A 44,865-nucleotide genomic window follows, 5' to 3' on the forward strand; every position below is an offset into this window, starting at 1 on the left:
TCTTTCTGTTATTCTGTTGTTGCGGCTTCACTAAAGAGTAGACTGCTTGACCTACCTTCATCTAGTTTCATCATCGTTAGCGCGGATTCTATTGTGTCGGTCGGCGGTTCGCAAGGGATTTCTGAGTTTTGCAGATCGGACAAGCACTGCACATGTTGTCAGCCCACTGGTCCCCCGGTCGAACGACCCTCTGAACCTGTTTCGAGGCCATCCGCCGGGCTACGCTCCCCGTCCGCTACGGTTCAAGACGTGGGTATGAACCATGGTCGTGCTGACATGCCGGTGACCCAACAGCTCCTGAACCATCCGGATACCGTAGCCGTGAAGGTTTCCTTGACACTGTTCCGAAGTGTTCCCTCACCCGTACCCTGGTTAGGGTACCGTGACTCTTCCCTTCCAGAGGCTCGGCTCGCGACTGCAGTGCATGACAGCTACAATAAGGATGAACTCCGGTTCGATGACATACAGGATTCCATAAGGAAAGACGTGCGTGAGGCAGCGTCGGACATCCTCGTCAAGGACTCGCCAACGTTCCGGAGATTCAAGAATACGGCGGATGGCGTCCTCAACGGCTTCGACGAATCTCGTGGCAAGCGACGGGTCGCGTTCGGCGTAGTGGAGAGTTGCTTTCCGGTATTCCTCAAGTGCTTCGGGGTGAAACTCCCATCTCATCGGCGAACAGCGTCGCGTACCCTCTTGAGAGCTTCATCGCCAGGGATACCCTCGACGCGCCCGCTTCGTACTTCATCTCGCCTACGCTTTGCCTCCGCGACCCACAGCCGGTCGATCTGCCCGAGTTCCTCAGCATCCAAGCTCTCGACCAGAAGGTCCGCGAGCTGTGCCCGCGATTCGGTCGGTAGGCTCATGGCCTGTTTGGCCAGCTTTTTTATGGTTGTCGCCATACTCAAAACATACCTCAATCGTATCGAGTCATCAAGCGGAAGCGCTGACTCCGATGGTTTTATTGAGTAGGTCCGTCGGCATATCTCCATCGGATTTTATTGTAGTTAGCGTGGATTTTATTGGGTCTATCAGCGGTTCGCAAGGGATTTCTGGGTTCTGTGGGTTGGGCCAACGCGCTATGCGGAGGAGTCCCCGGCACGTATGCTGCCGGAGGGGATTAATTGCGGCGCATGTCACCGGCGGTCCGTATCGGTGAATAGCCGCCGCGAAGCCATGCCAAAACGCCAAACCAGGCTTGTCGTCGCGCCCAGTCCCACAGGCGAACGCCCAGCAGGACGGCGAGGATGGCGGCGTACAGGTACGGATCGTTCACCCCTTTCTTGACCAGCCACAGATAATGCAGGACGCCCAGCAGGCCGATGAGGTAGACCAGCCGGTGCAGCCGTCGCCAGTTCTTCCCCCCCAGACGTTGTATCATCCCTGACGTGGAGGTGGCCGCCAGCGGTATCAGCAGCGTTAGTGCAAGCATGCCGACGGTGATATATGGCCGCTCGACGATATCCGAGATCAGTTCCGCCCATTCGAAGAAGTGATCGACCGCAATCCAGACGGTGAAGTGAAGGCAGGCGTAGAAGAACGCGAACAGTCCCAGCAGGCGCCGCAGGCCCATCTGCCATGAGATCCCAAGCGCAATCCGGAGGGGTGTCAACGCGAGGCTCGCGAGCAGCAGCCGAAGCGTGGTGTCGCCGAGGAGGTTCGTCACGTACGAGATCGGGTTGGCGCCGAGACCGTCAGTGAGGAATCGATGCAGGAGTAGAATCAGGGGCGATAATGCAATCGCCCATACGGCGCTCTTCAGGGTGATGCGGGCTCGCGTGGACATCGTTCAGAAGTTCCGGCGCAGGTCCATCCCCGCGTAGAGCGAGGCGATCTGGTCGGCATAGCCGTTGAACATCAATGTCTTGCGTCGTCGGAACTCGCCGATCCGCCGTTCGGTCCCCTGGCTCCAGCGCGGATGATCGACGTCAGGATTGACGTTCGAGTAAAACCCGTACTCGCTCGGGGCGGCCTTTTCCCACGTCGTCTTGGGTTGCTCGCTTACGAAGCGGATCCGCACGATCGACTTGGCGCTTTTGAAGCCGTACTTCCACGGGACGACGACGCGAACCGGGGCCCCGTCCTGGTTCGGCAACACCTGCCCGTACAGCCCGAAGGTGAGCAACGTGAGGGGATGCAGCGCCTCATCCAGTCGTAACCCCTCTACGTAGGGCCAATCGAGTGAGGAGAGGTTGAACAGACCCTTGCGCTGTCCGGGGAACTGCGCAGGATCGTGAAGGGTGGTAAACTCGACGAACCTGGCCTTGCTCGTCGGCGCGACCCGCTTGATAAGGGACGCGAGCGGGTAGCCGATCCACGGGATCACCATCGACCACCCCTCGACGCAGCGCAGGCGATAGATCCGCTCTTCCAGGGGGAAGAGCCGCATCAACTCCTCGACGTTATACCGTCCGGGGCGCGCGACGTACCCATCGATCTGGACGGTCCATGGGCGCGGTTTGAGCAGATGCGCGAGCCGCGACGGGTCGTCCTTATTCGGACCGAACTCCCAGAAGTTATTGTAGGTCGTGATATTTTCAAGCGATGTCAGGGATTCGTCTACACTGTATCGCTGGCTGCGGCTTGCCGGGAGACGTTCGCCTGTCGACGGGGGCGTCGCAGCCGTCGATCCGGTCGGGGTCAGCAGCAGGGCCGCCATCCCGATCAGGAACGATCGCCGGTTGAGGTACAGCTTGTAGTCCGTAATCTCTGACGGCGCCATGTCCGGGGCATGCCTGATCAACATACTGTCCTCCTGCTATTCAGCTCCTACTTCCTTAGACGCTGGACAGTGTCATGTGGTTGCGTGATTCGAGGCTAGAGCCCTCGCAGGCGGCCCGCGTGCAAGACGGCGATAATGGTCATGGCGTCGACGATCTCGCCCTGCAGGACCATCTGGATGGCGTCGGTAAATGGGAAGGCCCGGACCTCAATGAACTCGGTATCGTCCGGCGGCCGCTCGAGTCTCGTCAGTTCCTCGCCGATAAAAAGGTGAGCCGTTTCGTCCATCACGCTCTTGCTCGTGTGAAAACTGCTGAGCGGCGTGAGCCGCCCCGCCTGATACCCGATCTCCTCACTCAGCTCCCGCTGGACTGCCGCCTCGATCGACTCGCCATCATGGATCCCGCCGGTCGGCATCTCCCAGGTGGCCCGCTTGGCGATATACCGGTACTGCTGCACAAGGAGGACTGTCCGGCTGTCGAGGAAGGGGAGGATACCGACACACTCACCGCAGGTCACCACGCCGTAAATCGTCGTCCGGCCGTCAGGAAGTCCGACCAGGTCTTCGCGAAGGGACAACCATCGGTTCCGATAGATCGACCGGCTGGAGAGGGTCTTCCATGCCGCTTCTGCCAACGTATGCCTTTTCATCATGTCTGCTCCACGAGAAACTGTTTCGTATGCTCGGTCTGTCCGACGGTGAGCTGATGAAAAAGCGCCGTAGCGTGATACTATTCGCCGCACTGCTGGATCAGCTTCGCCACAAGCCCGGTCCAGCCGGTCTGGTGACTGGCGCCGATCCCAGCGCCGTTGTCGCCGTGAAAGTATTCAAAGAAGAGTACCAGGTCGCGCCAGTAGGGATCATGCTGAAATGTCTGTGTCACGCCGTATACCGGCCTCCGGCCATCGCGGTCGCGCAGGAAGATACGGCTCAGCCGGCGCGCGATCTCTGCGGCCACCTCCCACAAGGTCATCATCCGGCCCGATCCGGTGGGACACTCCACCGTGTAGTCGTCGCCCAGATAGTAATGGAACTTCTGGAGCGATTCGATGATCAGATAGTTGACCGGGAACCAGATCGGGCCGCGCCAATTCGAATTGCCGCCGAAGAGGCCCGTGCTCGATTCGGCCGGTTCGTAATCCACCCGGTGCTCCATGCCGTCCACGGTGAGCGTGAACGGGTGATCGTGATGGTAGCGGGAGATCGCCCGGATCCCGTACGGCGACAGGAACTCCCGCTCATCGAGCATCAGCCTGAGCACCCGGCGCAATCGCTCGGGATTGGCGATGGAGAGCAGGCGGCGCTTCTTTTGACCGGGGGTCCGCATGCAGGCGCATCCCAGGGTAAGATCCGGACGGTGATCGATGAACCACTCCAGACGCCGCTTGAAACCGGGCAGCCGGTCCAATAGCTCCGCGTCCAACGTTTCGACGGCAAACAGCGGGATCAGGCCCACCATCGACCGGACCTTCAGGGGTACGTGACGGTCGTCCGGCAGGTGCAACACATCGTAGTAGAAGCCGTCGGCCTCGTCCCACAAACCGAGGGTATTCATGGCGTGGGCGATGTAGATAAAGTGCTCCCAGAACTTGCTGGCCACATCCTCATAGGCCGAGTTTTCGCGCGCCAGCTCCAGGGAGATCGCCAGCAGGTTCAGGGTGTACATCCCCATCCAGCTCGTTCCGTCGGCCTGCTCAATATGGCCGCCCGTGGGCAGCGGCTTACTGCGATCAAAGATGCCGATGTTGTCCAGCCCCAGAAAGCCGCCCTGGAAGACATTCCGTCCCTCGGCGTCCTTCCGGTTGACCCACCAGGTGAAGTTGAGCAGAAGCTTGTGGAAGACGCGCTCCAGGAAGGCCCGATCCCCTTGGCCGCGACGCTTCTTTTCGATCTTATAGACGCGCCAAGCGGCCCAGGCGTGAACGGGCGGGTTCACATCGCCGAAGGCCCATTCGTAGGCGGGGAGTTGCCCGTTGGGATGCATGTACCACTCGCGCAGCATCAGCACCAGTTGTTCCTTGGCAAAGTCGGGATCGATCAGCGCCAGTGGGAGGCAGTGAAAGGCCAGATCCCAGGCGGCATACCAGGGGTACTCCCACTTATCGGGCATGGAGATGACATCGGCATTGTACAGATGCGTCCACTCGCGGTTGCGCCCGCTCAGCCGCTCTGGAGGGGGCTGGGGAAGGCCCGGATCGCCCGCGAGCCACTGCGCAACCACGTAGTGATAAAACTGCTTCGACCAGAGCAGCCCGGCGAACGCCTGGCGCATGACGGTCCGGGCGTCGGGCGAGAGGTCCTGGGGAATGATTGTTGCGTAGAACTCCTCGGCCTCGCGCTGCCGCTCCGAGAACAGTTGTTCGAAGTCAGCGCCGAAGGGATTTTCGCCGGTGGGTGGCACCTGTGTATCCGTAAGTCGCAATCGGATTGTCGCCATCTCGCCCGGGCCGAGGGAGAGCGGATAGTGGGCGGCCGCCTTCGTCCCTGCCGGCTCAGGGTTCACCGCCTTCTTCGCACCGTGGACCACGTAGTCGTTGATGCCGTCCTTCGCATAGATCGAGCCGTTATCGGCCCCGTAGAGCCGCCGGCTGTTGGTCTCATTTTCGGTGAAGAGCAACTCGGGCGAGCCTTCACAGTGCAGCCATCGGAGGCCATAGTAGGGATGGGCCACCTCGATGACGGCGTGACCCTCCCGGTCCTTCGCCCGTCGCAGGCTCGGGCGTAGCTCGTCGTAACCCCAGGACCAAGTGTTGCGGAACCAAAGCGTCGGCAACAGGTGCAATGACGCGCGATCCGGCCCGCGATTGACCACACTGATCCGGACGAGGATATCGTCTGCGCTCGCCTTAGCATATTCAACAACGATGTCGAAGTAGCGATTTTCATCGAAGACGCCCATATCCAGCAGCTCATACTCGGGGGCGCTTCGCCCGCGCCGCCGGTTTTCGTCCACCAGTCGCTCGTACGGGAACTCTGCCTGCGGGTACTTATAGAGATACTTCATATAAGAATGGGTGGGGGTCGAGTCCACGTAGAAGTAATACTCTTTGACGTCCTCACCGTGATTGCCTTGATTTCCCGTCAGGCCGAAGAGTCGCTCCTTGAGGATCGGATCTCGGCCGTTCCAGAGCGCGACCGCGAAACAGATGAGCTGGTGACGATCGCAGATGCCGGCGAGGCCGTCCTCCCCCCACCGATAGGCCCTCGAACGGGCGTGGTCGAAAGGGAAGTAGTCCCAGGCGGTCCCCTGCGGACTGTAATCCTCACGCACGGTCCCCCAGGCGCGTTCGCTCAAGTAAGGTCCCCAGCGCTTCCAGTGGACCCTGCGCTCGCGCGACTCCTCAAGTCTTGCCTCTTCTTTCGTCATGGATCGTTCTCCTGCTAATAGGGTTCTGCGACCTCACAGAACACCTTGATGGCGCCATGGCCGGCGCTTGACCTACACAAAAGACCTCATGCCGGCTTGACCTCTTCCATCAGCGTGAAGAAGCCCTCGGCGAGTGTCGGATGGATATAGACCGCGCCTTTTAGCAGGGTGTAGGGCAGTCCCGCAAGCATGAGCGTACCAAGCATCTGAATCAATTCGCCGCCTTCGGTTGCCAGGATAGCCGCACCAAGAATGCGGTCGTTGGGAGCATCCACGACGAGCTTCATGAACCCACTCGTCTCATCCCGCTCGATGGCGCGAGCAACCCAGCCCATTGGAATCTTCCCGATCTTCAGGCTATGACCTTTCGCTCTCGCCTCCTTCTCGGTCATGCCGACCCGGCCCAATTGCGGATCGGTAAACACGGAGTACGGGATAATGCGGTGATCGATCGTCAGGTTCTGCCCTTCGACAAGGTTCGCGTAGAGGATCTGGTAGTCGTTATAGGAGATGTGCGTGAAAGCAGGTCCGCCTTTTACGTCGCCCAGGGCCCAGATACCGGGCACATTTGTCTCCAGGCGGCCGTTCACCGCGATATAGCCTTTGGCATCGGTCTGCACGCCGGCCTGCTCCAATCCCAGGTCGTCGGTGTTGGGCCTTCGCCCGGCGGCCACCAGGAGATGCGAACCGGATATCACCTGAGAGCCGCCATCCCCATTAAGGATCAGTGTAATCCGGCCGTTCGCACGCTGGATCCGGCTTGTGCGTGCGCGAAGTACGAAGGAGATGCCTTCGCCTTCGAGGATCTTGTGCATCTCGGCCGCGACGTCGGGATCCTCACGCGTGAGGATCTCATCGCCTCGGTGGACGATTGTCACGCGGCTGCCGAACCGCCCAAACATCTGTCCGAACTCCAGCCCGATATAGCCGCCGCCCAGGACCAGCAGGTGCTCGGGCACCTCACGCAGCTCCATGATGCTGGCGTTGGTCAGGTAGGCGGTCTCGTCAAGCCCTTCGATGCGCGGAATATCGGGGCGAGTGCCCGTGTTGACGAAGATCCGCTCGCCCTCCAGGACCTCGGCTCCGACCTGGATCGCGTGGGGACCGACAAATCGGGCATGCCCGCGATTGAGGTCCAGATTCGGGCGTTGGTCCACCTTACGCTGTTGCCCGGACCTGAAGCTCTGAACGATCGCGTCCTTGCGGGCCACGATGCCAGGCAGATCGACGCTGACCTCGCCCGTCCGGACGCTCCAGCGGGCTGCGTGACGGGCGTAATGGGCCACCTGCGCGGAGGCGACCATCGTTTTTGTCGGCGTGCAACCGGTATTGATGCAGGTGCCGCCGAGATATTCCTTCTCGATCAGGGCCACGCGCCAGCCAAGGTCGGCCAGCTTATGTGAGAGGGGGTTGCCGCCCTGGCCTGAACCGATCACGATCGCGTCGTATATCATTGGAGGGACTCCTTCTCAGCACAGCCGCACAAGCAGATGGTCTCCAACCCGCAGGGCATTGGCGATGATGGTCAGTGCCGGGTTCATCGCGCCGCTTGAGGGGAAAAAGCTATTCAGTTCCCTTCGGGAATCGTCGAATGCCTTGAGTAGGCCGAACGGTGGGTCGGTGCGGCCGAGGTCTGTGCTCGATGTGAAGATGAGGTCGTTCTGGCTGTTATGGAATGACATGCAGATGGCGAGGATCGTCGCGATCATGAACAGGGGCAGAACACTTGCTCTCACCGTCTTATCCATCTGTGCCCCGCTGAGTATTGGGAGCCGACGTTGATCGCGTCTCCACGGGGTCATCTGCTCACCACGGAGGATAATCACATCATAGCACACGCTCAGGGTCAGATGTTCGAGAACCGTTACTGCCGCACGGCACAGGCAGAAATCATGAAGCTGGCCAGCCCGGCAGCCTCCATCAGATACTCAGACCAATGACGAGACAGCGCCTCAAACCACTCATCGTCCTTCCGGCTGGTATGGCTCGCCACAACGTCAGACATATCCGCACCACTGGATAGACTAGTACTTCACTGCGAAAGTTAACGCACATAAGCCGTCATACCCGCGAAAGCGGGTATCCAGTAAAATCAATGGATTTCCGCTTAAGGACTGCGGGAATGACGGTACGGGTACTATTGCAATCAAGCAGTAGTGCTCTCACTTTCTTTGGCGCCGTTTCGGAGCAAAAGAATTCGTGGAGTTGGGAATGGGGAAGGTTGAAGACGGGTAAATACGGCTGCGCTTCAGGGGAGCATTGTCAGTGCCCTGTTTCTGGAACTCGTTGCGTACTTACGGACGTCATTCCGCCCCCGATCAAGTCGGGGGCCGCATCGCGGGCGCGAGCCGGAATCCAGGAAATAACGGGAGTGCTGCATTCTCGCTTCCCGCTTCAAGCCTGTGGGGACAAGCTTCACGGGAATGAATGACGATGCGTGGCGCGTCGACTTCTTCACCGAACTTCTGACTCAGGACATCAGGTAGGCTGATCGAATAGCGTTGGTGTTTTCAGGCTCTTTCGAAAATCGTGTGGGTGTGTGGCCCGCACATTACCCTCCATGCCGCACAGCCGTTTCGAGTTGGCCTAAACATCTGAGCGCCCAGCGATGTCCTCGTCCCAGACTTCTGGATGGGTACTGATGAATTTCCGCAAGAGATCGGCACAGTCTGGGTCATTGAGTAGTGTGACCTCTACGCCATGCGTTCGTAGAAAATCGATGCTACCGGGGAAATTGACATTCTCACCTATCACGACTCGAGGAATGCCGAACTGGAGGATCGTACCAGCACACATCATGCACGGACTCAGGGTTGTGTACAGGGTAACGCGGTCATAACGCGGCCGGCGGCCGGCGCGGCGGATGCAATCCATCTCTCCATGGGCAATAGGGTCACCATTCTGAACGCGACGGTTATGGCCGGCCGCAATGACGCGGCCGTTCTCGACCATTACTGCCCCGATAGGGATGCCGCCCTCTCGATAGCTCTTGTCAGCCTCAACTAACGCCAGGTGAAGGAAGTCCACATCGATGAAAGGCAACTTTACCATGTCCTGCCGCTCTCGCTTGTCATCCTCGGTGAACTCCCGGGTATTGTAGTCGTATCTTTTCGCATCATCCCGAACGGTCCGGCTAACTCGGGTTGTCCGTCTAACGATGATTATGCTGGTCGGTATAACACCTACCCCAAGAATCTTCACAATATGCGGGATTGTCCTGCTGTTTCTCAGGCTTGTCAACGGAATTTCAATAGCGCCCATAGGGACAAAGGCCGCCCCGAGCCTGGCTACAAGGTGGGCGCAGCAAGCAGCGCCCCTACGCGATCCGGGTGGCATAGCGACAAACCACACCGGTAGCCACGCGACTTCCTGGAGCGTCTTTTTCGGTACGTTGGTAGGAATGCCAGAGAATGAGGCGGATTAGACAGGGTCGGCGGCTGAGTGAGACGCTTCTGATATCTTCGTTCGGAGGAAGTGCCGGATACGTCTTCGCATCGTCGGCGGGATGGTCTCATACTGTAGCGATCTGGCGGCTTGGATGGTTTTTGTGTACGTGGCCAGAAAGGCGACGCAGTCCGGACACTCTCGTAGATGTGCCTTCAATGCTAAGGTTGCTTGAGGAGGGAGTTCCCCCCTGACGTAGTTCAGGATCAGATCGGTCACCTGTTGGCAGGTGAGGTCAACTCTCCTTGGTCGTCGGCGGAATGCCGCATACTCTTTCGTCATCTGCTAGGTCACATCCAACACGCGGGGGAGTAGCCGAGCGCGTCCGCCAGCTTGCCCCGCAAGAAGAGGCGGGCGCGATGGAGCCGCGCCTTGACCGCCGGAATGCTCAGCCTCAATGTCTCGCCGATTTCACGATCGGGGACGCCTTCCACATCACTCAACACGATGACCGCCTTCTCTGCAGGCGGAAGCTGATCGATGGCTTCCTGGAGAAGCTCCCGCAGTTCGTCCTTTTCAAGACGAAACTCGACCTCATCCGCCCAGTTGAAAACCGGCCTGACCCGATGGTGGCCATCCTCCCGGTAGCACGGCAAAAAGGCGTCCAGACTGATTTCCCTGTTCCGCTTCCGTTTGCGAAGCCTGGTGAGACAGGCGTTCATGGCCAGGCTGTAGAGCCACGTGGAAAACGCGGAATCGCCCCGAAACGATTTACACTTCTGATAGACCGCCAGGAACACCTCCTGCACGATCTCCTCTGCCTCGGCATCATTTCCGACCAGCCTGAAGACCTGTCGATAGACCCTGTTGACGTACCGGCGAAAGATCGCCTCGAAGGCATCATAGTCGCCGGACCTCAAGCGCTCGATAACCGCGCGCTCTTCAGTATAGGACGATTCAGGTTTCGCGACGGAAGGCTCAACCGCTCCGGATCGTCGTGGCGCCATTGTGCAACGTCTCACCCTCAACAAAAGGCTGCGATACGCTGGGCTGGTGGTGGCCCCTTTTATCCACAAATCGGCGGCCCGGCCGGGAGGCAAGGGATGATCGCGGGCGTCATGTGAGTGAACAGGTGTAATCCCATGAACCTTGTCTTTATCGCGGCGACCAATGTGTGTCAAGGACAAAATCCTGTCCAATGAGATGCAGCAATAGGTCGATATTCCGTGGTATAGTGGATGTAGCTGCAGAAGTGAGTCCTCCCCGGGGCAGTGAACTTCACGTTGAGGTCGCAACTTCTCTTTATCAACGTGTGATATTGGTGATCTTGGAATGGTATTCTTGCATGTACTTCAGGTACGCTGCGCGAGCGTCAAATGGCGCGCAATAGTCGTTGCGCTTCTCATGAGCGCGGTGCTCGGCGCGACCGCATGGGGCGCTCCCCCGGCTCGCGAGGAGGATCTGCCCAACCTTCCACAACTGCCGATCTTTCAGCCCGGCGAGCCAAGCCTCCTGTACGATGATGAAGGAAGGGTCTTCGGCTCCGTTGTTCCGGAGTACCGGATCTTTGTTCCCCTTTCCAGGATTCCCGCGAGGTTACGGCAGGCCGTCATTGCGGCCGAGGACGCCCGCTTTTATGAGCATGGAGCGGTTGACCTGCAAGGGATCGCCAGGGCGGCTGTGCGAAATCTGATGGCCGCGTCCGTCAAGGAGGGGGGGAGCACTATTACACAGCAGCTTGCCAAGACGCTGTTCTTGAGCCACGAGCGGACGGTCGGACGGAAGGTCAAGGAACTACAGCTTGCCAGCGAGCTAGAGCAACGCTATTCGAAAGATCAGATCCTGGAGATGTATCTGAATGCGATCTATTTCGGTCATGGGGCATACGGGGTCGAGGCGGCTGCGCGGGCCTATTTCAGTAAGAGCGTGACGGGACTTACCCTGCCGGAGGCCGCACTGCTCGCGGGGCTTCCCCGCGCGCCGGGACGGTATTCGCCGCTGATCGACATCAAACGGGCCAAGGCGCGCCGGCAGTACGTGCTGGATCGGATGGTCGCGACGGGTGCGATCAAACAGGCTCAGGCTCGTCGAGCGGGTTCGGCGCCGGTCTCGGTCAATCCGATGTTTCGGTCAAAGGGGATGGCGCCGTGGTTCATCGACTATGTCCGACAGCAGCTTGAGACGCGTCTGGGGCGGCCCGTAGTACGGCAGGGAGGGCTGAAGATCTACACGACACTGAACGCCGGCATGCAGCGAGCGGCCGTCAAGGCGATTAACCGGGGGATTGCGGCCATTGCACAACGACGGAAGGGGCAGGCGGGCGGTGAGGCGGCGGCGCCCGAGGGGGCGCTGGTCGCCCTCGATGCCAGGACCGGTGAGATCAAGGCGTGGGTAGGCGGCTCCAATTACTCGCGGAGCCAGTTTGACCGCGTGGTCCAGGCACGGCGGCAACCGGGGTCGGCCTTCAAGCCGTTTGTCTACGCGGCGGCATTTGAGCGCGGACTGACGCCGGCGACGGTCATCGACGATGCCCCGATCAGTTTTCAGATCGGCACGGGGAAGGGGAGCGAGACCTGGGCCCCGGACAATCTGGACCGCAAGTACCGCGGTCAGATCACGCTGCGCCAGGCGCTTGAGGAGTCGATCAACGTCCCGACGGTCCGACTGATTGCTGCGATCGGGGTTGATCCGGTCATTGACCTCGCCCACCGGCTCGGGATCACCTCGGAACTTCGGCGGGAATACGCCCTCGCGCTTGGGGTCTCGGAGGTGAATCTGCTGGAAATGACCTCAGCTTACCAGGCGTTCGCGAATCTGGGGAGCCTGTCGCCGCCCTTTGCCGTCCGGCGCGTAGTCGCCTCCGGCGAAATCATACTGGAAGAGCAACTCCCTCAGCCGCAGCAGGTGATGCGCGAGGAGGTCGCGTTTATCCTGACCTCGGTGCTTGAGGGTGTAGTCGAGCGCGGGACCGGGAAGGCCGCTCGACGTATCGGCCGGCCGGTTGCTGCCAAGACCGGAACAACCCAGGCTGCTGAAGACCTCTGGTTCCTCGGGTACACCCCGAGTGTGGTGGCGGGGGTCTGGCTGGGTTACGATCAACGTCGTCCGATCGGCTCGCATGAGACAGCCGGAAAGGTGGCCGCACCGATCTGGGTCGATTTCATGAAGCAGAGCCTTGGCGATAGCCCTGCCGAACCGTTTGTCCCGCCTGGGGGGGTCTTTCAGATACTGGTCAATCGAAAGACGGGACAACCGGCCTCATCGGCCGATCCTGACGCCCTGGAGGAGTATTTCATCCGAGGACAGGAAGAGTTGTGGCCTTCAACAGTCGCGTTGCCGACGACCGACGGCTCTTCGCCGGAGATGGGTGACGGTGCAGTCATGCCGTCTCCCTACAGCCGTTGATGCGCCGTTGAACTTCTTGCGGAGTCGCGTTGATTTTGGTTGCGCTGTGATTCTGTGTTTCGCTATAGTAGACGGGATCATCCGACCAGGTTAACCCCATGGCCCCATCGTCTAGTGGCCTAGGACGCGGCCCTCTCAAGGCTGAAACACGGGTTCGAAGCCCGTTGGGGCCACCAATGTCAGGTGGCGACGAAGCCTATCGGTTTCCAAAGAGTCCCCGGGTGACCATCGAGTGACCACCCCGTTGCAGTGACTGCCGTGATGATTGTAGTCAAGATGGTTCGTGTCCGGAGGTGACGACATCTATGAGCGAAGAGAAAAAGATGAGCGATGAGAAAAAGTGGAGCGTGGAGCGAAACTTCCGAAGACTCGTCATCATCCTGTCCGGTGTAGCCCTTGTACTCGGGATGATTCCCGCCTTTCTGATCGGTCACTGGCTGTTCTTTTTGGGGTGTACCGGCGCCTTTATCGCGTGGCTATGGGTTGCCTATCTTATGGCGAGACGGCTGGAATGGATGCATAACAAATGGCTCTGGAAGCCCTAGGTATACGATGTTTAACGGTCGCGCGGAGGCCGAAAGGAGGCCTCGGCGCGACGACACCGTCGTCGTCCGTTCTTCTACAGCATGCTTGGTGTACTGCTCACACGTTACCATTGGTATGACCACCCGGAAGGGGTGAAATTTGTCGAGACCCACCGCGACGCGCATCGAACCTCCGGTCACTGGTTGATGCTGCCGGGGACGTTTTCAGCCTTCCACCGCGTCCTCAACAATGAAGAGCTCTGGTATATTCATCACGGGAAGATCACGCTTCACATGATCGATACGACCGGGACTCTCAGATCGTGCAGATTGGGCGTGGACATTCCCGCGGGCGAATCCCCGGTCGTCGCCGTCCCGAACGGTTGTTGGCAGGCGGCTGAGATCGACGCGGGCGTGCCCTACGCATTCGGATCGGTCGTGTGCGCACCGGCGTTTTGTTTCGAGCGGTTCGAGCTTGGCCGTCGTATCTCTCTTATTAAGGAATTCCCTCGATATACCGATGTGATCCGTCGATTGACGTTGGGATGAACCAATAGGCGTCAGCGAACAGCCGGTGGGGTGTGCAGGCGTTGCTGTACATCAAGCAGCGCAAAAACATTGCGGTGAATCTTGAGTCCTTTTTTCCCCAATGCGAGAAGATGCTCGCACACGGAGCTCGGATTGAATGTTCCGGGAACGATCTCGCGCTCGAAGAGCTCCCGCACCTCAGCCGTCAACGCTCTGAGCTTAAACCAACCGTGCAGGTGATAGATCGTGAAGCCTACCAGAGGAATCATCAGGGCCCACGCCTGACCTGTTCTGTACGGGGAGAGCAGATAGATGATACACAGTGCCCAGATTGCAATGAACCCGGCGTATACGATCCAAGGTCCGACCCTCGGGAATCTGCTGACCAAAAGACCGCCAGGCTGCAAGCCGGTCCGAGCGACCCGTTGAAGAGGGGCATATTCGGAGTTCAACAGGTGATAGAGAAGCTGTCTGTTGTAGTCGGGGTTGTGGAGCTTAGGGGATTCCAGATAGGACTGTACCAGGTTCTCAATTTTCTCGCTTTCGTGCAGATACCTGAACTCGCAGCCGCGTAAGGCCTCGATCTCTTGAATGAATGTGTCACGATCCATGGCGGCTCCGTCATTGCTGCGACTTGCGTGACCCGATGGGCAACCCGCTCCGGTGGCAATCCAGGTCCCCGGCCTTGGGTGCGGTGCGTCTCTTCTAACACACGCTTTCCGAGGCGTCAAGTACCGGCTGTAAGTCTTGCCCAGCAATGCCGAATCGCTTGCTCACTACTCAAGAACACCATAGAATCTGCGAGGGAGGGATAACGATGGGCACCGATGTGAACGCCGCAGACAGGCACGGCAGAACAGTCTTGATGACAGCGGCTCAGGAAGGCCGTCCGGAGGCCGTGGAAGCGCTGATCGCGCAGGGCGCGAATGTGAACGCCAGAGATGAATATGGCTGGACGGCCTTGATGCGGGCGTCGTTGAGAGGCCGCCTCGATATTGTGAAGATCCTGATCGCGCACGGCGCGTGGATACACGTCAAATCTGACGGGGGCTGGACGGCCCTGATGAGGGCGTCGCTGGCAGGCCATCGCGAGGTGGTAGAACTGCTGATCGCGAATGGCGCCGATGTGAACGCCAGGCAGGACAATGGCGCTACGGCCCTGATATGGGCGTCTCAGGAAGGCCATCGCGCGGTGGTAGAACTGCTGATCGCGAATGGCGCCGATGTGAATGCCAAAACGAACAATGGCGTCACGGCCACGATGATAGCGTTCAATAGGAGCGAAGACGAGATCGTACAGATCCTCAAGAACGCCGGGGCCACGGAGTAACGGTCAGGCAAGACCACCATCAGGAGGTATCTGCGACAGCCCTCTAGGGGACGGGACGCCCCAGAGGGCTGTCCTGTTTCTGTAATGTGTCCCATGCTCACGGCCGTCATTCCGCCCCCGATCAGGTCGGGGGCCGCATCGCGGGCGCAAGCCGGAATCCAGGAAATACCGGGGGTTCCGGATTCCCGCTCTCCGCTTAAAGCCTGCGGGGACAAGCTTCGCGGGAATGCCGACACATGGGGCGCCGACTTCTTCATCGACCTTCTGACTCGGAACGCGAGCTCAGTCTTTCAGATATCGCTTGCTAACTCCCGAACAACACCATAGAATCCGCGAAGGCTGCGAAAATGGTGATGGCGATCGGCTGACCACCGTCCTCAATGAGCGCTTGTCGCATGGTGCGCAACGCGCTATTATGAATGTATGATTCAATCATTCCGACACAAGGGACTCAGGAAGTTCTTTGAGTCGGGAAACATGTCGGGAATTCAACCTCACCACGCGCAGCGGCTTCGGATGCTCATGACAGCATTGGATACTTCCCAGTTCATCGAGGACATGAACGTTCCGGGGTTTCGCTTGCACCCTTTGAAAGGTTCTGAGCGCAGCCGCTGGTCGGTGTGGGTCAATGGCAACTGGCGTATCACATTTGAGTTCAAAGACAGACATGCCTACCATCTGGACTATGAGGACTATCATTGATGGGTATGCACAATCCTCCTCATCCCGGTGAGTTCATCACCGAGGTCTACCTTGAGCCGAATCGCCTGAGCGGTCGCGGGCTCGCCGCAAAGCTCGGGGTATCCGCGTCCACGCTGAATCGCATCCTGAGAGGCACCAGCGGTATCAGTCCGGAGATGGCGCTACGCCTGTCCAAGGCGCTCGGTCGATCCCCGGAGAGCTGGTTAGCCATGCAGTACAACTATGACCTGTGGCAGGCCAGGCAGCGCGTCAAGCTCGGCAAGGTGAGTAAGGTTCGGCTGACAGCGGCGTAACTCGTTGCCGGTGAGAAGCGATACGCGAACCCGACCTGCGAGCGGCAGGAGAGTGTGAGTCCGGCCACCGTGTGTCCCAGTGTCCTATTCCTGAAATGCGTTGCGCAGTTCCCGCCGTCATTCCGGCCAAGCCCGTGCCGCGGGCGCGAGCCGGGATCCAGGAAAAAGGGGGGGGCTGGATTCCTGCTCCCCGCTTAAAGCCTGCGGGGACAAGCTTCGCAGGAATACCGCATGCGCCGCTGGTGCGCCCATGGACATGACAATTTGTTGCGAGACCGTCCCCTCACTGGCTCGTCATTGCGAGCGACCAACGGGAGTGCGGCAATCTCACCGTAGTTGCTCCGAACGACTGTGAGATTGCTTCGGCTTCGCCTCGCAATGACACGGGCGATTTTTGACTGTTGGATTATCTAAGACTGGGCGATTGCCGGTTGTTTCGCATACTCTGCGTGGTGATCGAACGCGAATCATTAGCGCGAGAAAGGCCATAAGATCAGAAAGGAGCATGTATGAAGAAGGCTAAGTCTGACGAGTTGCGTCCGGAGTATAAGCTCGAAGATCTTGGGCGCGGTATTCGAGGTAAGTATTTCAAGTCGTATCAGGAGGGAACGAACGTTGTTCTCTTGAGACCCGATGTGGCCGAGGTCTTCAGAGATGACGCCTCCGTCAATAAGGCCCTCCGCGCCCTGATAAAGATCGCACAGCAATCCGCGACTCCAACAAAGCGCTCAAGCCGCCGATCAAAGACTCGCGCGGCCTAGCGCTGACGTGTCATCGATCTTGGGCTGAACGCAATCGGAGGTAGGCATGGGATGGCAGACGCTCGAATTGCGGATTGAGCAGAGCCTGGCAACCATCACGTTGAACCGGCCGAAGGCGCTGAATGCGATCAATCTGGCGATGGTCGGGGAGTTGGAGCAGGTGGTGCGCCAGGTGCGGGACGATCCGGACGTCCGGGTGGTGGTGATCACGGGCGCAGGGGAGAAGGCGTTCGCTGCCGGGGCCGACATCACCGAGTTCAAGGCGATGAGTCCGATCGACGCTTGGATGTTCGTTCAGCGTCTTCAGCGGCTCTTCCTGGAGATCGAGCGGTTGCCAAAGCCGGTCATTGCGGCGGTCAACGGATATGCGCTAGGGGGCGGGTGCGAGCTGATGATGGCCTGCGATATTGCCTATGCGGCGGATACGGCCATGATCGGCCAGCCTGAGATCAACCTTGGGATCATCCCGGGCGCCGGGGGAACGCAACGGCTGGCGCGGCTGATCGGCAAACAGCGCGCGAAAGCGCTGGTGCTGACCGGCGAGATGATCGGTGCGCAGGAGGCCTGGGGTCTCGGTCTGCTGAATAAGGTTGTGCCGGCCGATCACCTGATGGTGGAGGTGAGGAAGCTCGCCGGCAAGCTGGCCGGCAACGCTCCAGTGGCGGTCAAGGCGGCCAAGGAGGCGATTGAGGACGGCTATGACATGGCGCTGGAGCGGGCGCTTGCCCATGAAGCCCAGTTGTTTGCGCTCTGTTTTGCGACGGAGGACAAGACTGAGGGCGTGAACGCGTTCCTGGAGAAACGGCCGCCGATGTTCAAGGGAAAGTAAAATATATGTAGGGGCGCCGCTTGCTGCGCCCCCAAGGGCAGGGCAAGCCCTGCCCCTACGAGAAGCGGTGCGCGGAGAAAAGGAATGAAGTTCGAATTGACTGAGGAACAGCGGCTGTTTCGGGATATGGTGCGCGACTTCGCGGCCAACGAGGTGGCGCCGCTCGCGAAGCAGGTGGACGAAGAAGGGGTCTTCCCGCAGGCGACGGTCAAGAAGATGGGGGAGCTTGGGCTGATGGGGGTAGCGATCCCTATAGAATACGGCGGCGCCGGGGCGGACAATGTGTGCTACGCTATTGCCATGGAGGAGATCGCGCGGGCCTGCGCCTCAACCAGCGTCATCGTGTCGGTCAATAACTCGCTGGTGGCCGATGCCTTGCATAAGTTCGGGTCGGAGGCCCAAAAGCAGCGCTACCTGATCCCGCTCGCCGGCGGCAGGCTGCTCGGCTGCTTTGCGCTCAGCGAGCCGGGGGCAGGATCAGATGCGTCGGCCCAGCAGACGATGGCCGTCAGGGAGGACGATGTCTTTGTCCTGAACGGGACCAAAAACTTCATCACGAACGCCATGGAGGCCGATCTGGCGCTGGTCTTTGCCACCGTCGATCGCCGTCTTCGAGCCAAAGGGGTCTGTGCCTTTCTGGTGGAGAAGGGGACGCCGGGCTTCACCATCTCGAAGGTGGAGAAGAAGCTGGGGCTCCACGGCACCAGTTGCTGTCAGGTCGTCTTCGAGAATTGCCCGGTACCGGCGGAGAACCTGCTGGGGGAGATCGGGCAGGGGTTCAAGATCGCCATGGTCACCCTTGATGCGGGCCGGATCGGCATTGCAGCGCAGGCGGTGGGGATCGCTCAGGCGGCGCTGGACATTTCGATCAGGTATGCCCAGGAGCGGGTCGCCTTCGAGAAGCCGATTGCGTCGTTTCAGGCGATCCAGTGGATGATCGCCGATATGGCGGTGCAGATCGAGGCGGCGAGGCTGCTCACCTATCGGGCGGCCTGGCTGAAGGACAAGGGGCTGCGGTATACCAGGGAATCGGCGATGGCGAAGCTGTTCGCGTCGGAGACCGCCAGCCGGGCCGCGACGAAGGCGCTGCAGATTCATGGCGGGTACGGGTATCTGTACGATTTCCCGGCCCAGCGGCTGTTCCGCGACGCCCGCATCACCGAGATCTATGAGGGGACGTCCGAGATCCAGCGACTGGTCATTGCGCATCAGTTACTGAATTGAGAGAAGGGATACGAGGCATGTGGTTCATGGGTGAGCGGCGGGCGACTCCGCTTAATCTCGCCGTACATCCGTGTACGGCTCGAATCGGCGCTGGCGGGCTGCGCTGTCCGTGCTTCGCCCGCCATCGACGACGCGTCGTCATCAGCCGCTCACCGCGGTAGTTCGGGGCATAGCTTCCGTAAACTCAAAAACTTAAAGCTGGAACAATATGCATATCGTGGTGTGTATCAAGCAGATCATCGATCCCGAGATTCCGATAAGCCAGTTCATGATCGATCCCCGGACCAAGCGGCAGGTCCAGGGGAACAATCCGCTGGTTATCAGCCCGTACGATGCCAATGCCCTCGAGGTGGCCATCCAGCTTAAGGAGAAGCACGGCGCGACGGTGACGGCCATCAGCATCGGCGGATCAACCGCGACGACCGCGCTGCGAAGCGCATTGTCGTTGGGCGCTCACGAGGCGATCCTGGTCAACGAGCCGCTGCTCGCGGGCTCTGATCCGCGAGGGATTGCCCATGCGCTGGCGAAGGCGATTCAAAAGGTTGGCGGCTACGACCTGGTCCTGACCGGCTGCGAGTCGGGGGACTGGGCCGATCGGGCAGTCCCCGCCTTCGTGGCCGAGGAGCTCGAGATCGGGTACGTCGGCTATGTGACCCGGATCGAGGTGAAGGACGGGCAGGTGGTCGCCCGTCGCGTCGTGGAGGATGGGTATGAGCTGATCGAAGCCAAGACCCCCCTGCTTGCGGCCGTCAGCTCAGACGAGACGAATAACCCGCGCTACGCCAAGCTGCGGGATATTATGACGGCCGCCAAGAAACCGATCCCTGTCTGGAAGGTCGCCGATCTCGGGCTCGATCCGGAGCAAATCGGTGCGGGTTACGCCAAGGTCGCCATCACCGATGTCTATGTTCCGGTTAAGGAGTCCAGGTGTGAGATGATCGAGGGGAATACGGCGGAGGAAAAGGCTGCGAACCTGGCGGCCAGGCTGCGCGAGCTGAAGCTGATTTGACGAGGGGAGATCGATGCCCGGCATACTGGTAGTGGCGACGACGAAAGACGGTGGGCTTTCGAGGGATACGCTGGAGCTGCTCACAGGCGCGAGCAGGCTGAAGGCGAAGCTGGCCCAGCCGGCAGCGGCCGCCATCCTGGGCGCAGAGGTAGGTTCATATGTCCCCTCACTGTTCGCGCATGGTGCCGATCAGGTCTATCGGGCTGAGCACCCCCTGCTCGAAGGGTATCAGGGTGATGCGTATGCCCTCGCCCTGCATCAGATCTGCGAGCGCGCACAGCCGACCGTCGTGTTGCTCTCCGGCGACGTGGTCGGGCGCGAGCTTGGCCCGCGACTGGCCTATCGACTTCAGGCCGCCTTTGTTGGGGAGTTCATCGACTTCGACCTGGACCAGGCATCCGGTCGGTTACAATTTACACGCTCGGCCTACGGCGGGAAGGCGATGGCGGTTATCCAGCCTCGCGAAAATGTGATCGTCGCAACGGCCAAGCTCCGAACGCTGGAGCCGGCTGCCCCGGAGGAGGGCCGGACGGGCGAAGAGATCCGGATCGATGTGGCCTTAGACGCCGCGCAGCTTAAGACCCACCTCATCCAGCGGGTTCAGGAGGAGACGACCGGCATCAATCTGGGGGATGCTAGGGTCGTGGTGAGCGGCGGACGTGGGATACATGGGCCGGAGGGGTTCAAACTCCTGGAGGATCTGGCGAGAATCCTGAGGGGTGCCGTCGGTGCCTCGCGGGCCGCCACCGATGCCGGATGGGTCCCGTCATCATGGCAGGTCGGCCAGACCGGTAGGACCGTCAATCCGGATCTGTATCTCGCCTTCGGAATCTCCGGCGCGACCCAGCACGTCGCAGGGATCTCCGGTTCCAAGTGGATCGTGGCGGTGAACACCGATCCTGCGGCGCCGATCTTCAAGGTCGCGCAGCTCGGCATTGTCGACGATTGGAAGGCCGTCGCGACTCATTTGACCCGACACTGCAAGGAATTAACCGGGCGCTAACACAGTAGGACTGCCATGACCCCCATGCGTGAGGTCTACTGGAACATCCCGGGACACCTGTTCCTGTACCTGCTGTTCCTGCCCTTCCTGGTCGTCTGGCTCTACGGCATCTACCGGCATACCCGCATGATCCTCCGGGGCGCGCCGGCGCAAGTTCTGGGAAGCCTGTGGGGGCGGCTCACAGGCGTTCTCCAGGATGCGCTGTGGCAGCGGCGGATTGCTCAGGATCCTCTCTCGGGGTTACTGCACCGCTGCATCTCCTGGGGATTTCTCGTCCTCTTTATCGCGACCTGTCTCGTGGCCGTTCAAGACTATCTTGGCATCCCGACCCTGAGCGGATCGTTTTACCTCTACTTCATGTCGCTGACTGTCGATCTGTTCGGGCTGGCGGCCATCGGCGGCGTCCTGACGGCGCTCATTCGGCGTTACGGTCTGCAACCCGATCGGCTCGTGCAGCCGCGCATCGCTAAAAGTTACGGCATTCTGCTGGTGTTGCTCCTCATCGTCATGGTCACCGGGTTTCTGATTGAGGGATTGCGGATTGCGGCAACGGCCGATCCATGGGGCCGCTGGGCCCCCGGAGGCTGGCTGGCATCCGCTCTGTTTCGCGGGACCGACCAGGCCGAGTTGGTTGTGCTCCATCGACTTCTGTGGTGGTTCCATGCCGCCATGGCCTTCAGCTTCATTGCCATTCTCCCCTTTGGGATGGGGATGCACTTCACCTCGGCTGCCGCCAACGTCCTGCTGAAGAATCGAGAAGGCTCGGGGGTGATGCGCCCGATCGTTCTGGAGAGCGCGGAGCAATTCGGCGCCGGGACGATCAACCAGCTCACCTGGAAGGATCTGCTCGACCTCGAGGCGTGCACCGAGTGCGGCCGCTGCCAGGCTGCCTGTCCGGCCTGGATCACCGGCAAGCCGCTGACGCCAAAAGGGGTGATCATTGACCTGCGGGATCACATGCGTCTCACGTATGACGGCGAGGAGTCGCGACAGATGGTCGGCGAGGTGATCACCCACGATGTCCTCTGGTCATGTACCACCTGCGGCGCCTGTCATCAGGAGTGCCCGGTCTATATCGAGCCGATTCCGAAGATCGTCGACATGCGCCGTCACCTGGTGATGGAGGAGGCCGACTTCCCAGAGACGATGCAGGCGGCCTTGCGGAGCCTGGAGGAGCGGGGTCATCCGTTCCGCGGGGCGAGCGCCTCCAGGACCGACTGGGCGAGGGGGCTTGACGTGAAGACGGTGGCCGCCAACGGGACACCGGAGATCCTCTATTGGGTCGGCTGCGCCGCGGCCTTTGATGAACGAAACCAGCAGGTGGCGGCGGCCTTCGCCAAGCTCTTGCAGCGCGCCGGGGTTGATTTCGCGATCCTGGGGGAGGAGGAGCGGTGCACCGGCGATCCGGCCCGTCGGATCGGCAATGAGTATCTCTTTCAGATGCTGGCCAAGGATAACATCGCCGTCCTGAACCGCTACGGCATCAAGAAGATCGTCACCGCCTGCCCGCACTGCTTCAATACGATCAAGAACGAATATCCCAGACTGGGCGGTAGCTACGAGGTCGTCCATCACACGCAATTGCTGGCCGACCTGGTGCAGGAGGGGCGCCTGCGGCCGGAAAAGCGGATAGATGGCGTGGCATCGTTTCACGATCCCTGTTATCTCGGGCGGCACAACGGCGTCTATGACCCGCCCAGGCAGGTCCTCGGGGCGATTCCTGGTGTGACGGTCAAGGAGATGGACCGGTGCCGGGAGCGCGGCTTCTGCTGCGGCGCGGGTGGCGGGTTGATGTGGCTGGAGGAGAAGATCGGCAAGCGCGTAAGCTGGGAGCGGACCGAAGAGGCGCTGGCGCTTGAGCCGCAGGTCCTGGCCAGCGCCTGCCCCTTCTGCCTGATCATGTTCGAGGACGCGCTGAAGGTCAAGGACGCGATCGGGCGGACCAGACCGCTTGACGTGGCGGAGCTGATGGCGCAAAGTGTAGAATGAAAGACAGGGTGTAGGGGGTAGGGTGTAGAGGTAGAGAGGATGGAGGAGCGGGAAGAACTGAAGCGGATCGAGGAAGAGAAGGCGCGGTGGGAGGCTCAGACGCTGAAGCCTGCCCTCGCTCAGACCCCTGAGCGGGCCGAGCGCTTCACGACCGCGTCTATGACCCCGATCGAACGCCTCTACACGCCGGTCGACCTGCCTGAATTCGATTATCTGAGGGATCTGGGATTCCCCGGCGACTACCCCTACACCCGCGGGGTGCAGCCGACGATGTACCGCGGCAAGCTCTGGACGATGCGGATGTTCGCCGGGTACGGCACCGCCGTCGAAACCAACCGGCGGTTCAAGTATCTGCTCGAACAGGGCCAGATGGGGCTGTCCACCGCCTTCGATCTGCCGACCCTGATGGGCTACGATTCGGACCACCCCTCTTCGGCCGGCGAGGTGGGCAAGTGCGGCGTCGCCATCGATTCGCTCGCCGACATGGAGACGCTGTTCGAGGGGATTCCGCTCGGCGAGGTTACGACCTCGATGACCATCAGCTCTCCTGCCGCCGTCCTGTGGGCGATGTATCTCGCCGTCTGTGAGAAGCAGGGCGTCCCGTACGACCGGATCGGCGGCACGATCCAGAACGATATCCTGAAAGAGTATATCGCGCAGAAAGAGTACATCTATCCGATCACGCCGTCGGTCCGGCTGGTGACCGATACCATCCTGTTCGGCGCGCGCCATCTGCAGCGTTGGAACACCGTCAGCATCAGCGGCTACCATATCCGGGAAGCCGGTGCTACGGCGTTGCAGGAACTTGCCTTCACGCTGGCCGACGGCATAGTCTATGTGGAGGAGGCGATCAAGGCGGGGCTGGAGGTCGACGCGTTTGCACCACGCCTCTCCTTCTTCTTCGATTGCCACAACGACCTGTTCGAGGAGATCGCCAAGTTCCGGGCGGCGAGACGGCTGTGGGCGCGGATCATGCGGGAGCGTTTTGACGCGAAGGACCCCCGTTCCTGGCTGCTGCGGACGCATGCCCAGACGGCAGGGTGCACCCTGACCGCCCAGCAGCCGCGCAATAACGTCATCAGGGTGGCGATCCAGGCGCTGGCTGGCGTCCTGGGCGGCACACAATCGCTGCACACCAACGCCATGGACGAGGCGCTGGCGCTTCCGACGGAAGAAGCGGCTACCCTCGCGCTGAGGACGCAGCAGATCATCGCGTACGAGAGCGGCGTGACCAACACGGTCGATCCGGTGGGCGGCTCGTACTACGTCGAGACGCTGACGAATAAGCTGGAGGAGGGGGCTTGGGCCTACTTCCGGCGGATCGACCAGTTGGGCGGGATGATCCGGGCGATCGAGCGGGGCTTCCCCCAGCGCGAGATTGCCGATGCCGCCTACGCCTATCAGCAGGCGGTCGAACGGGGCGAAAAGATCATCGTCGGCGTGAATCGATTTACGGTCGACGAAGAGGCGTCGATCCCGATCCTCACCATCAATCACGAGGCCGAGATGCGGCAGATCGAAAGTCTGAACCAACTTCGTCGCTCGCGCGACAAGGACGCGGTCGCTCGGTCGCTTGAGGCGCTTCGCCGGGCGGCCGTTGGAAACGACCCGTGGGGCAAGGACCTGCTGATGCCAAAGATTCTCGACGCAGTTCGGGCCTACGCGACGTTGGGCGAGATTATGGACGTCTTTCGCGATGTCTGGGGCGAATACACGGAGCCCTCGATCATTTAGCGGCCCGAGTCAGAAGTTTGATGAAGAGGTCGATGCTCTATGCATCGTCATTCCCGCGAAAGCGGGAATCCAGAAATCGAGTTATTCCCTGGATTCCGGCTCGCGCCCGCTATGCGGGCTTGGCCGGAATGACGTCCAGAAATATGCAACGGATTTTCAAATAGGGAACACTAGCGCGCGAGGACTGATAATGGCATTGAAGGGCGAAAAGAAGATCCGCGTGTTGATCGCCAAGCCGGGCCTTGACGGGCACGACCGGGGCGCCAAGGTCATCGCCAGGGCCTTCCGCGACGCCGGAATGGAGGTGATCTACACCGGGCTCCGGCAGACGCCGGAGATGATCGTGAACGCGGCCATCCAGGAAGACGTCGACGCCATCGGCATGTCCTGCCTATCCGGCGCGCATATGTACCTGTTCCCACGGGTCATGGAGCTGCTGCAGGAGCGCGGGGTCGATGACATCCTCGTCTTCGGCGGCGGCACCATCCCCACCGACGACATCCCGAAGCTGAAAGCGGCCGGGCTCGCCGCCGTCTTCACCCCAGGCACCACCACGACCGAAGCGATCGCATTTGTGAAGGACCACGTGAGGCGAAAAGTCTGAGTACATCGTCGCCCGCCTGGATCCGGGATCTGCCGTGCCTAGAATGATTGTAAGCACAGTGACAATCGGGGAAGAGGCGGCCATGGGAGAGAACCTGCATCTGCTCGTTGGGACACGGAAGGCGGGATTCATTTATACCGCCGATGAGAGGCGGCAGCGGTGGGAGGTATCTCAACCGATACTGCCGGGTTGGACAATCCTCCACATGGCAGTCGATGATCGCCGCAGGCCTGCGAGGTTATATGCTGCCGCTACTCACTGGGCGTGGGGACCTTCCGTTTCCAGAAGTGATGATGGCGGAGTCACGTGGGAGCAGCGAAGCCCGGGGTTATCGTTCCCAAAAGATATGGGCATCACGATCCAAAAAGTATGGAATGTCCAGCCCGGGATCGAGAGGGAGCCGGGTGTGGTCTTCGCAGGAACGCAGCCGACCGGACTGTTTCGAAGCGATGACTGGGGTGATTCATGGTCTCCGGTAGACACGGTGAACCGCCATCCCTACAGGAATTACTGGTGCGGCACCGGGGGAGGCGACCCATGCTTGCACTCGATCGTTATTGATCCTCGCAACCCGCAACACATGTACATCTCCGTTAGCTCGGGCGGGACATACGAAACCAAAGATGCGTGTGCGACCTGGACGCTGTGCTCGCGCAAGTGGGATATTCTGGCAACACCTGAGACACGACAATTCATGGCGGCACTGGAGGAAAAATACTCCGATGCCATCGCAGCGTTCATGGCCGGCCAACCAAAGCTGCCGGAGAATGTGGATCCGGCAGCAGCGGATGAGCTGCACAAACTCAGGATCGATCCGAAGAATCCGGATCGGCTGTGGGCACAGGCCCACGTTGGCGTATTCCGCACCGACGACGGCTGCACAAGCTGGGAATGCGTGACCGAGGGACTGCCGTCCTTCCACGGCTTCCCGATCGCCGTCACAAAGAGGGTGCCTGACGCGGTCTACGTTGTGCCGATCGAGTTCGAAACAGATAACTTCCGTGTGTGCCGGGGACAGTTCGCGGTGTACCGGACACGTGACGCAGGAAAAAGTTGGGTGCGCCTGACGAGAGGGTTGCCTGGGTCACATGACTATCAAAGCGTCTATCGCGAGGGGCTCGACACTGACGGTCTATCCCCGGAAGGCATTTATGCCGGAACGAGCAACGGAGAGGTGTATGGCAGCACAGATGGAGGAGATACCTGGCAGAGGCTTCCGGGAACGCTTCCGCCTATCCTCTCAGTGACCTGTGCGGTGTACTGATCGTGAGTATCGAGATGTGCAAGCAGGTCATTGCGAGGGAGCAGCGCGATCGACGCGATCTCACCGTCTGCATTGATTTACATGGTAGAACGGACCGATTGCGCGCTCCCGTTGGTCGCTCGCAATGACAGGTCCTCGGATTGGAGCAGGGGAACAGGAGAGGCAACGTACGGATGGCCGCAGGTAAGCGTCGGTGAATTCAGTGCGACAGACCCGGTTGAACTGGGCATCATTAACTCCCGTCAGATCTCGGAACCTTGTCTCAGAACCTTGGCATCTGCCACCTACTCGAGCGCCGTTACGAGGATGAAATTCTTCATGTCCTTGATCTGCGTCATCTCAACAATCACGCGCGGCCGATTAGGGTCGCGGACTTCCGGGTGGGCGACACAGACCTCGCGGGCGAGGTGGAAATCGTCGTTTTCGCAGAAGACGCGCTGGCTGCTACGCATCACCTGAAGGCTATTGTAATCCCGCACCTGGTCAGCCACGAGCACGATGCCCCGGTGGTCATTTTTCTGCCAGTTAGCAAAATGCGTCCGCTCCAGGATGAGAAGGATGTGTCTACTGTCCAGAGGGAAAACGAACTCTATGCCGGGATCGAGGATGCCGACAAGACGCCGCCCTTGCTGCGTCTGGTTGCCACGGCGCACGACCGGGTGATCCGAGGTGTAAAAAAGGTGCTCGGTATTGTTGATGCCAACGACCCAATAGTGCCGGGTCAAGTCGTCGGACATCCGCTTGACAGCCTCTTGATCGAAAATCTTCTGTGAATGCAGGGCGGCTATCTGTTGATCGGAAACTGTAACTTTCGGCTTCTTCTCGCCTGGGAAGTTGATCTCCACCAGCTCATCGGCGAGCGATTGCATGGACTTCTGGGTAACCTCACGGACCGTGTCCCGATAAGTCCTCGTGCGCATCCATTGCATCGCCAGGAAGGGTGCATATTCGGTCATCAGCGCCTCGCTGATCCGCCCCTCGTCAGCGCTCTTAATGAGCTTGGCATGCAGCGGCACCCAGGTTTTTTCGACGACACCGAGGGCCTTTTCCACAGTGTTGATCGGAACGCTGAAATCACGCAACGAGCCGGGTGAAATCTCGTAGAAATACGGCTCCTGCGCTGCGGCTGTGGTGGAAGTAGGATGGGACCTGTCGTTGGCTTTGTCATAGCAAAACATCAGGCCAGATGCGTTCGTGAACCCACGCAGATAGCACTGCGGCACGTAGTGCTGCCTTTCCGTCCGGTGGGGTTTTTTCGGCTGCTTCTTCGACATTGCCTAGGCCTCGCGCACTGCATACCCCTGAGTATAGACTTCAAGACGGAGGTTCTTAACCGAGTAGAATCTCTCGCCACGCTTTCTTCAGAAGATTGCCTTGAAGCTTATATTCCTAACTGGATCCAGACGTTGACGCCGATCGCCGAAGCTTAAGGGCAGTCGTTTGTGAGTGGCCGCTGGAGCGCAGCGTTAGAACTCATCGGCTTCATCCTACGCCTTTTGTCGGTGGAGTTAAGCAACCGGACCACGCGAGGATAGCTCCTAAAACCAGGGCAGCACAGCACGCAAGAGGTATCCAGTATCCTATCCAGTTCCTCATGCTGAAGTCGGGACATTTGTCGTTGAGAATCTGGGCCGGGTGTCCTTTTATCTGGAACAGATGATCGTTCAGGGCGACATTCAGCTTCATTTGAGCACGAACAATGGTCAGAGCGAGCGGAATGCTGATCAGGGTTCCAAGAGTCAGGACGATCTTGAAATATCTTGCATCAGTAGCAGAAACGGCTGCATTAATAACGAGGGAGAAGAACACGAGGAAAAAGTTGAAACGGGAACAGAGTAATTTTTCCATAAACTCTCGCTCTTGGCTCATGGACCAAGTGTCTTGGGCGGGGTCGGGTTTCAGTTTCTCCTCCATACGTCTCCCTCGTTCCGCTCGTCGAGCTGACGTTTATGCTCCGAATGATCATAATATTAAGTACTGGACCCAATGAAATTCTTGCACAGGTTGGACACTACGGCCTCACCGTACTGTTCACTACCGTGCACTGCGTCGATAACTCTCCCATTTTTGAGCATGAAGTAACTCATGCGATTGCCAACATATCCACCGTAGCTGTTTTTGGCATTTATGTGTGCACAAACCACATACCCAAATTTTATCTCGCCGAAGCTCCTCCACCCGGATTTTGGTGTATTCAAGAACTGAAAGCGTGCGCTTTCTGGATCTTTCAGAACGAACTGCATATAACCTTTGATGATTTGCTCGTAGTCACTAGGGTATGAGCCGTAGTCGGCGGCAGCAAGCTGATCCCAGGTTGGCGGAGTCACGCAGCCTGCAGCCAATGCACAAAGTGTTAGTGCGGCAAGAATTTTCTCCATGAAGAGCCTCCCATAAAAGCGTCCACAGAGTAGACTAGTCGGTCTGTCTTGATCGGGTTTTTTGTCGTTAGCGCGGATTTTATTGTGTCGGTCAGCTTTTCGCAAGGAATTTCTGAGTTGCGTAGATCGAACCAACTTTGCACATGTTGTCAGCCTACTGCACCCCGGTCGAACTATGCTCCGGACGCAATCCGAGTCGATCTGGTGGGTTGTGGACTCCACTCCCCTGTCATGCTCTAAGACCATGCGACGGTATGTAACGCAAATCATCCGCCTGTACGGGCATCACTGAGAGCGGCCGCTACGGAGGAGGTCCACGACATTATCGAGGATCTGCTGGAAGGGGTGTGATGGGGCGCAACTTGACCTGCGAGAGATTGGAGAAGGGGAAGCGGACGAGAACTACCGCACCTGCTGCAGGTGCGACCACGCTTCGTCCTCCTCTGGCTTGTTCCAGTCTTCGGCAAATACCGCCTCGCTCAGCAATGCACTTTCCGGCACGCCCGAGACAGGCCGCTCCTCCAAGATCGTCACGAGTGCCAGACGGGCCGCTTGAAGATGGATACGTTCGAGGAGCCGCACGTTCCCGTGTTCATCGATCACGGCTTCAACGGTTCGAATCATCGTTTTTACTTCCCTCACAAGTTTACACGACCTGACCCTCGCACGTCTAACTACAAAAATTAGCCGTTCTGGTGACTCGGTGCTTTCTTCAGTGACGCCAGAATCTCATCAAGCGTCAGATCCTTGAACAGGGCTTCCCGTTCCTCTGTGTAGTCACCGTAACCTGTCGTGAACTGGTTTAGAAACCGCACGGTGTCTACTATTCCCATATCTTTGGAGAGCAAGTCGATCGCATGTCGCGTGATCTCGCTCAGGGGTTTCGCCTTCACATTCATTTCGTTACCTCCGTTATCAGCTCGAGCGGAGAGACCGCTTTGGTTTGTCCCGTGTCCACCGCTCTGGCCTGCTTGAGAAATTTATCATCACACGTGCAGAAATACTCGGCCCCTCCTACCACTGCCGACGCCAGGTGGAGCGCGTCCAAGGGCTTGACTCCTTCCGCTTCGAAAGCCCGCGCACGCTCCTCGACGTGCCTGTCCGTGCGAATGAACGCTGTCGCTTTGGTCAATACCCTGAGGGCATACTCTTTGCGCACAGGGTGCGGGTTACGCTCTAACTCGAATACCATGATATCGGAAGTCATCAACTCCACTTGTCCAGCTTCACAGAGCGTGAGGACCCCCAGAATGGCCTCGGCTTCTACGGCAATCCTCGGCTGAGTCTTGGTGTCGAGCGGACGCTGTACGCCGCACATATCAAGGTAGATTCTCATGGTACAAGTCCACCTGTTGACTTCTTTAGCTGCAACTCACGCCGAAGAACGGCTAACCACAGAGGAAACTGGTCGGTCAAGATCTATCGGCTGATGCCGTAGTTAGCACGGATTGTATTGCGCCCGTCAGCGGCTCGCAAGGAATTTCTGAGTTGCGCAGATCGGACAAGCACACACATATACATGACGCCACAAATCTCAGACAATTCGTCATTCCGGGCTTGACCCGGCATCCAGGGCTTTTATGGATTCCCGCTTTCGCGGGAATGACGGCTATTGTTGCGATTTATGACGACGTGTACAGTATCAGGTGATCGCACCACGGTCGAACTGCGCTCCGGACCTAACCCGCGTCGATTCGCTGGGTTGTGGACTCCCCTACCGTCGCGGGACATCCGGTGTTCCCTTGGCCGCGTGCTATATCCTGGCTATTTCAACCGAAAGCTTCCGGTCGGCATCCCACTGCCACCCGATCACAATCGAATTCCGGCGATCAGGCGACTTCAAGTAAGGCCTTTGGATTCTTGTCGGCGATCATGAGCAGCGTTCGAGCTGCGCCGGATGGCGCACGACGTCCCTGTTCCCATTCCTGAAGCGTTCGGACTGAAACGCCTAACAATCGCGCGAATCGAGACTGCGAAAGGCCCGTTTTTTCACGGATGGCGTCGACCGATGGTCTGGTGATCACGCGACCGTGTTCGCCGCGTTTGATTTCGCGGATCCCTTCCAAAATCTCCAAGCCAATGTTACGTTTAGATTTAGCCATTGTCGATCTCCTTCTTGATCTGTTTCAGAATGTGTGCCGGGATGTTTTCTGAGACACTCTTGGCATACAGAGTCAACATCCAAATGACGCCCTCGCTGACTTTAGCATAGTAAATGATCCGCATCCCACTGCGCTTTCCACGCCCAGCCAAACCCCAACGCAGTTTTCGTATCCCTCCGGAACCTGGAATAATAGCGCCTGCTTCAAGGTTCTTGATCAGAGCCGTTTGTACGTCCGCGTATTCGTCGTCAGAAAGATACTCGGACACGAGGCGCGTGAACAACCTTGTTTCGATGAAACTATACATTGAAGTATTGTACGTCTAAGACGTAGGATGTCAAGCAGATTGCTGAGTGGAAGGAATCGAATATCGCCGCGCTACTCAGCGGGCTGGGGCCGGAGAAAACGGATCACGGCTATGACCCGGGATGCCGCTTAAGGCAGCCGGATTTCGGACGACCAAACTAGGCCGCGAGCCATTTGTCGAGGCGAGCCTTGGCGTCTTCGTGGGAAATGACGCCCTCAGATTCCGCGCGGATTCTATTGGGTCGGTCAGCGGTTCGCAAGGAAGTTCTGAGATTCAGAGCTCAGATACTTACCGCACGGATTGTCGCTGGGAAGCGGCTGGCGGGAATCCAGCGCGACCGTGATTTTTGCTTGCTTTCTGAGATATTTGAGCTTATAGGTCAAGCCATGGGAGACGATCCTCTCACCCTCGCCCTCTCCCCCAAATGGGGGCGAGGGGAATAACAGCTTTTCTGCCACAAGTGGGGGAGAGGAGATGGGAAGAACGGTGAGATTGCCGCGTACCCTTCGGGTGCTCGCAATGACGGAGAGGGAGGAGAGTCCATCATGCGGCCGGTGTATATGGTCTCGGGAGGGGTGAGCAAGTTTGCGAAGGCTCGGCCGGACGTCACCTTCCAACCGATGGTGAAGGAGGCGTACGACTACGCCCTTAAGGACCTCGGGCTCGAGCACTCCCGGTTTGTTGAGATCGTCGATGGCTCGGTCGCCTCATATTTCTCCGACCATTTTCAGCGCCAGTTGATGTCGGGCATCATGGTGCAGGACTACCTGGGGCTCTGCCCCAAGCCGAGCCACCGGGTCGAAGGGGGAGGCGCAACCGGGGGGCTCTGCTTTCAGGAGGCCTGGAAGTCGGTGGCCTCGGGCCTCATGGACGTCTGCGTGGCCTACGGCTTCGAGACGATGTCCCACGTCAACACCTGGAAGGGGAACGAATTCATCGCCCTGGCTTCCGACGTGAGCTTCGACTACCCGGTAGGCGGCTTCTATACCGGCTACTACGCGATGATGGTGGTCCGGCACATGAAGGAGTTCGGCACGACGGTCGAGCAGATGGCCCACGTCTCGGTGAAGAATCACAACAACGCCTTCCACAACCCCTATGCCCAGAAGCGAAAGCGCCTCACGATCGAGGATGTGCGACGGGCGCCGATGGTGGCATGGCCGCTGACGCGCCTCGATATCTGCGTCATGTCGGACGGCGCGGCCGCCGCGATTCTGGCCAGCGAGGAGGGGGTTGGCAAGCTGGAGAGGGCGAGCGGCAAGCGTCTCAAGCTGGCCAAGATTGTGGGTATCGGTCGGGGGACGGACGCGATGCGGATGGCCGACCGGCCGCACCGGAAGGTGCTGCTGCTTCCGCATGAGCGAGCCGGCGACTACCGGGGTCTCAAGTATCCCGGCATCCACTCGTTCCGGGCAGGCCGGATGGCCTCTAAGCTCGCCTACGAGATGGCCGGGATCACCCATCCGATCAAGGAGCTGGACTTCATCGAGCTACACGATGCCTACACCTCCTCCGAGATTCAGACCTACGAGGACATGGGTCTCTGCAAGTACGGCGAGGGCGGCCGATGGGCCGAGGAGGGCAACCCCTTTCTCCCCAATCTCGACTATGGCTTGGTGCTCAAAAAGCCGGGGACGTTGCCGGTCAATCCCTCGGGTGGCCTGATCGCATGCGGCCACCCTGTCGGGGCTACCGGCCTGATGCAGGCGGTCTTCGCCCTGTGGCAACTGCAGGGCAGCATCAAGAAGCACTTTGGCAACGACCGCTTGCAGGTTAAGGGGGCACGACGTGGGGCGATTCACAGTCACGCCGGCACCGGGACCTATGTCACCGTGACCATCATGGAGAAAGGCTGACCTGCCTGCGCGTCGTACGCTCTATGGGGGATGAGGTCAGGAAAACCCGCTCGGCCGTCATGTTGTCAGTACAAGGAGACTCAGCGATGAAACAGTTCAAGGTGGTAGTTGAGAAGCATCCGGAGGGCTATGTCGCCTATCCGCTAGGCCTCAAAGGGGTTGTTGTCGGCGAGGGCGACACCTACGAGGAGGCACTAGCCGACGTCAAGTCTGCCATTCGTTTCCATATTGAGACCTTTGGCGAGGAAGTCCTGGAGGGCGAACCGCCGGTACTTGAAGTCTTTGTGGCCGAAGCCGGAATCGCCATCTAATGCCCAAGTTTCCTGTTGATACTCCCAAAGAGTGAGAAGGAGGCAGCATGACCCGGATAGAAATTCTGGAAGAACTCAAGAAACTTTCGGCAAAAGAGCGGCTTGAAGTCATTGAAGTAGCCCTGCATTTGCTACAAGAAGATCTTCAGGTCACTGAACGTCCGTTAACTTCGTCTGAAAGAAAACGCCAATTGGTGGCGGCTGCTGAGGCTTTGCGCCCAGATTATGCGGAGGATGATGAACTGACCAGCTTTACAGTTCTTGACAGTCAGGATGTTCATGCTTAGGGGCGAGGTCTGGCTGATCAATTTGGACCCAGCCATCGGGGCCGAAATCAAGAAAACTCGCCCGGCCGTCGTTGTCAATGACGATACTGTCGGGATATTGCCACTGAAGGTCATTGTGCCGATAACGGAGTGGAAGGATCGGTATGCGGTTGCGCCATGGATGGTTCGACTGGAGCCCGATTCAGAGAATGGATTGGACAAACCCTCCGCGGCAGACGCTTTTCAGGTTCGTTCGATATCTCAAACCAGATTCGTTCGTCAAGCGGGTAAATTGTCCGGGACGGCGATGCAAGAGATCACCAAGGCACTTGCTGTTGTGCTGGCCATCGAAGGATAGCGGGGTGTTGGAGTAGTTGTAGGTTACGGGAGGTAACCGGAGAAAGGGGGTGGGCACCGTGGCGGATGCCAAGGGTGAGAGAACCAATCGCAAACCTACAAATGAGGAGCCGGTCGCGTTGCCGGAGACCGACGACGGGACGATCCTGTTCAATGTCCCGTTTCCCAAGGACCTGGCCCAGCTCAAGACCATGGCCCCCATCCTCATCAAACAGCCGTATCAGATTGATTATCTCCACAGCTACGGGCAGGACTCCCCGTTCTTTGCCGGCCTGGCCAACGGCAAGCTGCTCGGGACTGTCTGTACGAAGTGTGGCTACAAGTACGCCACGCCCAAACTTCACTGTATGGATTGCGGCAGCGAGTGCGACTGGTTCGAACTGCCGCAGACCGGCGCGGTCCACACCTTCACCGTCTGTTACTTCGGGAGCGAGGAGTTCCTGAAGGAGACCCCCTTTGTCCTGATCCTGGTGGAGTGGCCCGGTGTGAATACCCTGTTTCTCTCACGGCTGATCGGTGTCGATCCCGTCTCACCCTCCCTGGATTGGGTCGGCATGCAGGTGAGGGCCAAATTCCGCCGCCTCTCCAAGTTCAAACCGACCGACGTCTACTTCGTCCCCGCGTAGAGGTTGTGTAAGAAAGAAGTGAGTGGGATGGCGGATTAAGGGGTGCGGGTGGTGGCGCGCGTTATGGCCCGCCCTGGAAGGGTGGACGAACTCCGGGCCGTGTTGCAGGGGCTGGTCGAGCCGACGCACAAGAAGCCTGGGTGTGTGACGTACAAACTGCTCTAGAGCAAAACCGATCCGACCCATATCACTGTCCTTTCCCGCTCGCATCGCCATCCCCTGTTTTCCGATGCACAATATCCCTTGACACGCAAAAAACAGCCCTCCTATACTTTCACCCATCGAGAGCAATGCCGTATCACATTGATGATCAGCTATCAGCAAGCTGAATTATGAGGGATGGTTGGGCGGCGGCTCCGCCGGCGCAACGCCGTCGTCGTGTGCCGCAGACGGCCGGCGATATCCTCTCCGATTTTCGCGGCGAAAGGTGTCGGAAGGGCAGAGCGTAGCCCCCTTCCGCGTCACGTGATGTATACGATGTATTTCGGCCTCACCGAGGCCCCGTTCTCCATGACGCCCGATCCGCGCTATCTCTACATGAGTGAGCGCCACCGTGAAGCCCTGGCACACCTTCTCTACGGGGTCGCAGAAGGCGGCGGATTCGTGCAGCTCACCGGCGAGGTTGGAACCGGAAAGACGACACTCTGTCGGTGTCTGCTGGAGCAACTGCCGCCCCGCGTGGATGTGGCTCTCATCCTCAATCCGCGGCTCACGGATATCGAGCTGCTCGCCGTGGTGTGCGACGAACTCCGCATCTCGTATCCTGCCGGCACGACCAGCGGAAAGCTCATCGTCGACGCGCTCTACCGACACCTGCTCGATGCGCACGCGCAGGGACGTCGCACGGTGCTCGTCGTCGACGAGGCGCAGGACCTCGCCACCGATGTCCTGGAGCAGATCCGGCTGCTGACGAATCTCGAGACCCCAACCCAGAAGCTCCTGCAGATCATCCTCATCGGCCAGCCGGAGTTGATCCGAGTGCTCGACAAGGAAGAGCTCCGGCAATTGGCCCAGCGGGTCACCGCGCGCTATCACCTGCTGGCGTTCTCCGAGGACGACACGCGAGCCTATATCGTTCATCGAATCCAGATCGCCGGCCAGAAGAACACGATCTTCACCGAGGCGGCGATGCGCGCAGTGCACGGGGCGGCGCGCGGCATCCCGCGGCTGATCAACGCCATCTGCGACCGCGCGCTGCTCGGGGCATACACGCAAGACCAACGTCGTGTCATGGCCGCCACGGTGCGCCGCGCGGCGAGCGAGGTGCTCGGCGAGACGCTTCCGCCGCGGCCCGCGCGTCGGTGGCAGTGGGCGGGCGCAGTGGTGCTCGTCGCAGTGCTCGCCACCGGCACGTGGGTACTCTTCACTCAGCGGCAGACGTGGTTGATCCGGCGTGCCGTGATCCCGAGTGCGATGAATCCGACCCCGACGTCCGCGACACTGTCGGCACTCCTCTCGGATCCCTCGCTACACGCCGACAGGAAGTCGGCCTTCGCCAGCCTCTATGCGAGCTGGCGCCTTGACGTCGACGACTCCATGGATAACCTCGGGTGCGAGCGCGGTCGGTCCGAAGGACTTCAGTGTCTCTTCAAGACGGGCACGTGGGGCAAGCTCCGGCGATTCAACCTGCCGGCCATCATCGAGCTGTCGACGCCGGCGGGAGATCGTCGGTACGCCACGGTGGTGGCCCTGGACGAGCAGAACGCGACCCTCGACTTCGGGGGAGGGCGACACGTGTTCCCGCTGAGCGAGATCGACCTCTACTGGGATGGTCCGTTCATTCTCCTCTGGAAGGCGCCCGAGTTGAGCTCGGTTCCCATCAGACCGGGCACGCGCGGCAAGGACGTGGAGTGGGTGCGAGAGCAGCTCGCCGAGTTCGACGGCGTCCACGGAGGAGGACCGAATCGCCAGGTCTTCGACGACAACCTCCGCGCCCGGGTGATCGCCTTCCAGCGTAGTCGGTCGCTCATGGCCGACGGGATCGTCGGAAAGGAGACGCTGACCCATTTGAGCGCTGCCCAGCGCGATCCAAAGGTGCCTCGCCTCCGGCGGGTAGGCTCGTAGGCCGCACATGTCCTATATCCTCGATGCATTGAAGAAGGCCGACCGGGATCGACACCCGGTGGCCGTTCCCACGCTGGCAACCGTCCACCGGGCGCCGGCGCCTCCTTCACGGCGCCGGCGCCTCTGGCCGTGGATCGCCGGTGCGGTGATCGTTGTGAACGTGGGCGTCTGGCTGTGGCTGTTGCGCTCGTCGCCCTCTGTCCCCAACAGAGCTATGGTGAGCGCGACTCGGGCGCCTGTGGCATCCCCGGTACCGGCGCCGCCGGAGCACGCCGCGCGGGCGCGTCCCGTCGGGCCCGTCGCCACACCGGATGCGCCGGACACGGCAGCGATTGCCGTGCCGGCGTCGCACGTCCCACCCTCTGCAACGAGGAGCGCACCCTCCGTGCCCCTGTTGCGACTGGAGCAACATCCTGACGCGGCCCCGCGGGCCGCGGCGAAGCCGTCGCACGTGACATCCTCCGGAGCGGCTGCCCCGAGGTCCGCCTCGCCTCCGAAGCCTGAGACCGCGCCGGAGAAGTCCCCGGCTCCTGCAGTGGACTCGGCTCGCGTGAAGCCCTTGGAGCGAGATCCGGCGACACCGCCGGCGTCTCAAGAACCGCCGGTTCCTCAAGAGGTCTTCGCGAATCTGCACCTCCAGGTTCACGTCTATTCCGAGGTCCCCGCACAGCGCTGGGTCTTCATCAACAACCACAAGTACGTCGAAGGCCAGCGGATTGACGCCAATCTCGTGATCGAGAGCATCACGTCCGACGGGGTCTTCGTGAGCTATCAGGGCAAGCGGGTGTTGCTCCAAACCGATCAGTCCGCCTCTCGCTGACGAGCGCAAAGAGGTTCGTGTCGGCTACGTACAACATCGGTGACATCGGTCGTCCGACAGCATAGGTATAAGGTCGGTCGAGAAAGGAGTGGTTGGAATGTCGGATCAAGGGGTGCGGGTGGTGGCCCGCGTTGTTGCTCGCCCTGGAAAGATAGAGGAGCTTCGGGTGGTGTTGCAGGGGCTGGTCGAGCCCACGCGCAGGGAGCCGGGGTGCGTAACGTACGAACTGCTTCAGAATAGAGCCGATCCGACCGATTTTACGTTTGTGGAAGAGTGGCGAAGCGAAGCAGAACTTGACGCACACTTACAGTCGTCACACGTGCGAAACGCCCGTTTGAAGTTCCCGGAGCTGGCTGCCGCCGATCCGGATATCCGCCGGTACTCGGTCGTCAAGTAATCCCTCCTTACCGCTTGCCTTGATATGCTATGCCGGATGTGTTACGTTCTCGAACGATGATGCGGACTGCCTCTGTATAGACACGTTCGGACAGATCAGCAAAGGACCTAAAGACCCCAACAGGATACGAGATGTCGCGAGAGAAAGAGAAAAAGATCGGATACGATCCTCACGGGATTGAAGAGCGCTGGGCCAAGGCATGGGAGGAGGCCGGCGCAAGCCACGTTGACGAGTCGTTACCGAAGCCGCCGTATGCCATTGTCATCCCGCCGCCCAACATCACCGGCTTCCTGCACATCGGCCACGCCATGAACAACACGCTGCAGGATATCCTGATCCGATGGCGGCGGATGCAGGGGTATAATGCCCTCTGGGTTCCGGGTACCGACCATGCGGGGATCGCGACGCAGAACGTTGTTGAGCGGCAGCTTCGATCCGAAGGCGTTGAGTGTGAGGCGCTCGGGCGAGAAGGGTTCGTCGCGCGTGTCTGGAAGTGGAAGGAGGAGTCAGGCGGCACGATTATCCGCCAGCTTAAGCGGCTGGGCGCGTTCTGCGACTGGGATCGGGAGTGTTTTACCATGGACGAGCCCCGCCAGCGAGCGGTCCGCGAGGTGTTTGTCCGGCTATTCGAGGAGGGGCTGATCTATCGTGGCGAGCGGCTGATCAACTGGTGTCCGCGCTGCCGGACGGCGCTGTCGGATATCGAGGTGGAGCACGAGGATACTCAGGGTCTTTTCTATCATATCGCGTATCCGTTGGCGGATGACCCGACAACCCGGCTGGTCGTGGCGACCACCCGCCCCGAAACGATGCTGGCCGACACCGCCGTGGCGGTCCACCCGGACGACCCGCGCTACAATCGGTTCATTGGCCGTCAGGTGAAACTCCCGCTGACCGGGCGGGTCATCCCCGTAGTGGGCGATTCCATTCTTGTGGATCGGGAGTTCGGTACCGGGGCGGTGAAGATCACCCCGGCTCACGATTTCAATGACTTCGAGGCGGGTGAGCGGCACGGCCTGCCGCGGATTGCGCTGTTCGACGAGAGCGGTCGGATCGCGAGTTCGATAGTTGACGCGCAGATCGAGCCCGCGCTCTATCGCGAGATCGCAGGACTTGAGGCGGAAAAGGCTCGTGAGGTTGTTGTGGGGCGGTTGCGCGACCAGGGCCTGCTTGTGCAGGTCGACGCGCACCAGCATGCGGTCGGCAAGTGCTACCGCTGTCGGACGGTGGTGGAGCCGTTCCTTTCGCCACAATGGTTCGTCAAGGTCGGGCCGCTGGCCGATCCTGCTATCCGGGCGGTGGAGGAGGGGCGAACCAGATTTGTCCCCCAGCATTGGGAGAATACCTACTTTGCCTGGATGCGGAATATCAAGGATTGGTGCATCTCGCGCCAGCTCTGGTGGGGGCACCAGGTTCCGGCCTGGTACTGTCGGAGGTGCGATCAGCATAACCTGATTCTTGAAGCGACCGATGCGGGGGCCCACAGGATCCTTCGCGATGCTGCGCCGATTGTTGCCACATCGCCTCCTGCCGCCTGTCCTCGATGCGGCGGATCGGAGTTGGTTCGGGACCCCGATGTCCTCGACACCTGGTTCTCATCGGCCCTCTGGCCCTTCTCAACGATGGGCTGGCCGGAACAGACCGAGCTGCTCCGCCGGTTCTATCCGACCTCAACGCTCGTCACCAGCTTCGACATTATCTTTTTCTGGGTCGCCAGGATGATGATGATGGGACTCAAGTTCATGAACGATGTCCCGTTCCGGGAGGTCTATATCCATGCCCTCGTGCGCGACGCCGAAGGGCAGAAGATGTCGAAGTCAAAAGGCAACGTCATCGATCCGCTGGTAGTCATTGAGGACTACGGGGCCGATGCCTTCCGCTTTACCCTGGCCGCACTGGCGGCCCAAGGCCGCGACATCCGGCTGTCGGAAGAGCGGATCGAGGGGTATCGCCACTTCTGCAACAAACTATGGAACGCCCATCAGTTCCTCGCCCGATACCTGCCGCTTCTCGAAGGTTCCACACGGACGGTCGTCGACGAGGGCGGTTTGAAAACCGCCCCTGCACTTGATCTGGCGGATCGGTGGCTGCTCAGCCGACTGCACGGCCTGATCGGATCGGTGACGACGGCGCTGGAGGAGTACCGGTTCAATGAGGCGGCGTCGGCCCTCTATCAGTTCGTCTGGCACGAATACTGCGACTGGTATCTGGAGATGGTGAAGTCTCGCCTTACCTCGGAGGGGTCGAGTCGGGAACAACGGCAGGCCGGGGTTGCCATACTGCTGCTGGGGCTGGAGACCACGCTGCGCCTGCTGCACCCGTTCATGCCGTTCATTACGGAAGAGATCTGGCAGCAACTGCCGGGCCGCGAAGGGACCAGCCTGATGCAGGACCACTGGCCCAAGGCCGAACCGGCGTGGGAGGCGGCCGATACCGAGGCCTCGATAGGTCTTCTGATGGAGCTGACGCGGGCGGCCCGGGACCTCCGTTCGGATCTGGAGATTGCGCCGTCGAAATCGATCCGGCTGGTGCTCCGGACCTCATCCGACGATGACGACAGAGCGATAGAGACGGTCAGGCCGTACCTCGCCGCGCTTACGCGCGCGGAGCAGGTGGCCTTCGGGCAACATCTGGATCGACCGTCGCCGGCCGCAGTGGGTCTGGTAAGCGGCATTGAGGTACACCTGCCGGTCGACGACCTCTCGCTCTTTACGACCAGGCAGCAGAAGCTGCGGCGTGAGCTGGACAAGGTGGAGCAGGAGCTGGCGCGGATAGACAAAAAGCTCAGCAACGCGGATTTCGTTGCGAAGGCGCCGGCGGAGGTGGTGGCCAAGCAGCGGGATGAGCAGGCCCGGCTCATGGATACCAAGGTCAAGTTGCTGCAGCACCTTGAACGGATCGACCAGCTTTTGCGACCTGCCTGACGCAGGCAGTTAGTGGCGTGTATTCGAAATTCGTCACATATTTCTGGCCGTCATTCCGGCCAAGCCCGCACCGCGGGCGCGAGCCGGAACCCAGGGAATCACGCGAGTTCTGGATTCCCGCTTTTGCGGGAATGACGACACGCAGACCGCTGATTTCCTCATCGAGCTTCTGACTCGGAACACTGGGCGATTGTGATGAGCCATCAGGAACTCTTGACGCCGTTACGGGAGGCGGAGATCCGGGCCGGCCTGACGACGCGCAGGGTCGGGACCGTCATCCACCTGTTCCAGGATGTCGAGTCGACCAACGACGAGGCGGCGGCGCTGGCCGGCCGCGATGAGGCGGATGGCGCGCTTGTCATTGCGGAGCGGCAGCGACGGGGGCGCGGTCGGCTCGGCCGTCGATGGGAATCGCCGATGGGGCTGGGGCTGTACGTGTCCGTAATTCTAAGGCCGCCGATTCCGCCGAAGAGCGCTCCCATGCTGACCCTGATGGGCTCGGTAGCCGGCGCCGAGGCGATCGAGCGGACGACGGGACTCACGACAGCGCTCAAGTGGCCCAACGACCTGATCCTGCACGGCCGAAAGGTGGGCGGCATTCTTGGCGAAATGGCGGTCGGGGGCGCCAGCCTTCTGTACGTCATCCTTGGGATCGGCATTAATGCGAATCAGACCGAGGCCAACTTTGCAGGTGAGTTGCGCGAAATCGCCACTTCACTGCGCATTGAGGCCGGGCATCCCCTCGATCGAACGGCGATGGCGCGGTTGTTAATTGAGAGCCTCGATGGTTGGTACGATCGGTTGTTGAGCGACGGCCCCCGACCCATTCTCGAGCAGGTCAGGCGCCGTTGTCTGACGGTGGGGCGAATGGTTGTAGCGCGATCCGGTGATGAAGAAGTGTCCGGCTTCGCGGTGGAGCTGGATGACCTGGGGCGACTGGTGGTCCGGGACGCGACAGGCGCATTGCATCACCTGGTGGCCGGTGATGTGACGCTTGCGGGGTAGACGAATATGCTGCTCGCGCTGGACGTCGGCAACACCAATACGACGGTCGGACTGTTCGAGGGGAAGGAGCTTCGGACGCACTGGAGGCTCAGCACCCGGCGGGACGGGACCGGCGACGAGTACGGGATATTGATCAGCAATTTGTTACACCTCGACGGGCTGGAGCCGAACCGGATTTCGGCCATGATTATCGCCTCGGTGGTTCCGCCGCTGCAGTCGTCCCTCAAAGAGATGGCCCATCGCTACTTCCGGATCGAGCCTCTAGTGGTCGGACCAGGGATCACGACCGGCATGCCGATCCTGTACGACAGCCCGCGCGAGGTAGGGGCCGACCGAATCGTGAATGCAGTGGCGGCCTTCGAAACCTACGGTGGCCCGGCGATTGTGGTCGATTTTGGGACCGCTACCACCTTTGACGCAGTGTCGACCCAAGGGGAATATCTGGGTGGTGTCATCGCGCCGGGTATCGGGATCGCCGCCGAGGCCCTGTTTGAGCGGACCGCGAAGCTACCCCGGATCGACATCACGAAGCCGAACAGTGTGGTGGGAAAGACGACAGTGGCCAGCATGCAGTCGGGGCTCTTTTTCGGCTATCTGGGGCTGGTGGAAGGGATCGTGACGCGAATGCGCGAGGAGATGGGGGGCGATCCTATTGTGATCGGCACCGGGGGGCTCGCCCATCTGATTCTTACCGAATCACCAAGCATCAAGCATGTGGACTCGCTGCTGACGCTGACCGGCCTTCGGATCATCTACGAACGCAACTTGTAGGGGCGATTCGCGAATCGCCCCTACGCTTCTCGCTTCGTGCCGCAGTGGGGGCAGGCGGTCCACTCCTTCTGGAGCGGCCGGCGGCACTGGCTACAGGCGATCTCCTCGGTAGGCGTGGGCGGTACTTCCTTGGGGGACGATTCGACGGACTTCTTAAATTCGCGAATTGCTCCGCCGAGAGAGCTACCGATCTGCGGTAATTTGGCCGCGCCGAATACAACAAGGGCAATCAAAAGGATTATTATTAACTCCGGCATTCCGAGTCCAAACATGGCTCCCTCGCTTTCTTAAGTTGCCCCCATCATATCCTACTTTTGTAACCGGATTCAACCATGAACGTCTGCGCCCCGGCTGGGGCGACAGCCTATTGGATGGCGGCAACAAGGGCTTCCGGCGCCAGAAGGCTCACGCGGGTGCCTTTGCCGGGCGCGCTGTCGATGGTGAGCGCTCCGCCGATGGCCTCCAGTCGCACCCGGATGGTAAAGAGCCCGAAGCTCCCTGGCGAGGCGCCAGGGGCGGCGGCCGTCGCAGGCTCGAAGCCCTTGCCGTGATCCTCCACCGTGACCCGGACGGCCTCGTCGGTCCGCTCGAGGATCACCCGGGCTTCGGCCGCCTCTGCGTGCTTGACGACGTTGAACAGCAGTTCGCGGACGGCGTGAAACAGCAGCGCCGCAGTCTCTTTGCTGCTCGGGTCGGCGCCCGGCGCCGCCCGCACCGCAACCGCCAGCCCGTGCTGTTCCCGCATCTGCCGTCCAAGCCAGGCGAGTGCCGCCCCCAGCCCCAGCTCGTGCAGGACCAGCGGACTGAGCTGGCCGGTCAGCGCGCGTAACTCCTCCATCGAGGCGTCGAGCAGCGCGACGGCCTCATGAATCCGCCGGCGGAGCGCCGGATCGCTGAGCCTACTCTGCACCATATTCAACCGAAACTTTGTCGCAGCCAGCCTCTGCTGGATGGAGTCGTGCAGCAACCGCGCGACCCGCTGACGCTCGCCCTCCTCGGCGGTGATCAGCTCCAGGGCCAACGCCCGCAGTTGGGCGGCGTGGGCTTTCTGCTCCGTCAAATCGGTCGCGGTCAGGCAGACGACCGCCTGCGTCTCGTCCACCCGTGCCGTGTTGACGTCGAGATAGCAGGGCAGCAGCGTGTCGTCTCCGTCGCGCAGCGCGATCTCCACGCCGCGACGCGTCTCGTCGCCTCGCAGCAAGCCGTGAAACAGGCCGCGGTCGGCGGGCGCGATCCAATCGTGCATCGAGGAGCCGATCACCTGCTCCAGCGACGCGTTGACCATCTCGGCCAAGCGGCGATTGCCGTACAGGACGAGACCGTCCTGGGTGAGTGTGGCCGCGCCCTGGTTCATCTGCTCGATCAGCAGGCGGTACGAATGGTCCGCGCCTTTCAGCGTAAAGACCTGTTCGCCCTGTGCGGTGGAGACGACGAGCGCGTCCGCCTCGCCGGTGCGGATGGCGCGCAGGGTCTCTTCGGCTTCGTCCAATCGCGCGCGCAGTGCCTGATTCTCGGCGATGAGTTGCTGCTGCGTCGGGTTCGGTTGTTTCATCTCAGTGCCCATGGGCGTCCGGCACGGCGTCTACGGCTTCTTCCGCAGATCCAATCCGACCAGCACCCGGTCTGCCGCCGACATGTCGCCGATGATCCGGCGCAGCGGCAGCGGCAGCTTCTTGATCAGCGTCGGCGTCGCAATGATCTGCTCACCCTTGGCCAGCGTGAACTGCTGGTACAGGTCGATCACCTCCAGGTCGTAGCGTCCCTTGAGGTGCTCTTCGCAGATCTGCTTGACGTTGGCGATGGCGCGTCTCGATGTGGGCGTCATCCCGGCCACGAACAGCCGCAGGAGGTATCGCTCGTTCCGCGGCTTGGCGAGCGTCCGTGCAGATGCCTTGTCGGCATGGGGCGATGGACCAGTCATCTTTGGCACAGTGGACCTCCTAACGGCGCGGCTGCAGATCCAGCCCGACCAGCACGCGCTCGGTGTGATCTTCCCCCGGCAGCGCGGA

General features: G+C 60.2%; 51 protein-coding genes, 1 tRNA gene and 1 pseudogene. 29 read left to right on the forward strand and 24 right to left on the reverse strand.

Annotated elements, in window-relative coordinates; all coding sequences use genetic code 11:
- Positions 1 to 219: 219 nt before the first annotated feature.
- The 12 genes and pseudogenes from C3F12_11275 to C3F12_11330 form a co-directional block, all read right to left on the reverse strand.
- Positions 220 to 321 (reverse strand): annotated as a pseudogene (locus tag C3F12_11275) (integron integrase).
- Between the two features lie 51 nt (positions 322 to 372).
- Positions 373 to 672, reverse strand: coding sequence for a plasmid stabilization protein (locus C3F12_11280; GenBank protein PWB44276.1), 300 nt, complete (start codon positions 670 to 672; stop codon positions 373 to 375).
- Complete coding sequence (locus C3F12_11285) at positions 669 to 902, reverse strand: addiction module component CHP02574 family protein (protein PWB44277.1); 234 nt, start codon at positions 900 to 902, stop codon at positions 669 to 671. Before C3F12_11285 ends, C3F12_11280 begins: the two co-directional genes overlap by 4 nt.
- A 218-nt stretch (positions 903 to 1,120) precedes the next feature.
- The gene (locus C3F12_11290; protein ID PWB44278.1) at positions 1,121 to 1,786 is read right to left on the reverse strand and encodes a sulfoxide reductase heme-binding subunit YedZ; all 666 of its coding nucleotides are present in this window, start codon (positions 1,784 to 1,786) and stop codon (positions 1,121 to 1,123) included.
- A gap of 3 nt (positions 1,787 to 1,789) precedes the next feature.
- Positions 1,790 to 2,746, reverse strand: a complete 957-nt coding sequence (locus tag C3F12_11295) for a protein-methionine-sulfoxide reductase catalytic subunit MsrP (GenBank protein PWB44279.1) — start codon at positions 2,744 to 2,746, stop codon at positions 1,790 to 1,792.
- Positions 2,747 to 2,817: 71 nt separating this feature from the next.
- On the reverse strand, positions 2,818 to 3,375 hold the full coding sequence (locus C3F12_11300; protein ID PWB44280.1) for an NUDIX hydrolase: 558 nt from the start codon (positions 3,373 to 3,375) through the stop codon (positions 2,818 to 2,820).
- Positions 3,376 to 3,452: 77 nt separating this feature from the next.
- A complete protein-coding gene (locus C3F12_11305; GenBank protein ID PWB44281.1) occupies positions 3,453 to 6,089 on the reverse strand; it encodes a glucosidase in 2,637 nt (878 codons plus the stop codon).
- An 86-nt stretch (positions 6,090 to 6,175) separates the two neighbouring features.
- Positions 6,176 to 7,543 (reverse strand): FAD-containing oxidoreductase, encoded by a 1,368-nt coding sequence (locus tag C3F12_11310; GenBank protein PWB44282.1) that lies wholly within the window; start codon positions 7,541 to 7,543, stop codon positions 6,176 to 6,178.
- A gap of 15 nt (positions 7,544 to 7,558) precedes the next feature.
- A complete protein-coding gene (locus tag C3F12_11315; protein PWB44283.1) occupies positions 7,559 to 7,837 on the reverse strand; it encodes a hypothetical protein in 279 nt (92 codons plus the stop codon).
- 838 nt (positions 7,838 to 8,675) lie between these two features.
- Positions 8,676 to 9,140, reverse strand: coding sequence for a tRNA-specific adenosine deaminase (locus C3F12_11320; protein ID PWB44332.1), 465 nt, complete (start codon positions 9,138 to 9,140; stop codon positions 8,676 to 8,678).
- Between the two features lie 369 nt (positions 9,141 to 9,509).
- Positions 9,510 to 9,815 (reverse strand): hypothetical protein, encoded by a 306-nt coding sequence (locus tag C3F12_11325; GenBank protein PWB44284.1) that lies wholly within the window; start codon positions 9,813 to 9,815, stop codon positions 9,510 to 9,512.
- Positions 9,816 to 9,823: 8 nt separating this feature from the next.
- Positions 9,824 to 10,480 carry an RNA polymerase subunit sigma-24 gene (locus C3F12_11330; protein PWB44285.1) on the reverse strand — a complete coding sequence of 219 codons (657 nt, stop codon included), beginning with the start codon at positions 10,478 to 10,480 and terminating at the stop codon, positions 9,824 to 9,826.
- 325 nt (positions 10,481 to 10,805) lie between these two features.
- On the opposite strand from C3F12_11330, the gene C3F12_11335 reads away from it, so the two are divergent.
- The 4 genes from C3F12_11335 to C3F12_11350 all read left to right on the forward strand — a co-directional run bounded on the left by C3F12_11335 (position 10,806) and on the right by C3F12_11350 (position 13,951).
- On the forward strand, positions 10,806 to 12,878 hold the full coding sequence (locus tag C3F12_11335; GenBank protein ID PWB44286.1) for a penicillin-binding protein 1A: 2,073 nt from the start codon (positions 10,806 to 10,808) through the stop codon (positions 12,876 to 12,878).
- 100 nt (positions 12,879 to 12,978) lie between these two features.
- Positions 12,979 to 13,054: transfer RNA gene (locus tag C3F12_11340), tRNA-Glu, on the forward strand.
- A 129-nt stretch (positions 13,055 to 13,183) separates the two neighbouring features.
- Positions 13,184 to 13,423, forward strand: a complete 240-nt coding sequence (locus tag C3F12_11345) for a hypothetical protein (protein ID PWB44287.1) — start codon at positions 13,184 to 13,186, stop codon at positions 13,421 to 13,423.
- 81 nt (positions 13,424 to 13,504) lie between these two features.
- The gene (locus C3F12_11350; GenBank protein PWB44288.1) at positions 13,505 to 13,951 is read left to right on the forward strand and encodes a hypothetical protein; all 447 of its coding nucleotides are present in this window, start codon (positions 13,505 to 13,507) and stop codon (positions 13,949 to 13,951) included.
- 11 nt (positions 13,952 to 13,962) lie between these two features.
- Here the strand turns inward: C3F12_11350 and C3F12_11355 are convergent, their stop codons facing one another.
- The gene (locus C3F12_11355; GenBank protein ID PWB44289.1) at positions 13,963 to 14,541 is read right to left on the reverse strand and encodes a hypothetical protein; all 579 of its coding nucleotides are present in this window, start codon (positions 14,539 to 14,541) and stop codon (positions 13,963 to 13,965) included.
- 146 nt (positions 14,542 to 14,687) lie between these two features.
- On the opposite strand from C3F12_11355, the gene C3F12_11360 reads away from it, so the two are divergent.
- From C3F12_11360 to C3F12_11420, 13 genes are all read left to right on the forward strand, one after another.
- Entirely contained in the window at positions 14,688 to 15,260 is a 573-nt protein-coding gene (locus C3F12_11360; protein PWB44290.1) for an ankryin, read from the forward strand.
- A 423-nt stretch (positions 15,261 to 15,683) separates the two neighbouring features.
- A complete protein-coding gene (locus tag C3F12_11365; protein ID PWB44291.1) occupies positions 15,684 to 15,962 on the forward strand; it encodes a Killer protein in 279 nt (92 codons plus the stop codon).
- The gene (gene higA / locus C3F12_11370; protein PWB44292.1) at positions 15,962 to 16,255 is read left to right on the forward strand and encodes an addiction module antidote protein, HigA family; all 294 of its coding nucleotides are present in this window, start codon (positions 15,962 to 15,964) and stop codon (positions 16,253 to 16,255) included. Before C3F12_11365 ends, higA begins: the two co-directional genes overlap by 1 nt.
- A 394-nt stretch (positions 16,256 to 16,649) precedes the next feature.
- Positions 16,650 to 16,778, forward strand: a complete 129-nt coding sequence (locus tag C3F12_11375) for a hypothetical protein (GenBank protein PWB44293.1) — start codon at positions 16,650 to 16,652, stop codon at positions 16,776 to 16,778.
- A complete protein-coding gene (locus C3F12_11380) occupies positions 16,765 to 17,016 on the forward strand; it encodes a hypothetical protein (protein PWB44294.1) in 252 nt (83 codons plus the stop codon). Before C3F12_11375 ends, C3F12_11380 begins: the two co-directional genes overlap by 14 nt.
- 46 nt (positions 17,017 to 17,062) lie before the next feature.
- A complete protein-coding gene (locus C3F12_11385; protein ID PWB44295.1) occupies positions 17,063 to 17,845 on the forward strand; it encodes a crotonase in 783 nt (260 codons plus the stop codon).
- A gap of 84 nt (positions 17,846 to 17,929) precedes the next feature.
- Positions 17,930 to 19,069 carry an acyl-CoA dehydrogenase gene (locus C3F12_11390; GenBank protein PWB44296.1) on the forward strand — a complete coding sequence of 380 codons (1,140 nt, stop codon included), beginning with the start codon at positions 17,930 to 17,932 and terminating at the stop codon, positions 19,067 to 19,069.
- 208 nt (positions 19,070 to 19,277) lie between these two features.
- Positions 19,278 to 20,078: an electron transfer flavoprotein subunit beta gene (locus C3F12_11395; protein ID PWB44297.1), complete on the forward strand. Its 801-nt coding sequence runs from the start codon at positions 19,278 to 19,280 to the stop codon at positions 20,076 to 20,078.
- A 13-nt stretch (positions 20,079 to 20,091) separates the two neighbouring features.
- Positions 20,092 to 21,081 carry an electron transfer flavoprotein gene (locus C3F12_11400; GenBank protein ID PWB44298.1) on the forward strand — a complete coding sequence of 330 codons (990 nt, stop codon included), beginning with the start codon at positions 20,092 to 20,094 and terminating at the stop codon, positions 21,079 to 21,081.
- Between the two features lie 15 nt (positions 21,082 to 21,096).
- On the forward strand, positions 21,097 to 23,070 hold the full coding sequence (locus C3F12_11405; protein PWB44299.1) for an iron-sulfur-binding reductase: 1,974 nt from the start codon (positions 21,097 to 21,099) through the stop codon (positions 23,068 to 23,070).
- A gap of 39 nt (positions 23,071 to 23,109) precedes the next feature.
- Positions 23,110 to 24,804: a methylmalonyl-CoA mutase gene (locus tag C3F12_11410; GenBank protein ID PWB44300.1), complete on the forward strand. Its 1,695-nt coding sequence runs from the start codon at positions 23,110 to 23,112 to the stop codon at positions 24,802 to 24,804.
- Positions 24,805 to 24,994: 190 nt separating this feature from the next.
- Positions 24,995 to 25,408: a methylmalonyl-CoA mutase gene (locus tag C3F12_11415; GenBank protein PWB44301.1), complete on the forward strand. Its 414-nt coding sequence runs from the start codon at positions 24,995 to 24,997 to the stop codon at positions 25,406 to 25,408.
- A 346-nt stretch (positions 25,409 to 25,754) separates the two neighbouring features.
- Positions 25,755 to 26,672, forward strand: coding sequence for a glycosyl hydrolase (locus C3F12_11420; protein ID PWB44302.1), 918 nt, complete (start codon positions 25,755 to 25,757; stop codon positions 26,670 to 26,672).
- A 284-nt stretch (positions 26,673 to 26,956) separates the two neighbouring features.
- On the opposite strand, the gene C3F12_11425 is transcribed toward C3F12_11420, so the two are convergent.
- The 8 genes from C3F12_11425 to C3F12_11460 form a co-directional block, all read right to left on the reverse strand.
- Positions 26,957 to 27,946, reverse strand: a complete 990-nt coding sequence (locus C3F12_11425; protein PWB44303.1) for a hypothetical protein — start codon at positions 27,944 to 27,946, stop codon at positions 26,957 to 26,959.
- A 208-nt stretch (positions 27,947 to 28,154) separates the two neighbouring features.
- Positions 28,155 to 28,586: a hypothetical protein gene (locus tag C3F12_11430; protein PWB44304.1), complete on the reverse strand. Its 432-nt coding sequence runs from the start codon at positions 28,584 to 28,586 to the stop codon at positions 28,155 to 28,157.
- Positions 28,587 to 28,642: 56 nt separating this feature from the next.
- Complete coding sequence (locus C3F12_11435) at positions 28,643 to 29,050, reverse strand: hypothetical protein (GenBank protein ID PWB44305.1); 408 nt, start codon at positions 29,048 to 29,050, stop codon at positions 28,643 to 28,645.
- 402 nt (positions 29,051 to 29,452) lie between these two features.
- Positions 29,453 to 29,674 carry a hypothetical protein gene (locus C3F12_11440; protein PWB44306.1) on the reverse strand — a complete coding sequence of 74 codons (222 nt, stop codon included), beginning with the start codon at positions 29,672 to 29,674 and terminating at the stop codon, positions 29,453 to 29,455.
- Between the two features lie 59 nt (positions 29,675 to 29,733).
- Complete coding sequence (locus C3F12_11445; GenBank protein ID PWB44307.1) at positions 29,734 to 29,949, reverse strand: hypothetical protein; 216 nt, start codon at positions 29,947 to 29,949, stop codon at positions 29,734 to 29,736.
- Complete coding sequence (locus C3F12_11450; GenBank protein PWB44333.1) at positions 29,946 to 30,368, reverse strand: nucleic acid-binding protein; 423 nt, start codon at positions 30,366 to 30,368, stop codon at positions 29,946 to 29,948. Before C3F12_11450 ends, C3F12_11445 begins: the two co-directional genes overlap by 4 nt.
- 511 nt (positions 30,369 to 30,879) lie before the next feature.
- On the reverse strand, positions 30,880 to 31,152 hold the full coding sequence (locus C3F12_11455; protein PWB44308.1) for a transcriptional regulator: 273 nt from the start codon (positions 31,150 to 31,152) through the stop codon (positions 30,880 to 30,882).
- Positions 31,145 to 31,459 (reverse strand): transcriptional regulator, encoded by a 315-nt coding sequence (locus C3F12_11460; GenBank protein ID PWB44309.1) that lies wholly within the window; start codon positions 31,457 to 31,459, stop codon positions 31,145 to 31,147. Before C3F12_11460 ends, C3F12_11455 begins: the two co-directional genes overlap by 8 nt.
- Before the next feature lie 545 nt (positions 31,460 to 32,004).
- Here C3F12_11460 and C3F12_11465 point away from each other — a divergent pair.
- The 12 genes from C3F12_11465 (at position 32,005) to C3F12_11520 (ending at position 42,856) form a co-directional block, all read left to right on the forward strand.
- Complete coding sequence (locus C3F12_11465; GenBank protein ID PWB44310.1) at positions 32,005 to 33,315, forward strand: acetyl-CoA acetyltransferase; 1,311 nt, start codon at positions 32,005 to 32,007, stop codon at positions 33,313 to 33,315.
- 86 nt (positions 33,316 to 33,401) lie between these two features.
- Positions 33,402 to 33,626 (forward strand): hypothetical protein, encoded by a 225-nt coding sequence (locus C3F12_11470; protein PWB44311.1) that lies wholly within the window; start codon positions 33,402 to 33,404, stop codon positions 33,624 to 33,626.
- A gap of 47 nt (positions 33,627 to 33,673) precedes the next feature.
- Entirely contained in the window at positions 33,674 to 33,913 is a 240-nt protein-coding gene (locus C3F12_11475; protein PWB44312.1) for a hypothetical protein, read from the forward strand.
- Positions 33,906 to 34,250: a PemK family transcriptional regulator gene (locus tag C3F12_11480; GenBank protein ID PWB44313.1), complete on the forward strand. Its 345-nt coding sequence runs from the start codon at positions 33,906 to 33,908 to the stop codon at positions 34,248 to 34,250. Before C3F12_11475 ends, C3F12_11480 begins: the two co-directional genes overlap by 8 nt.
- Before the next feature lie 58 nt (positions 34,251 to 34,308).
- Positions 34,309 to 34,875 carry a nucleotide-binding protein gene (locus C3F12_11485; protein PWB44334.1) on the forward strand — a complete coding sequence of 189 codons (567 nt, stop codon included), beginning with the start codon at positions 34,309 to 34,311 and terminating at the stop codon, positions 34,873 to 34,875.
- 48 nt (positions 34,876 to 34,923) lie between these two features.
- A complete protein-coding gene (locus C3F12_11490; protein ID PWB44314.1) occupies positions 34,924 to 35,040 on the forward strand; it encodes a hypothetical protein in 117 nt (38 codons plus the stop codon).
- A 303-nt stretch (positions 35,041 to 35,343) separates the two neighbouring features.
- Positions 35,344 to 36,939, forward strand: a complete 1,596-nt coding sequence (locus tag C3F12_11495; protein ID PWB44315.1) for a hypothetical protein — start codon at positions 35,344 to 35,346, stop codon at positions 36,937 to 36,939.
- 7 nt (positions 36,940 to 36,946) lie between these two features.
- Positions 36,947 to 37,759 (forward strand): hypothetical protein, encoded by an 813-nt coding sequence (locus C3F12_11500; GenBank protein PWB44316.1) that lies wholly within the window; start codon positions 36,947 to 36,949, stop codon positions 37,757 to 37,759.
- Between the two features lie 97 nt (positions 37,760 to 37,856).
- Positions 37,857 to 38,156: an antibiotic biosynthesis monooxygenase gene (locus C3F12_11505; protein PWB44317.1), complete on the forward strand. Its 300-nt coding sequence runs from the start codon at positions 37,857 to 37,859 to the stop codon at positions 38,154 to 38,156.
- 131 nt (positions 38,157 to 38,287) lie between these two features.
- On the forward strand, positions 38,288 to 41,080 hold the full coding sequence (locus C3F12_11510; protein PWB44318.1) for a valine--tRNA ligase: 2,793 nt from the start codon (positions 38,288 to 38,290) through the stop codon (positions 41,078 to 41,080).
- 195 nt (positions 41,081 to 41,275) lie between these two features.
- On the forward strand, positions 41,276 to 42,085 hold the full coding sequence (locus tag C3F12_11515; protein PWB44319.1) for a biotin--[acetyl-CoA-carboxylase] ligase: 810 nt from the start codon (positions 41,276 to 41,278) through the stop codon (positions 42,083 to 42,085).
- 6 nt (positions 42,086 to 42,091) lie between these two features.
- On the forward strand, positions 42,092 to 42,856 hold the full coding sequence (locus C3F12_11520) for a type III pantothenate kinase (GenBank protein ID PWB44320.1): 765 nt from the start codon (positions 42,092 to 42,094) through the stop codon (positions 42,854 to 42,856).
- Between the two features lie 20 nt (positions 42,857 to 42,876).
- On the opposite strand, the gene C3F12_11525 is transcribed toward C3F12_11520, so the two are convergent.
- The 3 genes from C3F12_11525 to C3F12_11535 form a co-directional block, all read right to left on the reverse strand.
- A complete protein-coding gene (locus C3F12_11525) occupies positions 42,877 to 43,128 on the reverse strand; it encodes a twin-arginine translocase TatA/TatE family subunit (protein PWB44321.1) in 252 nt (83 codons plus the stop codon).
- A gap of 92 nt (positions 43,129 to 43,220) precedes the next feature.
- Positions 43,221 to 44,420 (reverse strand): hypothetical protein, encoded by a 1,200-nt coding sequence (locus C3F12_11530; protein PWB44322.1) that lies wholly within the window; start codon positions 44,418 to 44,420, stop codon positions 43,221 to 43,223.
- Between the two features lie 18 nt (positions 44,421 to 44,438).
- Positions 44,439 to 44,777 (reverse strand): thiol-disulfide isomerase, encoded by a 339-nt coding sequence (locus tag C3F12_11535; GenBank protein PWB44323.1) that lies wholly within the window; start codon positions 44,775 to 44,777, stop codon positions 44,439 to 44,441.
- Between the last annotated feature and the right edge of the window lie 88 nt (positions 44,778 to 44,865).

Source organism: Candidatus Methylomirabilota bacterium (assembly GCA_003104975.1).
In the GTDB taxonomy this organism is placed as follows: Bacteria; Methylomirabilota; Methylomirabilia; order Methylomirabilales; family Methylomirabilaceae; genus Methylomirabilis.

Excerpts from the sequence above, each read along its gene's own strand:
- C3F12_11520 (PWB44320.1), top strand. The coding sequence starts at position 42,092 with ATGCTGCTCGCGCTGGACGTCGGCAACACCAATACGACGGTCGGACTG.
- C3F12_11495 (PWB44315.1), top strand. The coding sequence starts at position 35,344 with ATGTATACGATGTATTTCGGCCTCACCGAGGCCCCGTTCTCCATGACG.
- C3F12_11455 (PWB44308.1), bottom strand. The coding sequence starts at position 31,152 with ATGGCTAAATCTAAACGTAACATTGGCTTGGAGATTTTGGAAGGGATC.
- C3F12_11365 (PWB44291.1), top strand. The coding sequence starts at position 15,684 with ATGATTCAATCATTCCGACACAAGGGACTCAGGAAGTTCTTTGAGTCG.
- C3F12_11295 (PWB44279.1), bottom strand. The coding sequence starts at position 2,746 with ATGTTGATCAGGCATGCCCCGGACATGGCGCCGTCAGAGATTACGGAC.
- C3F12_11470 (PWB44311.1), top strand. The coding sequence starts at position 33,402 with ATGAAACAGTTCAAGGTGGTAGTTGAGAAGCATCCGGAGGGCTATGTC.
- C3F12_11505 (PWB44317.1), top strand. The coding sequence starts at position 37,857 with ATGTCGGATCAAGGGGTGCGGGTGGTGGCCCGCGTTGTTGCTCGCCCT.
- C3F12_11395 (PWB44297.1), top strand. The coding sequence starts at position 19,278 with ATGCATATCGTGGTGTGTATCAAGCAGATCATCGATCCCGAGATTCCG.
- C3F12_11360 (PWB44290.1), top strand. The coding sequence starts at position 14,688 with ATGCCGAATCGCTTGCTCACTACTCAAGAACACCATAGAATCTGCGAG.
- C3F12_11335 (PWB44286.1), top strand. The coding sequence starts at position 10,806 with ATGGTATTCTTGCATGTACTTCAGGTACGCTGCGCGAGCGTCAAATGG.
- C3F12_11450 (PWB44333.1), bottom strand. The coding sequence starts at position 30,368 with ATGTGCGGCGTACAGCGTCCGCTCGACACCAAGACTCAGCCGAGGATT.
- C3F12_11400 (PWB44298.1), top strand. The coding sequence starts at position 20,092 with ATGCCCGGCATACTGGTAGTGGCGACGACGAAAGACGGTGGGCTTTCG.
- C3F12_11430 (PWB44304.1), bottom strand. The coding sequence starts at position 28,586 with ATGGAGGAGAAACTGAAACCCGACCCCGCCCAAGACACTTGGTCCATG.
- C3F12_11525 (PWB44321.1), bottom strand. The coding sequence starts at position 43,128 with ATGTTTGGACTCGGAATGCCGGAGTTAATAATAATCCTTTTGATTGCC.
- C3F12_11420 (PWB44302.1), top strand. The coding sequence starts at position 25,755 with ATGGGCATCACGATCCAAAAAGTATGGAATGTCCAGCCCGGGATCGAG.
- C3F12_11425 (PWB44303.1), bottom strand. The coding sequence starts at position 27,946 with ATGTCGAAGAAGCAGCCGAAAAAACCCCACCGGACGGAAAGGCAGCAC.
- C3F12_11350 (PWB44288.1), top strand. The coding sequence starts at position 13,505 with ATGCTTGGTGTACTGCTCACACGTTACCATTGGTATGACCACCCGGAA.
- C3F12_11390 (PWB44296.1), top strand. The coding sequence starts at position 17,930 with ATGAAGTTCGAATTGACTGAGGAACAGCGGCTGTTTCGGGATATGGTG.
- C3F12_11345 (PWB44287.1), top strand. The coding sequence starts at position 13,184 with ATGAGCGAAGAGAAAAAGATGAGCGATGAGAAAAAGTGGAGCGTGGAG.
- C3F12_11480 (PWB44313.1), top strand. The coding sequence starts at position 33,906 with ATGCTTAGGGGCGAGGTCTGGCTGATCAATTTGGACCCAGCCATCGGG.
- C3F12_11355 (PWB44289.1), bottom strand. The coding sequence starts at position 14,541 with ATGGATCGTGACACATTCATTCAAGAGATCGAGGCCTTACGCGGCTGC.
- C3F12_11460 (PWB44309.1), bottom strand. The coding sequence starts at position 31,459 with ATGTATAGTTTCATCGAAACAAGGTTGTTCACGCGCCTCGTGTCCGAG.
- C3F12_11380 (PWB44294.1), top strand. The coding sequence starts at position 16,765 with ATGAAGAAGGCTAAGTCTGACGAGTTGCGTCCGGAGTATAAGCTCGAA.
- C3F12_11290 (PWB44278.1), bottom strand. The coding sequence starts at position 1,786 with ATGTCCACGCGAGCCCGCATCACCCTGAAGAGCGCCGTATGGGCGATT.
- C3F12_11305 (PWB44281.1), bottom strand. The coding sequence starts at position 6,089 with ATGACGAAAGAAGAGGCAAGACTTGAGGAGTCGCGCGAGCGCAGGGTC.
- C3F12_11435 (PWB44305.1), bottom strand. The coding sequence starts at position 29,050 with ATGGAGAAAATTCTTGCCGCACTAACACTTTGTGCATTGGCTGCAGGC.
- C3F12_11320 (PWB44332.1), bottom strand. The coding sequence starts at position 9,140 with ATGGTAAAGTTGCCTTTCATCGATGTGGACTTCCTTCACCTGGCGTTA.
- C3F12_11510 (PWB44318.1), top strand. The coding sequence starts at position 38,288 with ATGTCGCGAGAGAAAGAGAAAAAGATCGGATACGATCCTCACGGGATT.
- C3F12_11325 (PWB44284.1), bottom strand. The coding sequence starts at position 9,815 with ATGACGAAAGAGTATGCGGCATTCCGCCGACGACCAAGGAGAGTTGAC.
- C3F12_11285 (PWB44277.1), bottom strand. The coding sequence starts at position 902 with ATGGCGACAACCATAAAAAAGCTGGCCAAACAGGCCATGAGCCTACCG.
- C3F12_11475 (PWB44312.1), top strand. The coding sequence starts at position 33,674 with ATGACCCGGATAGAAATTCTGGAAGAACTCAAGAAACTTTCGGCAAAA.
- C3F12_11410 (PWB44300.1), top strand. The coding sequence starts at position 23,110 with ATGGAGGAGCGGGAAGAACTGAAGCGGATCGAGGAAGAGAAGGCGCGG.
- C3F12_11465 (PWB44310.1), top strand. The coding sequence starts at position 32,005 with ATGCGGCCGGTGTATATGGTCTCGGGAGGGGTGAGCAAGTTTGCGAAG.
- C3F12_11515 (PWB44319.1), top strand. The coding sequence starts at position 41,276 with ATGAGCCATCAGGAACTCTTGACGCCGTTACGGGAGGCGGAGATCCGG.
- C3F12_11445 (PWB44307.1), bottom strand. The coding sequence starts at position 29,949 with ATGAATGTGAAGGCGAAACCCCTGAGCGAGATCACGCGACATGCGATC.
- C3F12_11280 (PWB44276.1), bottom strand. The coding sequence starts at position 672 with ATGAGATGGGAGTTTCACCCCGAAGCACTTGAGGAATACCGGAAAGCA.
- C3F12_11385 (PWB44295.1), top strand. The coding sequence starts at position 17,063 with ATGGGATGGCAGACGCTCGAATTGCGGATTGAGCAGAGCCTGGCAACC.
- C3F12_11535 (PWB44323.1), bottom strand. The coding sequence starts at position 44,777 with ATGACTGGTCCATCGCCCCATGCCGACAAGGCATCTGCACGGACGCTC.
- higA (PWB44292.1), top strand. The coding sequence starts at position 15,962 with ATGGGTATGCACAATCCTCCTCATCCCGGTGAGTTCATCACCGAGGTC.
- C3F12_11500 (PWB44316.1), top strand. The coding sequence starts at position 36,947 with ATGTCCTATATCCTCGATGCATTGAAGAAGGCCGACCGGGATCGACAC.
- C3F12_11405 (PWB44299.1), top strand. The coding sequence starts at position 21,097 with ATGACCCCCATGCGTGAGGTCTACTGGAACATCCCGGGACACCTGTTC.
- C3F12_11440 (PWB44306.1), bottom strand. The coding sequence starts at position 29,674 with ATGATTCGAACCGTTGAAGCCGTGATCGATGAACACGGGAACGTGCGG.
- C3F12_11300 (PWB44280.1), bottom strand. The coding sequence starts at position 3,375 with ATGATGAAAAGGCATACGTTGGCAGAAGCGGCATGGAAGACCCTCTCC.
- C3F12_11310 (PWB44282.1), bottom strand. The coding sequence starts at position 7,543 with ATGATATACGACGCGATCGTGATCGGTTCAGGCCAGGGCGGCAACCCC.
- C3F12_11530 (PWB44322.1), bottom strand. The coding sequence starts at position 44,420 with ATGGGCACTGAGATGAAACAACCGAACCCGACGCAGCAGCAACTCATC.
- C3F12_11330 (PWB44285.1), bottom strand. The coding sequence starts at position 10,480 with ATGGCGCCACGACGATCCGGAGCGGTTGAGCCTTCCGTCGCGAAACCT.
- C3F12_11415 (PWB44301.1), top strand. The coding sequence starts at position 24,995 with ATGGCATTGAAGGGCGAAAAGAAGATCCGCGTGTTGATCGCCAAGCCG.
- C3F12_11315 (PWB44283.1), bottom strand. The coding sequence starts at position 7,837 with ATGGATAAGACGGTGAGAGCAAGTGTTCTGCCCCTGTTCATGATCGCG.